The sequence below is a fragment of the Phycisphaeraceae bacterium genome (genome assembly GCA_020639155.1).
Lineage (GTDB): Bacteria > Planctomycetota > Phycisphaerae > Phycisphaerales > UBA1924 > JACKHF01.
The window spans coordinates 57672-115342 of the sequence record JACKHF010000002.1 but is presented as its reverse complement, the minus strand read 5'-3'; the positions used below and the strand labels follow the sequence as shown (position 1 = coordinate 115342).

Sequence of the window (57671 nt, the reverse complement as noted above, 5' to 3'; positions counted from 1 at the left end):
CATCTGCTCTCCAGTTCTGTGGCTTGTCGCTCAATAGTCCCAGCCCAGCTCGTGCAACATCGCGGAGTGCATCGCCGACCTCCGGCCCGGGCTGTTTATCCGACTCCATGCGACACACAAACGCGCGAGCGTGCTTCTGCAACCGGTGTCCTTCCAGCAGCATGCATAGCCACAACGAATAGTCAAACGCGATCATTCGCTGCTCGTCAAATCCACCCAGCGCAAGTGCGGTCTCACGCCGAAACACAACCTCCGGTCCAACGAGACATCGTCCTGCAAACCAATGGGTCAACGGCTTTGCGATGAGTTCCGCAGAAACCTCGCTGATCGGCGCAGGCCTCCATGTTGTCATGCCTTGCTCGTTTGATAATCTGCAGTCTCCAATAATCGCACCAGCATCGCTCTCATGCTGCAAAGTCTCGCACGCCCATCGCAGCGCCCCCTGCTCAAAGCAGTCGCTGTCAAACAACACACACACGTACACTCCGCAAGCCTGGCGCAGCACGTCGTTAACTGCGTGTGGAACACTGGTTTCCTTCATGCAACGCACAATCACATGATCGGTCTGACATCCCGTCTCGGATGCGTGTGCCCGTTCCCGTTCGATTGAAGCAAAGTGTTGGTCGGTTGCCAGCGGATCAGCACGTATCACCGACACAACCGTGAGCAGTGCTGGGGTTGTCGTCCTGCTCATCGCGCAACAAGTTCCAACTGAACCGAGTTCGAATCCATAGCACCTATACCAGCTATTGTCCGCACTTCGTCAGCAATATCACGATGGTTTGCGCAGCGCGGACACTTGTGCTGACCACCCAGCTTTCCCTTCGATGCCATCCACGCGTGGAATGCGCCCATTCGCACCGGTGTTACGATTGGTGGACCCATACTCAGATCGCTCTTGCGTTTGGTTGTGTAGTCGACATTTTGTGACTTGATCGCCTTGTCAAACTCATCGGCAAAGTGTTCAAGTTGCACTGCGGAAGCCTGTTCTATTTCAAGAATTAGTTCCAGTCCTGCTTTCCGTCTTTGGGCGCTGTATACCGGAGCAGCGGTGAACTCTCCAACCTCGACGGCCAGCACACGCGCTGCTCGCTCTACAGCGTTTTCAATATGCTCGGCAATGATGTTCTCGCCGAACGCATTGATAAAGTGCCGATGCCTACCCACGACACGAACCCGCGGCGGACCATCCCCAGATCGAACAAGTCTGTTTCCTTCGTACAGCGAAGGCACAGTGTCAAACTCAACAACATCGCCAAGAACGTATCGCCACAGCCCTGCACATGTTGACAGCACAACGACGTACTTCTGCCCCTTTTCCACCTCATCGCACAGAAACGCTGGTGCATCAGGTCTATCGATGTCTTCAAGTGGGACAAACTCAAACATGTTCCGATGGTCGGTCAGCAGGCGCATCCCGGGATCGTGCGCCTGATCCTGAATAGCAACAAAGCCCTCGCTCGCCGGGTATAACTCAAGCCGATATGGGATGTCTTCTGTGCCTCCGGACCACATCTGTCGCATCCGAGCATCAAACGGCCCGTACTTCACACCGCCATGCACGAACAACTGGAAGTTCGGCCAGATCTCCTTTAGTGTGCTGACATACTGGCCGCGTTCGCGAGCAACTTCAAACAACCGCTCAATAAGCACCAGCATCCAGCTTGGCATGCCGCTGACCATGCGCACGTCCTGATCAATCGTGTGTCTGGCCATCGCATCAATCTTGTCCGTCCAGTTGTCCATCAGAGCAATGCCTGAACCAGGTGAGTAGATCCGAGAAAGTGGCCAGTGGATCTGTGTTGCAGCAATGCCGGAAAGATCGCCGGTGCGAACGCCCTTGTCGCTCACGGTCATCGCGGTTGACCCGCCAAGAAACAAACACTTCCCCCCCATAATTCCGGGGAGCGAGATTCCAAAGTTCATCGCGTGCGTGAAGATATCTCTTGCAGCTTTGAAGTTCGACTTTTTCATCTCCTCCGTCACCGGGATGAACTTGTCGCCAGCTGTTGTGCCGCTTGTCTGGCAGAAGTCTCGGACAAGCCCAGGCCACAGCACGTCTGGTTCCGCATCCTCGCGCATGCGGGCAATCTGGTCCTTGAATGCGTACCAGTCTGCAATAGGCACCAAATCCCGATACGCACGGAGCATCTCACGCCCTGCAAGCCCAACGGCTTTGCCAAACATGTGTTCCTGACCGAACTCAGTCGCTGATGCACGATGCAACAACCATCGAAGTTGCCGAAGCTGCATACGCCCAGCATGCTCTCGCACATGATCGACATCTGCCAGACGTGCCGCACGTACCGTCTGCAGCGCGCCAAGACCAACGCCGACAAGTGAGGTAAGCCTGTATGGCGGATGCGTCACGACACTCTGAGACAAGTGAAACTCCAAATGATGCACAACATAACCTGCATAGGAATCAATCACAGCACGGACGAGATCCGTGTCAGCGTGAGTGCGCCATCGACTCGTTGCTGCGAAGCGTTTCTTCGAATGCAAGCATCTCGCGAGCAAATGCCTCAGCGTGCTCCATCATCGGAACATGCCCGCACTCGTCAAACCACACAAGCTTGGAATCCTGTAGCCGATCATGAAACTGCTGCGCAGCATCCGGCGGCGTTACAACATCCTGCTTGCCCCAGATAAGCAGTGTCGGCACGCGCACACGTGAAAGCTGATCTCCAAGATGATTCCGACGAGCCGATCGACTCAGACGCACCATCGCAAACCGTCCCAGCTTCGTCGAAAGCTCCTGATGTGCACGATCAAGATCCGACTCACGCATATGCAGTTCGGGCCGATAGAACAGCTCAGCAATTTTGCGACGTAGCCACTCGCGACTCGGATGGATCTGGATGTCTGACACCATCGACTTTTCAATGACACCAGAGGCGCCCGTCAGAAGCAATCCCTGCACCAGTTCCGGATATTCGATTGCAAGACGCGTCGCAACATGTCCGCCAAACGAGTTACCAACCAGCACCACCGGCGAATCGCTCACCGACTGCAGCAGCTTTGCTGTCAGATACACAACACCGTCAATCGAGCAGTCCTTGCCGGTCAGTTGCAGCAACGGTACCTCGATCATGGTGCATCGCACGCGGTGCTTCACAAGCCCGACAACCGTCTCCCAGTGCTCGTTCAGTCCCACAAGACCGTGCAGAAACACAAACTGGGTTCCATCACCCGTCTCAGCAATATCAACGCGAACCGGATCCCCCGACAATCCGACGATTTCGATGTCCCGACGATCCAAATCAGCCGCGCAATGAGAATGTGCGCGGCTTCTGCAACAACCCGCCCCCGCATGGGTCTCACCAATAACGTGTTGTTCTCGCGCACCATCCAACAGCGTGGCACCTCACGTGTATTCAGACAAGGCTAAGCATTGATAGTATCCACCATACATCAGGCTTCCTCACGTCTGAAATGATCTTCAGGCAATCAATCATACTTCCAAAGACCAAACAGTGTGCAATTTTCTCTGGCTTCATCCAATCACCGAGGCGAACTCACTTTCACTCGCTCTAATTTGCCCAAACTCGATACGAACGGTCCGATCGGCTTGGGATGCAATGCTTGTCGAGTGCGTCACCATGACCAGCGTCAGATTCTGCTGCTCACGCACGCGCATCAGCATCTCAAGCACTCTGCCAGCCGTCTGCTCATCAAGGTTCCCTGTCGGCTCATCCGCAAGAAGAAGTCGCGGCTGGTTGATCAAGGCTCTGGCAATCGCAACTCGCTGACGCTCGCCACCGGACAACTCAACCGGTCGATGACCAGCTCGCTCGCCGAGCCCTACGACGTCAAGCAGCTCATGAGCCCGCTGTGTCAACTCACGACGGTTTCCCCAATAGCCGAACCCATGGCGCACCATACCTGCAATCACAACGTTCTGCAGCGCGGTCAACTCCGTAAGCAGGTGGTACGCCTGAAACACAATCCCAACCTGCTGCGCCCGATACACATCGCGCTGTGCGATCGACATGGCACCGATATCCGAACCATCGAACACAATCGTCGGCTCGGGCTTTGCGTCGGGACGATCAAGACCCGCGATCAGATGTAACAGCGTGCTCTTCCCAGAACCAGAGTCACCGAGTACCGCGACACACTCGCCCTCATTCACGTGCAGTGTTGCACCGCGCAGCACCTGCAACGGCACCTTGCCCATTTTGTAGGTCTTGTGCAAGTTAGTTGCTTTGAGTATCGGTTCAGCCACGCATCAGTCTCGTTTCGCAGGTCCACACACCATCATTCAAATCGCAGTGATCTCACAGGATCCATGCGTGCTGCACGAATCGCCGGCCACGCCGATCCCAGCACACACACAAACACACCAACCACAAAGATGACGACAACCTTCATGGGATCAACCTCGTTCGGTATCTTCAGCAGGTAATACGTGTCAGGATTCCACACCTGCGCTCCCTTGCCGAACGTCTTGCCGATCCAGTCGTTGATCGGATTGATATTTCTGACAATGAGAATCGCGATCACAACGCCAAACATAGAACCAATCATGCCAAGCAGGAATCCATAACTGATCCAAAGTCCAGCGATCCCCTTCCTGCCAGCACCAATTGACCGGAGCACGCCGATATCCTTGGTTTTCTCTGAGATCATGGACCAGAAGATCGCCAGCACCAGAAACACACTCGTAAACGAGATCACACCGAAGATGAACATCACGAGCGCGGTTTCCTTGCGCACTGCACTGATGAAAAAGGCGTTCTGCTCTTCATATGTCGAGATCTGAATCTTCTCTGTGTCAGGCACCTGGCCGATATGGTTGCTGGCGAAGACCTTGTACACGCGCTCAGCAGCTTCCTTCGCGTCGTACTCGTTGTACCCGTCTGCTGCTCGGATCACAATATCGGTCACACGGGCTGGATCGATCTCGGTCGTCTGCGCGTCATAGTTTCCCATCGCTGCTGCAATCGGATCAATCACACTGCGCGTCGCCTCGTTCATTTGCAGCGATCGCTGCACCAGCGAGAGCGGCAACAGCACCACTTCCTTGTCGATCTGGATCACGCCTGTATGGAACTCATTGGCAATCGGCACAGTCTGGCTTACTACCTCGCGGGGCCGACCGATCGAGTCAACCGGGAACATCGTCACTGTGATCTGCTCCATCGGCCCAAATCGCGCCACCTTGCGTTCTGTCCCGTCCGGCAGCAGCTGTGTTCGCTGCCCGGGCAGATACAACTCCGGCCCTTCGCGTGCCATAAACCCAAGAACCTCGATACCCACAACCGCAGCAGGAACAGCGCGCCCCGTATCTTTCTCGACGCGCGACATGGTCACACCAGCCTGAAACACGTCCTCCCATGTCGCATTTGGATCGACAACAACGCCGCTCTCCTTGTCGTTGGCGCGTTCGTACAACCACATCGTTTCTGACAATGGGTTCAACCGGGGATCTGAAAGTTGAAAGTCTCGAGGATGCGCCTTTGTGATCGGCTTCCACCAGAGCGAGTCTCTGAAGTTTGCAACCTGCGAGAACGAATCAGGATCAATCCCCCACACCTGCTTGGGCATCACGCGCCCCTCGGGCAATCGCACCATCGCAAAGGTCTGGATGACGGGTGTCGCTATCCGGATCTCGGGCTCGCGCTCGAGCATCTCGATCAGCTCGTCATAGTGAGCAAACCCGGCGCTGGGCCACTGGATGGAAACATCGCCCGTGAACTTCGTGCTGGTCTTGATCAAGTGGTTCAGGAATCCGCCCATCACAGACCAGGTCACGAGTTCGGTTGCTGTGATCAGCATCACCGCCAGCGCAGCAAGCAACGGCATGATCTTGCTGAACAGATACCGGCGCGTGAGGAGAACTTGGTACACGCACGAGGGTAGGTTCGCAACCTGTTGGGACACCAACACACCACAGAATCTCAATATCCCAAGAGACAAGAGCAATTTTGGTTATTGGACTATTTTAGAGTATCCCGGTTGTGACACAAGAGATCAATCTCGGACTTTTTTTCCGGTTTTGCTGGCACCCTCCTGAATCTGTGGCATGTTTGGAACAGCAACCACTGTCGTTGCAACCGTTTCACATTGGAGAACTGGAGAGTTCACATGTCACCCCGTGCGCTGATCTCAACACTTGCTGTCGCTGTGCTTGCGGGTACTGCATCTGCAGACCTGATTGCATTTAACTTTGGCATGAGCGGCGCACAGGAAGTGCCTGCGAACAACTCACCTGCATTTGGTGCTGGTCAGTTGCTCTACGACACAACCACAATGACCTTCGATCTCGATGTGCATGTCTACGGCATCGATCTCGGAAACGTCACAGCTTCGCACCTGCATTCAGCACCCGCTGGAGTATCAGGTCCTGTTGCTATTGGTCTGACTCCAATGCAGGGCGCTTGGGTGAACGATGGCCTCGGGATTCGCCTTGTGCTTGATGACATTTCCATCGGCGCATTCCAGGCAGATCTCTTTGCTGGCAATCTCTACATCAACCTGCACACAGCAGCGTTTCCCGGTGGCGAAATCCGCGGCCAGCTTCCAGCTGTCCCAGCGCCGGGCACGCTCACACTTGCTGGTGCAGGGCTGCTCGCAGCAACGCGCCGTCGCCGCTAATCGACGATGCCAATGAGTTTTCCGGATGTCAGCACCCTTGCGTTTCGCGGGGTGTTGTTTCTTTTCAGGCAGCAGCCCACTCTTGCATGCCCACTTAATCTGAATACTCGATAACTAGGATTGATTATGGCTAGCTCCAAAACCCATACTGAGGAACCTCACCCTCTTCTGCTCTTTGATCTCCTGCAATCACTTGACGCAACCATCATCCCTGAAGACTGCAAAGTACACCTTGCAAGATCAACTGGCATCGATGACCCACTCAATGTTTACTTTGCAGGCGAGTTTGATGAATGGCAGCGCAGCCAAACAAAGCGTAACTTTGGGCGCAAACTTGTCCTGTCACTCATCTCACTCCCATCACCCAACTATTGGCTCTTTGCTGGAGTTCATGATGTCATGGGATACACAGAGAGGGCACGCCGAAACAGGCCGGACAAAAGCATTTACGTATACACGACCTCCCGGCGCGGCAGCACAGATGCCCTCCTCGGTCGAGCAGTTGTTTATTTTAAGAGACCGGGAAGAAACTCGTACCCAAATGCAGACAAATGGTCCCACTTGCTTGCTGTCTCTCACATTCGGGAAGATCGCTTGCGGGTTGTTGAGTTTCCAGGATATATGCAGACGTTGCTGAGCAAACAACACCTCGATATTATTGTCAAAGACCAAACCCCCTCGTGGAAAAGTGCGCTCTCAAGTGTTGCCGGCGTGTATGTAATCACTGATACAAAGACCGGAAAACTCTATATTGGCAGTGCAGTTGGCGAGCATGGCATATGGGGTCGATGGAGCCAGTATTCAAAGACGGGGCATGGAGGGAACCGTGAACTCAAACAACTATTGACTGAACAAGGGCCAGAACATGCAGATTGCTTTCAGTTTGGAGTATTAGAGACAGCAGATACACGAGCAACTGAAAATGATGTGCTGCTTAGAGAATCTCATTGGAAGCGGCTCTTATTAACCCGTGATCATGGCTATAACGCAAACTGACCACAGCACAGACTTTCATCCGCACACCCCGTTTAGCAACTCAAGTCACTTTCATGCGCATCGGCAATGTCCAACTCGAAACCAACCTGCTGCTCGCACCGATCGCGAGGTACTGCGATCTTGCATTCAGAACGATCTGTCGCGAGCAGGGCGGTGTCGGGCTCGCATGCACGGACCTGCTCAGCCCACAGGGGCTCCTGCGCGGCACACAGACAAGCCTTGAGCTTGCGCACACCAACGACTTTGACACGCCGATCTGCATGCAGCTTTACGGATCAGATCCAAAGATCATGGCTGAGGGTGCCAAGTGGGCGCAGGACCACGGTGCAACGATCATCGACATCAACATGGGATGCCCCGTCGACAAGGTCACAAAGAAGGACGGCGGCTCGAAGCTGATGTGCGATATCCCGCGCGCAATGCACATTGCTGAGGCGGTGACTCGTGTGATCTCCGTCCCACTCACATGCAAGATGCGTCTCGGCTGGACAGAGGAAGACAAGCAACGCAATGTTGCAGGCACGCTGGCATGCCAGTTGATCGATGGTGGCGCAGCAGCCATCACAGTGCATGGCAGAACAACAGAGCAGAAGTTTTCAGGCGAGGCGGATCTGCCTGGGATCAAGCGTGTTGTTGACACAGTGCGCGCACACGTAGGCGATCGAGTGCCCGTCATTGGGAATGGCGACATCACATCACCCGAAGCTGCACAGCGCATGCTGCGCGAAACTACCTGCGATGGCATCATGATCGGAAGAGGTGCCCTCTCAAAGCCGTGGATCTTCCGGGACTGCTGGGCACATCTTCAGGGCAATGCTGTCCCGGCACAGCCAAGCGATGCAGCGCAGATTGAGATGATTCGTCGGTTCTTCGATCTCATGTTACGTTATCGGTCTGAGCGAGCGGCAATGAATCAGATCCGCCAGAGAATATCTCTTATGGGCAAACACATTGCCGGAGGACATTGCAAAGCCCTGAAAGAGGCCATCAGAACGGCAGCCTCGCCTGACGACGTTCATCAGGCTTTGTACGGATTTCTTGCCGGAATTCTCACTCCGATGCATCAGAATGACGTATCTGGATCCAATGCCCCGGTCTATCCGCGGGCATCGGTTGGTTGAAGTTCGGACCTTCGGAACGTCGTTGCGCAGATGAAATTTCCCACCAAACCCAACAGATTTCGCATACCCTGTACGCGAGGGAAGTTTTCCCTTGTGCAAGGATGATTCATGGTGGAACGTGGTGTTGTCATGTCCGATGACATCGACCTGACAGGGTTTCCACCAAACGTCCGAGAGCAAGGGAGCGTTTCAAACACATTTCACGGCATTCAGTGCCAGCGTTTGCATCGAAATACGAGAGTACAGCCATGAACACGAAGCAGATTGTCAGTCTCATTCTCGCGAGCACCGGGTTTGCAACATGCAGCCTTGCGCAGGGACTCCAGCCGGCCGGTCCAACCAGGCCAGCAGTGACTCCGACCACCGTCACACCACTGCCGCAAACAACACCAAACGATGGCACTCCGGTCCCCACCGGCCCGGCTGGCGAGTTGCATCTTGACGACAATGTGCTCGATCTTGGCATCATCCCGGACACGGACAAGGTCACGCGCAAGATCCCGTTTACAAACACCGGTCAGGGAGCGTTGACTATCACACGTGTGCAGGCACACTGCGGCTGCACAACACCAGAGCTTGATAAAACGGTCTATGAGCCCGGTGAAGCTGGTGAGATCACAGTTACATATGACCCAAACGGCAAGCACGAAGGTCCGCAGGCAACATCAGTGGACATCTACACCGACAACCCATCACAACAGCGAGTCCCGATACAGGTTGTTGCACACATCCTCCCGCTTGTCTCTGTAGATCCTACGTTTGTTTCATTCCAGAACATCGACAAGGGTGCTGTGATTTCGCAGCCCGTCACGATCCGCGGTCGCATGCCCGGATTTAAGGTCACCTCTGCAACAGCAAATGTGGGCGATGGGATCTCGGTTGAGATCATCGACACAACCGAGATTGAAAACGAAAAGGGCGAGAAGATCACGGAAGTCTTCGCACTTGTCACGCTCGATGGCACACGAAGCCCGGGACGTATCGGCGGGAACGTGACGTTCTTTACCAACGACGAACGTCGCCCGACACAGGCTGTCTCGGTTACGGGCATGGTGCTTGGTGATGTTCGCAGCAACATGACACAGTGGCGACTTGGCAATGCCATGCAGCCGGAGTCTGTCTTCACGCGCACCGTTCGACTCACCCACCGTCTCGGTCGGGACTTCAAGGTTGTTGATGTGAAGGAACGCCAGTCAACGCCGAACGACGCAACCGTCCAGTGGACCGTCGTCCAGCCCGATCCAGATCGTCCCGACGTGCTCGATGTCAAGCTCACACTTATCGCAAACGCACGCATGGGCACACAGGTTGGCGAGTTGAGCATTCTCACAGACGTCAAGGATGAGCCGCCAATCACGGTGACATACTTTGGCAACGTGAAGGACATTGGGCAGGAACCCGCGACGGCTGCAACGACTGCGCCAGCAACTGTTCAGCCGACAACAACCGGACGCGATTCAGATCACTGATCCCGCATCAATCGTGTGCTCGATACGCTGCTCCAACTGGAGTTCACTCATGAATGTACGCTTGCATCGTGCAGCCGCGCCACTCGTCCTTGGTGTGTGCTGCGCTACCACACTTCTGCTGACACCGCACGCTGCGATTGCGCAGTCAGACGAGACGCCAGCGCCAACACCGCTGCCGCACATTGAGTTTGAATCCGAAACCGGGTTCGACTTTGGACGCATACTTGACACAGAACACCAGTCCGCATCGTTCGTGTTCAAGAACAACGGCACCGCGCCCTTGCGGATTCTCTCAGTCACATCAACGTGCGGCTGCACCGAACCCGAGATCGACGGCATCACAATGCCATCAAAGAAGGGGTCACCGATTGATGGTGCGATCTATCAGCCCGGCGAAGGCTCGACAATCAGAATCAAGTTCAATCCGCTCGGTAAGTCCGGCGACAACACACAAACCGTTACGATCATGACGAATGATCCCTCTAGGCCGAAGATCGAACTGCCCGTGAAGGCATTCGTTCAGCCGGTGGTCTCGCTTGATCCTGTCGCACTCTCCGTTGGACAACTTGAGCGTATCAGCGAGAGTGAATGGACGGTCAACATCATCAGCACGGACATCCCGGACAAGGAAGTTCCATTCGCGGTGGAACGCGCGAGTGTCACTGGCCAACCTGACTTTCATGTCACGGTTGGTGATCGCACCCGCATCAACACCGAGTTTGGTGAGGCGTGGAATCAGGCATTGATCCTGCGTTACACCGGCGGCGCTCAGGCCCGTCATGTGCGGGGGTCCATTGTCATTCGCACGAACGATGAGTCACGCTGGCTGCTCTCCATCCCGTTCGAGGGTGATGTACTCGGCGATCTCCGCGCCAACACAAAGTCAATCCGCCTTGGCAACAACATTGAGTTGGGATCTGATCTCACAAAGTCTGTTGTTGTCTTCCACCCCGAAGGAAAAGCCTTTGGTATCAAGGCTGTGCTCGACGGTACATCCCGCAGACCGCTTGCGTTCTCGACATCGCCCGCTGACACCGAGGAAACTCCAAAGGGTATCGATATCTCGATGCCATTCCCGACATCGCGTCCAGGGCCCGTTCGCGGCAAGGTGCTGGTTGTGACAGACTTGCCTGGCGAACCACCGATTGAAGTTTCGTACTTCGGCAACATCGCCATCCCGGAACGTAAGCCGGTGGAAACCGGACCCGTAGGACCACAAACGGGAGAGAACAAGTGAAATGTACGTCACATTCAACCCGTCCTGGTCACGTTGTTTCGTTCGTTGTGACTGTGCTTGCGATCATCGGTGTAGTGTTTATTGTCAGTGCGGCAAACCTGATGTCGCGCCCCGTGAAAGTAAAGCCAACAGCTGTTCTCGTTGAACAGCCAGACAACAACACCCAGAATATCGAAACAGAAACCGAAGCAGAGAACCAGACACCTCCTGAGCATACTGGCTCTCCCACAGAGCAGGGAACCGACCCCTCCACAACAAACCCTGCTACATCGGAACAAACCAACACAGAAACCCCCAAGGTTGACCCACAGATACCGGTAACAAATCCTGCCAACACTCCAACCGTCAAAGTCGACCCAGCAAGTGTCGAAGGCGGCATCTCACTTGAAGCAGCATACAAGTTGTATGAGGAAGGTGCTCTGTTTATCGACACTCGTCACACAGAGCTCTTCAACGAGGGTTCTGTTGCTGGTGCGTTCCGTCTGACGGTCCAGAATGTCACAAGCGGCGACTTTGGAGACGTGCTCACATTCCTGCAGGGCGATCCAGAGCAGATCGCAGTGATTTACTGCTCTGGCGGCGAATGTGACGAATCGGTGATTGTCAGAGAAAAGTTGGTTTCCTCATTCCCGAACCTGAAGATCATGGTTGATGGTTTCCCAGCGTGGAAAGCCGCAGGATACCCCGTGCAATAAACAATCAGCGAACCCCGGAGTCTGTCTGCGTGAGAAACAACGGTCCAATGTCATATCTCCTGCTTGTGCTTCGCCTCGCGCTTGGTGGTGTGTTTCTTTTCGCTGCATACCAGAAGCTTGGACCCGATGTCATACCAAACCTTGCTGACCCGAATGTAAAAAACACAGCGGTGATCACGCCGGTCAATGACTTTGCAACGTCCATCAAGGCGTTCGACATTGTCCCCGACCACATGATCCCGATTCTCACGTACGCGATCCCGTGGACCGAAGCGATCTGCGGCGCACTGCTGATACTCGGACTCCGCACGCGAGCATCTGCGTTCCTGCTCATGGCACTCCTCGGAACATTTATCTGGGCAATCGTGCAGGTTGTCCAGAGTGGTGAGCACGTCGAGTGTGGATGCTTTGGGAAGATCAACTTCCCGTGCGAAGCTCGAATCACCGATGGCAGGTGCCAAATCATCAGAAATGGCGTCCTGACAGCTGTTGCTGGCATCCTGTTCCTGTTCGGCCCTGGTGCTGTCGCATTCGACGGGGTTATCAACCGGTCCAAGCGCCGGTCCAAGCACGCTTCACAGGCAAAGCCGGTCGGCAAGCCCGTCGAGAAGGTCTGAGAAAGGCCCAGAACCCGTCCGCTGCTCCACACAACTTGAGCCTACGTGCCCAAGGCCCTAGCATTGCGGCCCGTCGTCTCTGGCAGGTGCCGGTCGTCCCGACACCAATCCCCGGAGACCACAGTCCACGACGGATCGGAGTGTTTTCGATATGAGCAAGATGCAGCGTTTCAGCCCGGTTGGCCAGCCCACCCGTTTCCTTAAGACCAGCGGTGCTGGCAAGGCATACTGCGACTGGAAGGATGTTGACGCACTCCGTCGCATGATGAGCCCCAACGGCAAGATCTACGGGCGCAAGCGTCTCGGCGCAACAGCCAAGGAGCAGCGCCAGATTGCACAGGCTGTCAAGCGTGCCCGGTACATGGGTCTGCTTCCCTACACCTCAGCAACACTCTAAACTCTGCCATGACAACCACAGGCGATACTGATCCCGCGCAGACGACATCGTCCGCTCGGGATTTTTCAATGTTCCGATCAGAGCTTGCAAAGATCGCTGCTGGCGCGTCGCACGATGAACGCATGCGACTGTTCTGCGATGCAGCATGGAACTGCTTTGGTAATGATCAGCTGGGGACAGGGCGTAACATCTCATGGATCGGGTTCTATGTCATCAGCAATGACACGTCTGAGATGCTGCTGACACATCGCCGCAACAAACCTGCATGCTCACCCATTGGTTTGCAAGGTGCGTGCGGGCAGTCATGGGCAGCAGCACAGACGCTTGTCGTAACGGATGTAGCGCATCTTGGCAAGGGATACATCGCCTGTGATCCAAGAGACAAGGCAGAACTTGTCATACCAGTTCTTGAGGCAGACGGCACCTGCATCGGTGTCCTTGACGCAGACAGCTATGACTCCCACGCATTTACCGAGCATGATGCACGTGAGTTCCACGCCGCCCTTGTTGCGTGCAACATAACGCACAATCAGTCCCCGCCAATCAGAGTCATCTGAATGGTGGCTCTGACTCAAAGCACACGCGTTCATCTGTTGCTGGATCGATAAACGAGAGTGCGCTCGCGTGCAGCATCATGCGATGCCCCTGCCCGGACCTTCCATAGAGCGGATCACCCACAATCGGACATCCAATCCCACCGGATACCCAACCCGTTGCACAATGCACGCGGAGCTGATGGGTTCTTCCCGTGATTGGATAAAGCGCAATATGTGTATGGACAGAAAGATCATCACTCGTGCAGTTACACGGAGCTGTTCGCCAGAACGTTGTAGCGGGCTTTCCAGCACGATGTACAACGCGCTTTACATGCTCGTCACCTTCCGGTTCGGTATCGATCACATCCCGCATGTCTGCAATCGGCAGTCTCACCGCACCTGATTGCTCAAACGGAGTACCGAGCACAATCGCGCTGTATCGCTTGTATACGAGACGATCACGAAACTGCTTTGAAAGGTTTGCATGCGTATGCGGATCGAGCGCAACCACGACCAGACCCGATGTTTCACGATCAAGCCGATGCACCACCATTGGCCCCGTGGAGGGAGGGATCATCTCTCGAACCTGCCCCACGACGGTTGATGTGTCATCGAGTCGAGCGCTTGTGCCGGTTGGGATCCCAACCGGTTTCTCAACGACAACCCAGCTGTCAGTCTGTGACCAAAGACGACAGGAATATCCACTATTTTCTTGTTGAGACATGGTCTCAATACGACTTTTCATTGGACACGCCTATCCTCACCCGAAATACACATCGGCTGAGACGGCTTTGATCGTCTCACAAGGTCGGTCTTTCGTCACAGGAGGGGTCCATCATATGAATCGTGCCTTCCAATGCACGCCGTTTGCTGTATCAGTCATTGCATCCCTGCTTGTCGCCAGCAATGCAACCGGCCAGCATAATGATATCTCTGGCGCCCCAGGACAACCTCCACTCGATTGGCACTCACTTGAGGCGCCGCTCCTGACAAATCACACGCAACTTACTTCTGCAGCACAGTTTATGAAAGCTGGCGAAGCGTACTTCTCGCCGAACATGGAGCGGGTGATCTTTCAGGCGATCCCTGTGCCTGCACCGGGCACAGAACCTGACAAGCACTACTCCATGTACGTTGCCAACTTCAGCCATGACGCTGAGGGAGTCATCACAGGGCTCAACAACATCCGCAGACTGTCTGAGCCAGGCTCATCAAACACGTGCGGCTGGTTCCATCCAATCGAGCACAACAAGGTGCTCTTCGCATCAACAATCGTGCCACCAGTATTCAACGGCAAGGCAGGGTACCAGAAAGATGGTAGCCGATACGCGTGGGCATTCCCTGAAGAGATGGACATCGTCACCGCAACGATGGCATCCGACGGCACGCTGCGCGAGCCAGCCCGTGCTCGCTTTGTGCTTCCCGGATATACCGCGGAGGCAAGCTGGTCGAAGGACGGCAGGCACATCCTTTATGCGCAGATGAACGAGGAACGCAGCGAACTGATCGGCAAGCACGACCTTGATATCTGGGTGTACGACACGCAGCAGAACGAACATCGCTTGCTTGTCAGCGCACCAGGGTACGACGGCGGGCCCTTCTTTTCGCCGGACGGGAAACGCATCTGTTACCGATCTGATCGTCGCGGCAACGACATGCTGCAGGTGTATGTCTCTGATCTTGTCTATAACGACACCGGTGCAATTGTTGGGACAAGCGCGGAATACCAGTTGACCGACGGTCCGAACGTCAACTGGGCACCATACTGGCATCCGTCAGGCGAGTACATGGTCTACGCGTCCAGCGAGGTTGGGCATTTTAACTACGAGGTTGTTGCAGTTCGCTTTGATGCTGAGAAGCTCTCATCAGGCCAGCGTGTCTCCGATGTTGATCGTGTGCGAATCACGTATGCGAACGGCGCGGATGTGCTGCCCGTCTTCAGCCCGGATGGCAGGTACATGATGTGGACAGCGCAACGGGGTGAGCGCGTTGGCAGTGAGCAGAAGCCATCGAGCCAGATGTGGATTGCTGACGTGAATCCATCACTCACAACTGAACGCTTGTTCCGGTTTATCTCAGAAGCAGACGCATTGCGCGTTGCAACAGCAGCACTTGAGATGCAGGCAACATGGGCGGTGGAAGCAACTTTCGACGCACAGTGGAACGATCTCGGATGGGTTATCGAGGCTGCACCACCGATGAGTTCGTCGGATCAGCAGTCGTGGCGCTTTGTCCTTGCACGTGACGGTAGATTGCTGTCGTCAAAGGCGTTCACGCCTGATGCAGATGAGGGCAAGCCTGCAACAGCCTCTCATTCATACCACCAGGAGCGTGACTCAAAGTAGTCTCTGTGCGTGTATGATACTGCATGGAATCAGCTCAGGCACACGTCCCATCGTCCGTTTCAGCATCAATGCAGGCACTTGTCGCTGGCATTGTTGACTATGCTGGCATGTTTCCGCCAGCAAAGCTCGATCCCCAAACCACGGTCGAGAACTTTGCGCGCGATCGCATGGGTACCCACGCCTTCATGCAGGGTCGTCTTGTCTGGCCCGCGTCAAAGATTGACCATCTTGATTCGCACGGCGCCGCACTCATGCCGGGAACATACGCCACCAGCGGTTACCGTGAGCATGCTGACATAGGTGAGCCGTGGCGCATCACGCTTGTTGGTGATCTACCTATTGACGAGTGCGTCAGAACGATCAACGCATTCAACGAGAAGCACTCGATCGAGCAGCACGGGCTTGCCATTATCGATTCACTTGAGACGAAACTTGACAGTTCAGCAGACATCGATGACCTGATCGACACGATCCCCGATGATGTGTACCCGTTCTTTGAGATCAACTGGAGGCAGGATCCGCGAGGTCTGATCGCAGCGCTTGCGGGCACCGAGAGCGCTGCCAAGATCCGCACGGGCGGTGTCACACCAGATGCATTTCCAACCTCAGAAGCTGTCGCGGCGTTTGTCTCTGCGTGCGCACTGGCAAATGTGCCGTTCAAAGCAACCGCCGGACTACATCATCCGATCCGTGCGGAGTACAGGCTCACATACGAGGACAACCCGCCTTGCGGCACGATGCACGGGTTTGTGAATCTGTTCCTCGGCGCGGCGATGCTTCACGCACTGAGACTGGAACCGGATGTCTACATGCAGATCCTCAACGAGACCGACGCAAGTGCGTTCTCGTTTGATGACAATATCGCATCGTGGCGGGATCGAACCATCTCGGTCGAACAGATTGCCCACGCGCGTGAGCGTCTGTGCATGTCGTTTGGTTCGTGCTCGTTCGCTGAGCCTGTTGAGGATCTGACAAGACTCGGCTGGCTCTGAGCTCAGGGACACATTGGCATTAACGCTGGCGCTCAAGCATCTTCATTTGTGCATTGATCTGCCTGCGAAGCATGGTCCGCATGGACTGGGCTTGCTTCTGCGTCATACCAAGTGCCTTGAGATCAACCGACATCGCATCGACCCACTCGTCGCTCTTGTGGACGTAACCGAACTCGGTCTCAAGCCGTGCCTGCACGTCACGAAGATGGCCCGCACCGTAGATAATGCCGAGATTTTTCACCTCTGGCTCGTGCTCAATCACATGTGCAACATCAGCAAGCAATACGTCGTTGCGCTGTTCGAGGATTACCTGCATCAGCGTGCCCATCTCGCCGGGAAGTGCGCCGAGCAGATCTTCTGCGCTCCCAAGCATTTCAACGAGAGCAAGCTTTGCGGTCTCGCGCATGGTCTTGCTCTTGCCGATCAGCTTCAGGAAAAACCCAGCGATCTTCGTGCCGATCGTGTTACCCTGGAGTGTGTCCATGAGCTCGAAGCTTGTCACGCCAGCCTCATCAAGACGTTCCATCACCTGATCAATCGATAGATCAGAGTTGCGCCAGTTCGGCCCGGACTCATCCATCGCATCAAGCTGGAACACAAGCCCGAGGCTCTCAGCCAGAATCGTCTGGATGCCTTCTGTATCTGTCTCCATCGCGTAGACACCATCAGACGCTGGATCGATCACGATGTCATCGTTGTTGTGAAGCTCACCATCGGAGCCAGCACTGCGCAGCTCGAACGTGCCTGTCTCCAGATCTCTTTCATACACAAGTTGATGGCCCCAGGCATCCTCACCGATGCCTGCAATAACACGCCCGATACGCTCATCAACACCTTCAGAAAGCTCGTTGAGTGTCTCTGGATATGCGCGGTGAGATGCCTTGTATGTCACAACAGAAGAACCGAGGAACTTCATGCGTCTTTCTGTGAACTCGTTGCGATCGCGCTCGGTCATGTCCTTTTCGTGCGCGATGTAGCCAGCGCCAGTCGGTCGAACACCCTCGAAGAGGACAAGGTCCTTCGCATCAAGCATCTGCTGTATGGCGTCGTAAAAAGACCGATCGCCGATGTGGATCGCTGCAAATAATGTAATTGTCGGACCCTGACCATCTGCAGGAACCAGAGTTCTGACAGCCATCTGCATGGTAACAGATGTCGGATCATCCACAACCTGCATGAATGGCGCAATATCAGGAGTCTGATCGTCGGTCTTCTGCGCATCAGACTGCGCAAAGGCAGAACCAGCAATCAACGCAAAGCCCGCTGCGGTCGCCCACGCGATCATGCGCCTGCCGAAGCGTCCGGTGCGATGTAGGAGTGTTGTGGGTGTTTCAATGCTGTCTGTCATCACATGTCCTCCACACTGCACTGCTGGTTTGCGGTCTGCCAGCCATACGATTCGAGATTGCGTGGGTTTCGTTTCACATCGGTTGGATGCATCGGATCCCACAAACAGTACACTGCGCAAGCAAGTTGCGATACACCCGATGTTCCTGATAACAAAGTGCTGAGTTTGGAGCAACTTGTTGAAATGGGTATTCCACCACGCTGTCCGATCTCTTCGCGTTCCGCTGCTCGTGCTGTGCTTTGGTGCTCTGCAGGGTTGTATCACCGTGCCATACTGGAATCCGGACTTTCCTGCAACCCGTGAACTGGTCAGGGAAGAAATGCTCCGGATGGAGCAGGAGCACGTTGATCGACCTCGACCGCTGGTCATTCTGAGCGGGTATCGATCGCCATGGATCGCTGCCGATGTGCTTGGGGTGCGTCTCCAGGCGCTTGCCCACATTCCAGATGACCAGATCCTTGTGATGTCCTACCCGTTTGCGACATCGATCCCCGATCTAGCTGAGCGTGCTGTGAAAAACGTTGAGAAACACTGGCCGAGCAGCGATCCAAACTGGACAACCGAGGTCGATGTCATCGGATACTCGATGGGAGGTATCGTCGCCCGGCTGGCAGCAACAGATCCGATGCCATGCTCCTGCGGCTCAACATGCCGTTGCAATCAACGAAAGCGACTTCGTATCCATACGCTTTACACGCTTGCATCGCCACACACTGGCGCAGTACTCGCAGATTTCGGTACAACATCATCCGCGGTTCGCGACATGACCCGCGGTTCAAAGCTGCTCACCTATCTTGATGAAGCGCTCAAGCGAAACGAGTACGAACTCGTCTGCTACGCTGTTCTTGAGGACAAGATTGTTGGATCACGAAGAACGTACCCTCAGGGGCACCTGCCTTACTGGGTGAGCGGGTGGATAATCGCATCGCACTTCCAGATCGTCTGGGATGGCAGGGTGATTACAGACCTTGCGCTGCGACTGCGAGGTGAGACGCCGATCTCGATCAAACCAACACTCCCACCGCGTCATGAGTGATGCAGAAAGTTCTGTTCTGCACGTGCTGCACGATCAATAAGCTGGTTCAAACGTTCCTGCCGATACGCAGGATCGGACATATAGCCTCGAACCGGCACTTCATACACCGGGCGATCAGCGCTCTGTTCTGCAGCAGCTTCAGTTGCCTTCACTTCAGCCCACGGATCACGTGGCACAGGCACAACGCGCCGCTCCTGCGTCATTGGTGAGAGTTGCCGTTCGGACTTCGACATCTCGTACCATCCGAGCCACGATCCGGACGTATCGATTGTCATGTTGTCAGGCAGATCGCCAAGGTAATACGTGGTATCCAGCGGTGGCAGCGCCATCACATACGATTGATCTTCCTGCTGCAGTAGCGCGTATTCTGACTGATCAAAGACCGCCGTCACAGCACCGGATTTTCTCGCAAGAAATGGAATCTTGCGTCCGAACGCATCAATGCGGATGCCACGATACACCTTCGACCAGTTATCCTCCTGACGAAGATCAACGGAGAGATCGACATACAGCGGTGCATCAATCGGCGAGATATCGCCAAGACCCTGTGGCACCGTCTTTGGAGTACCCACCTGTGCAGCACACGAGTAGGCCAAAATCGTGCACGCGATGCACGACAACACTGGCTGACTTGATGTCAAAGCAGGAATGGACATCTCACCTCAGAATAACCAGAATCTTTATCGACAGGGTTTCCGTTTCACGGAGTTCATCTATCTTTCGGCCTGTCGCTTTCCAGAGGTACATCGCCTCAATGAGCGGTCGATCCACATCGGGGTATCCAGTCCCCCGACCGACGAACCTCACACCTCTGCGCACAACCTCCCCATTGCTTCCGAACGTGATATCAACGATGGGGTTTGAGGGGCTTGTTGACAGGAGTGTTGTTGTCGTGAACTTCGGCTTGTACGTTGTTATTCGGACACCTTCGGCGCTCAACGGTTTTCCGGGTTCCCATCGGAGTGGTTCATTCTCGCTGGATGCGTCCGACTCACGAGAACCGTTCCCCGGCCCCTCATTCCCGGAAGGGGGGTTTGCCTGCTGAACCAGTGCGGTGCGTTCGGCGTCTTCCCGCTGTTGCTGCTCACGTTCCCGTTGCGCCTGCTCCTTCTCAGCTTGGTTGCGCTGCTGTTCGAGTTGTTCCTGAGCTGTTGCCAGTTGCTTTGTGACAGCCAGCGCGAGCCGCTCAGCAAGCGATGTCATGACATCGGTCGTCTTTGCCAGTTCCTCTGCCAATGCCTGAGCGGACACGGTCAACCGAATGTCGATCGGCTTTGCTTGCTGCACCAGTTCTGCTTGTGATTGCTCTACCTCAACAGACTCTGAAAGCTCGCCCCCGATGTCCTGTTCCATTTGTGTTGTCGACGACTTCGTTACCTGATGCTCGCTCTCCTCGGTAGCGCCCAGCCATGTCACCTTGATTGGAGAGGGCTTGGCCTCACCGAGTTTGACGAGTTGGGTGTTGTGGGCGATCTCGGGAATATCCGAGGAGACCACCAGACTCGCTGGAACCCGGAACGCTATCAGAACCATGGAAGCATGCAGCAGAACGCTCGCAAGTAGCGCAAGCACAATGGTGTGCGATCGGGATTGTTCAAGAGAGCCAACCATATGAACCCGATCATAGTACGAACCATTACGGATCGCCTCGGGCAACTGTTCCGACATCAACACAGTACGAACTCACAATGAGACTCGTTCGTTCCATCCAAAGTGACCTGCTTCTGTCCTGAGACCACCCAGCAGATTCAGATTCAGCACAAATTCCTGCTTCCAACTGTCAAAACAGCAAAGAAACAGCCAACAAAGGCTGTACATCGTGTATCCTATGTGCGCGATGTGCTGGGCGCTCTGTTGAGGAGAGCGTTCCAATCCGCCACGCACCACATCACACCACGATTTTCACGGAGCAGATTATGTCACGCAAGACCATCAATCGGACACACCGTCTTAGCAGTCTGAAACTCTGTGCAGTCGCGGGTTCTGCTCTGGCTGCATCCTCCGCACTGGGTATGAATGATCTGCATATTGGTGATCGTGCACCTGATCTCTCAGCAAGCAAATGGTTCCATTGTGATAACTCACCAGCATTCTCTTCCGACAAGGTCACGGTTGTTGCGTTCCTCAAGTCAAACTCTTCGGTCAGCCAGCGAGCGATTCCACTTCTGAACCGTGCACAGGAAGAACTCGGCGTGAACGTTGTCGGTATCGCGTCGATGGAGTGCGCGAAGAATCCTGAAGCATCCGTCGAAGCCTTTGCAAACTGCGAAAAAACCAACATCAAGTTCCCCGTTGGATGCGATGCTGATCGTGAAGCATTCGATGAGTGGGCGTGGGCTGCAGGACGCCCCAGCGCTCCAGTCGCCTTTATCGTTGATCGCAATGAAAATGTTGTCTGGATTGGAAACCCGCATCATCAGCGGTTCTTCGATGAGCTTCGTTCTGCAGTTGATGGTGATGAGACATTTACTGATTCCGGCACGACTGGCGGCACAATTGTGACAGTCGGCAGCGATGACGAACCCGCTGGCAGCACCGAGGCTCATATCGCTGTTAAGTCAAAGGAAGAAGCAAAGCCGGTTGTCAAGGATCCTGAAGCTGTAAAACCAGCCAAGATTGTCGCTGCAGTTGACACTGCAAAGAAAGAAACAAAGAAAGCGGATCCTGACGAGTACGGCTGGACACTCACTGTTGGTGACAAAGCGCCAGAGCTTCATCTCGCTGAGTTTGTAAAGGGCGAACCGATCACAGGCTTTGAGTCCGGTCGTGTGCATGTCGTCGAGTTCTGGGCGACATGGTGTGGCCCGTGCATTTCCGGCATGCCCCATCTGTCCGAAGTGCAGAAGGAATACAAGGAGAAGGGTGTCCACGTCATGGGTGTGAACATCTGGGACGATCCAAAGAACGTTGAGCCGTTCATGAAGGAGCGAGACGGCAAACCTTCGGGCGATTCCATGATGGAGTACACCGTCGCAATCGAAACAAAGGACAATCCCGATGACATCCGTCGCGGCTTGATGGCAAAGAACTGGATGAATGCTGCGGGCCAGACCGGCATCCCAAGTTCGTTTATCATCGACGGCACTGGCACCATCGCGTGGATCGGACATCCCACCCGCATCGACGAGCCACTGAAGCAGATCGTTGCTGGGGAATGGAATATTGATACTGCAAAGCAGGAGTTTGAAGCTGCGCGTATCAAACGCGCAGAGGATCGCAAGAAGGCGACCGAAGAGCGTGCAAAAAAGGCCGCTGAGGAAGCTGCGAAGAATGATGATAAACAAGAGAAGAAAGCTGAAGAAAAGCCTCAGCAGAAGGAACAGACCCCCAAGCTCAGCGACCCCGACACCCTCGCTGTCGGCGACAAGGCACCGGAGCTTCATCTTGCCGAGTTTGTGAAGGGTGATCCGATCACAGGGTTTGAATCCGGTCGTGTGTATGTGGTCGAGTTCTGGGCAACATGGTGCGGCCCGTGTATCGCTGGCATGCCGCACGTTTCCGAGATTCAAAAGAACTTTGCCGACAAGGGTGTGCGTGTGATTGGTGTAAATGCCTACGAGGACCCAAAGGCTGTCGCGCCGTTCATGGAAAAGCGCGGCAATGAGCTCATGCAGTACACCGTGGCAATCGAAGAAAAGCACGACAAAGACAATCTTCGCAACGGTCTTATGGCAACAAACTGGATGAAAGCAGCGGGACGTAACTCCATCCCAACCGCTTTTATCGTCGATGGTGACAGCCGTATCGCGTGGGTCGGACACCCTGCTCAGATGGACAAACCCCTCGAAGCAATCGTTGATGGCACATGGGACATTAAGAAAGCAAGCAACGACTTCAAGGAATCACAAGAAACTGCAAAGAAAGCCGCTGCCGAACGTGCAGAAGCTGCTGCAAAGGCAAAGGCCGCTGAAGAAGCACGCGGCAAGGAAGGGCTCAGCACCGGAGACATCAACAAACTCTTCACTGCTGGCGAAACGAAGCAGGGCATTGATGCCATCGTCAAACTTGCACAGCAGGATGCAACAGTGGCTGGCACACTCGCGCAGCAGAAGTTCATCGCGATGATGGAAGACAAGAACTACTCTGATGCCTACGCACTGGGCAACGCTGTGCTCGGCACAACAATCAATGAGAGCTGGCTCGCAACAAACATGATTGCGTGGACAATCGTTGATCCCGAAGCAATGCCAGAGAAACAGGATCTGGATCTTGCGCTCCGTGCTGCACAGTTCGCATGCAAAGCGACCGACAACACAAATCCAGCAGCACTGGACACACTCGCGAAGGTCTACTGGGACATGGGTGACAAGGTTCGTGCGCTCCGCATTCAGGAGCGCGCGTGCTCGTTCGCACGTGGCGGCACGTTCGAAGAGGAGCTCGAAGGCCGCATCCGCTTCTATCGCGAGAATATGTAATGACGTGATGCATACGTCCGAAATCTACCCGCCTGGCATGTGTGTGCTGGGCGGTTTTTTCATACAAATCGGAATCTGATTCACCAGTCCGCTGTTGTACAATACACTGAGACTCATATCCATCTGGAGGATCGCGCATGCTGATTCGAAATACATTGTTCACACTCTGCTCAGTGGCCCTTGTTGCTGTTTCGCCAGCTATCGCCCAATCGCTCAAAGTTGGAGACAAGGCTCCCGCCATTTCCGTGGATACATGGGCAAAGGGCGAACCTGTCACAGAGTTCAGTTCAGACAACTATTACATTGTTGAGTTCTGGGCAACATGGTGCGGCCCATGTATCGCTGGCATGCCGCACGTCTCAGAGTTGCAGGAGCAGTACAAGGACGAGGGGCTTGTCGTCATTGGCGTGAATATTTGGGACGATCCACGCAAAGTGAAACCATTCATGCAGAATGGAAGTGGAGCGACACGCGGGAAGTCGGGCGGCGATCTGATGCAGTACCGGGTTGCTGTAGACAAGGTGATCGACAAGAACGATCCCAAACATGGCGCCATGGCGATCGAGTGGATGAAAGCGGCAGGACGCAACAGCATTCCGTCCGCCTTCGTTGTTGATTATGATGGCAGGATCGCATGGATGGGCCATCCGATGCAGATGGACGGCATTGTCCAGAACCTTGCCAGCCAATATGCTACACGTGTTGGAAGCAAACAAGTCACTGATCACATCGCACGGAATGCAGAACTCGATGAGAAAGCAGCACCGATCATCGAGAAAACGAACGAAGCGATCAAAGCGAAGCAATGGACACGCGCACTTGCTGGCGCAAACGGTATCCTCAAAATCGATGAACAGTATTTCGGTGAATGGGCTGCAAAGAAAGTAGCGATTCTTGCACAGAAATCGCCCGGATCACGCGACACGCTTGTCTATGCGAAGCAACTCGTGACATCGACATACAAGGACAACGCGCCCGTATTGACCGATGTTGCAGAAGCGCTGCTCACATACGAACCCAAGAATGAAAACGCACGTGCCATCGTAACAATCGCGATCTCGCAAGCGGTCCTGAAGGCCAGCAAGTCAGACGCGCGTGTCCTTGCTGCATCTGCAATGGCGAAGCACGTCGACGGCAAAGCCGAAGAAGCAATCGACATGCTGACAGAAGCGATCAACGTTCTTGAGGCCACGCCGCCATCGGATGGTGCAGATGTAGCAGACATCAAGGCCTATGAAACGCTCAAGAACTCTTGGCGGAAGCGCCTTGACGATTACAAGCGTGTAGACATCGACAACAGCGAAAAATAGGAATCTCTTTGTTTGAATGAATATGAAAAGCCCCGACTCGTGCGATACGAGTCGGGGCTTTTTATGTTTGCAATGTTGGTGGAATTACCAGTCGCGATCGCCACCGCCACCGTAGCCACCACGGTCGCCGCCGCCGTAGCCGCCACGACCACCGCCGCCGCCACCGTAGCCGCCACGACCACCGCCGCCACCACCATAGCCGCCACGACCACCACCGCCGCCACCGTAACCGCCACGACCACCACTAGGGCGTTCAGCGCGTTCACGTGCCTGGTTGACTGTCAGCGCGCGACCATTCATCGAGTAGCCATTGAGCGCCTCGATTGCAGCGTTTGCTTCGCCATCATCGTTCATCTGGACAAACCCGAACCCGCGCGATCGACCGGTCTCGCGATCCATCACAACTTGTGCGGAATCGATCTGACCGTGTGATTCAAACATCTGGCGGAGTTCATCATCACCTACCGAGAATGGCAGGTTCCCAACATACAGTTTCATCGTTATCTCGATCCTGTGCCCGCATCATGCTCTGAACCGTCTCGACCCGGGCCAAAATCGCCGTCGGTTCGGCCCCTGCCTGTGCAATCCGGCAGAGTCACCTGCAAAAGAATACACCAGATCCGTGCAAGAAACACAACCACCCGAAAAAATTCCACCCTCTATCTCTTTTTCGCGAGCTTGCAGCGTCACGTCTTTCCTGCTTGCCCCATCCAATTGACACAGTGTCATCGCACCGCTGCCAGAGCAAAATCCATGCAAATGCTGATCGGAAAACCGGATACCAGTACCCTCCACCCGTCTGAAATTATGGCAGAAACCCCCAAAACGGACGAATCCATTGAAGCACGGCATATGCAGTGCCTGGAGGTGTGGGGTGGCAATGTTGCGACAAATACGGCTTTCGTTATGCCGGGGCTGGATGCCTGGATTTATAGCAAACCGTTTGCTGACCCTAACATACAGACCGAGAACCATACTGAAGACGCAGGAGGAGATATCCACTATCTCTCCAGTTGTGCCACAGGGCGCATCTCGCGGCTTCTTGTCGCTGATGTTGCGGGGCACGGCAAGAGTGTCGCAAAGGTCACATCGACGCTTGCATCGCTGCTCCGGAAACACTCGAACCAGGTGAACATGACACGGTTCGTGCATGGGCTCAATCGTGAGTTTGTCGCCCACTCCGAAGCGGGCATCTTTGCAACCGCTGTCGCTGCCACCTACTGGGCTCCAACCAATCAGATGATATTGTGCAACGCTGGGCACCCAAAGCCGCTGCTCTATCGCTCAAAGACAGGAGCATGGGAGTTTATTGTTGGTGAAGCGCTGGCCCAGCCCGTGAATGCACCCCATCAACCCAACAATGTTCCGCTCGGTATTACGGATCTTGTCTCCTACACCGCAACAACCGTGAACATGGAGCCGGGCGATCTTATGCTGCTTTATACAGATTCGATGATCGAGGCACGTTCCCCATTCGGAGAGTTCATTGGTCAGCAGGGACTTGTGAATCTGATGAACACGCTCGATCCGAACCCAACATCACTCATTCCGTCACTGCTTGCAAAGCTCAACGAGTTCCGTGGTGGCGCTGACGACAACGACGATGTCACCGCGATGCTGCTGCGATCCACATCGTTCTCGCAATCCAGAGTATCGCAGACCGCGCTTGCAGGCATGACGATGGGGCGAGCATTGGTTGATAAGCTGCTCCACCCCGATAAACCGTTCCCACGCCTTGAAATGAGTGATGGTATAAAGAAACTGAAAGACCTCGGGTTCGCCAGACCGGAACTGTTGACACTCCGCGATATCACCTCATAACGAGCGAGCACAGTCTACAGGATGCACTGCAAACACAGTCGCGCGCGGGCTGATCGTGTGAAGCACGCGATCCCTGACTTTTGCGATTACTACTTCCATGCTGTCCTTCTGCACAGCAGCAATTACGCATCCACCAAACCCAGCGCCGGTCATTCGTGCACCGCGCACACTGTCCATAGCGCATAGTGCCTGCACTGCTCGATCGAGTGCGGGTGAGGAGACCTTGTAGTCATCGCGGAGTGATGCGTGGGATTCGATCATGCATTGCCCCACTATTTTCATATCTCTCGCCTGTATGGCATCAACAACTGCTCTCACGCGATGATGTTCCGAGATCACATGCCTCGCATATGGATCATTCACATCGTCGAGACTCGCGTGGCACAGGTATTCCACACCGAACTTCTCTGCGGCACGAGCGCACACATCCCGCCGGTCCGCGTACGCGCTGTCAGCGAGCGATCTTCGTGTGCCCGTATCGAGAATCAGCCAGCCGATGTCATCGGGAACCGGCACATGCGACACATCGTCACGCGCACAATCGATCATTGTCGCATGGCCGGCTTGACTCAGCACAACCGCGTACTGGTCCATGATCCCGCACGGCACACTCGCCCATTCGTGCTCGACCCGCTGGCATAGCTTTGCAACACGCTGTGGATCAAGCTCTGCTCCGGTCAGTTTCAGCACACACATTGCAACACTGGCACACAACGTAGCAGAACTGGAAAGCCCTGCGCCGATCGGCACGTTCGACGCGAGCACGACATCCAGCCCCTTCCCAGACTGTCCGATCTCGTCGAGCACCGTTTGCACTGTTCCAGCAATATACGACATGGATAAGCCGGGCTCAGGTCGAGGTTCATCCTGTGCGTGCGTCTCGATCGGCACGATCACCTTGCCATCCTCGTCGCGCTCGGCATCGTCGTCCGGCTGCTGCGCCCATCTGATCATGCCATCATCCCGCAACGAACCAACAACTGCGGTCCAGCGGTTGATCGCCATGGGCAGCACCGTCCCGCCGCAATAGTCGATGTGATCGCCGATGATGTTTACACGCCCCGGCGCTACAGCCGCTGCTGCTGGCGGATCACCAAACGCGCCAGCAAACAGGCTGCTCGCATCACGCACCTTTGAGAGGTAGCTGCCCGATTGTCTGTTGTTCACACTCACTACATCCCAGCGTAGAACACCGGACGACATACCATCGGACTCACGCAGAAAACGAGGATGCCAATGACAGATATCGCAGACTTCGATCCGAATGGCGCAGCAACGGGCGACGGCATCTTCGGGCTCCCGCACGGCAGGGACAACGCAAAGATCCACCTGCTCCCCGTACCGTTCGATGCGACAACCTCGTATGGCGGCGGTGCAAGCAAGGGACCGGACGCGATCATGGACGCATCGATGCAGGTCGATCTGTACGACCACTCGTTCGGTTCTGTCTGGAAAGCTGGCATCTTCATGGACGATGCGCCCGATGGTGTGTCCGACCTGTCCGTCAAGGCCCGTGGTGCTGCGCTCCCCATCATCGAGATGGGCGGCGTTGATCCCGATCACTCGGGGGAGCACGCGCACGCGTTGCAGGTTGTCAACGACGCATCGGAGCAGGTGCAGATGCTCGTGCGCACATGGACGGGGCAAGCGCTCCGCGACGGGAATATCCCCGGGATCATCGGGGGCGATCACTCCACCCCGCTCGGCGCGATCGAAGCGGCGGCTGCACATCTAGCAACCTCGGGAAAAACGGGGCTCGGGATACTCCAGATCGATGCGCACATGGACCTGCGTCCTGCGTTCGAGGGGTTCGCGCAATCACACGCGTCGATCATGCACAACGTTATGGAACATGTGCCCACGATCGGCAGACTGGTTCAGGTCGGCATACGCGATTCGTGCGAGCAGGAGCGCGAGTACGCAAAGTCTCAAGGGAAAGCGATCAGCGTCTGGCACGACCAGGACATCGCAAACGCAGTCGCTGACGGCGCAACACTGCGCTCCATCATGCAGAAGATCGTCGCAGACCTCTCCGAGCATGTCTGGATCAGCTTCGATATCGACGGGCTCGATCCATCCCTGTGCCCCGGCACGGGCACACCGGTCCCCGGCGGGCTCTCATTCCGCGAGATGACACTGCTCCTCAAAACGCTTGCTGCATCCGGAAAGCAAGTCGTCGGATTCGATCTCGTCGAGGTCTGCCCAACCTATGACGACAACGAATGGAACGCGAACGTGGGCGCTCGCGTGCTCTACAAACTCTGCGGCATCGCTGCAACCACGCACAATCTCATCCCGAAGGTGTAAATCACCGGTCACCCCGGTTCGCGCCAAGGCATCCAACCAGCACGCAGTATTCCAGCCCGACCAAGTCGCCATACACATATGCGAAGGTTGGGTTGTCCGATTCAACAGCACAGCAGAACACGGGAGAAATCATGACAACAGCAACATCGTCAGTAATCGCGGATGTCCTAGCCCAGAACGCGCGCCAGGTGCTCGGGCTCGGGAGCATGATGCTTGATGGCGTGAAGGACGAGCACTTTGCTCGCAAGCCCATCGCTGATGGCAAGGTCGTCAACACGAACCATCCCGCGTTTATCTTTGGGCATCTTGCGATCTACCCGCCGCGCCTGCTGGGACTCATCGAACTCGACGCATCCGGGATTGTGATCCCTGACACCTTCCCGGGTTTGTTCGAGCCCGGCAACGAGTGCCACGACGATCCCGATGGCACGATCTATCCGTCACGCGACGTCATCATGGATGTGTTTACACAGGGGCACACCATCCTTGCTGAGCGCCTTGCAACCGTGCAGGAGTCTGTGCTCGCAAAGGAGAACCCGCGCGACGGGCGCATCAAGCAGATCTGCCCCACGCTCGGTTCGTTCGCAGCGTTCCTGACAAGCACGCACCCGATGCTGCACTTCGGGCAGATCAGCGCATGGCGCCGCATGATGGGGTATGGCTCGGCGATGTAATCAACGAGCAATGACATGATCAACAGAATGAAAACACCCGCACAAACGCGCGGGTGTTTTTCTATTTCCTTGCGATCAATGATCAGATTTCCATGACCTCGGTGCTCTTGGCATCGATCTTGGTATCGATCATTCCCTCGTACTTCTTGGTCAGTTCCTGGATTTCGTCCTTCAATGTCTTGAGCTCGTCCTCCGGGAAATGCGCGTCCTTGTCCTTCGCGAGCGCTTCGGCGTGCTTGTTCGCGTCGCGGCGTGCGTTGCGAACAACGACCTTCTGCTCCTCGCCCATCTTCTTGACGTGTCCAACGAGTTGCTGACGACGCTCGCGTGAGAGCGGCGGGATATTCAGACGGATCTGCTTGCCCTCGACTTGCGGATTGAGCCCGAGATCGCTTGCCTCGAGCGCCTTGCGGATGTCTGATACCGAGGTCGCATCGAACGGCTTGATGAGAAGCTGCGTCGCTTCGGGCACAGAGACCGCAGCAATCTGCTTCAGGTCGGTCGGCGAGCCGTAGTACTCGACCTTGATGTACTCAACAAGCGCAGGCGATGCACGGCCTGTGCGCATGCCTCGCATCTCGTGATCGAGATAATCGATTGCTTTGGCCATTGCTTCTTCTGCTTCGAGCAGGATAGTGTCTGGATCGGTTGACATAGATTTCTCCTCATGGACAATGAAACGGACGGCATCGTGCCCGTCCGACGCAAGTATATGAAACACCGGGGTGTTTGTCCCCTCCGGGCGCGACATGCTGTGCTACATCGAAACCAGCGTGCCGATCGGCTCCGATGCAACCGCCCGGGCGATATTGCCCGACTCCTTGAAGTTGAACACCATGATCGGGATCCGGTTATCCCGGCACATCGCAAAGGCTGCGGTGTCCATGACCTTCAGATCGCGCTCGATCGCTTCTGCAAAGGTGAGTGTCGAGAACCGCTGCGCACTGGGATCCTTGTTGGGATCGGCCGAGTACACGCCGTCGACCTTGGTCGCTTTGAGGATGCACTCACAGTTGAGTTCAGCAGCACGCAATGCTGCGCAGGTGTCCGTCGAGAAGTACGGATTCCCCGTCCCCGCAACGAGCACTACCACTCGCCCCTTTTCAAGATGCCGGATCGCTCGTCCCCGGATGAACGGTTCAGCGACTGACTTGATCTCAAGGGCTGACATCACCCGGCACTCCGCGCCGAGCGATTGCAGCGCTTCACGCAGCGCCAGCCCGTTCATCACCGTGCCGAGCATGCCCATGTAGTCAGCGGTTGACCGCTGGATCAATCCTGCCTGAGCAAGATCAGCGCCACGGATCATGTTCCCGCCACCGATCACGATTGCGATCTGCACCCCTGTTTTGTGGGCAGACTCGACCTCTTGTGCGATGGTGCGAAGTTCTTCAGGATTGACGCCGTGCCCGCCCGGTTTGCACAGAGACTCGCCCGAGAGTTTCAGAAGGACACGCGTAAACTTTGGTCTATCCATGATCCAATATGCTCCATGCTCCAGTCATAGCCCGGGATCAGCGCAGAGACACGCCGATCTGTCGCGGCAGACCCTATAGCCCGTGATCTCTAAAGGCGAGTCATACAGATCTGCTTTGACACATGACGCAATACAACGAGTCATCACATATGTACCATCGCACCGCATGTTTGGGTTTTGACTGGAACTCGTTGGCGGCTGGTACGTCAAAGTTGTGTTTGGTGGTGTGACACAACCGATCCAACACTTGCTGCGAACGGATTGGTAGAGCAGATCGGCAACCGACAATGCGAACGCCGATATAACACGGTTGGAAACCACAACAGGAGTGTGCATGGCCGACGGCCTGGAACAAACCATACTGCCACCGGCTGCACTGCCCAAGCGGGAATCATTCCGTAAACGGATTCTGGAACCAGCTGTCCTGATTGGTATTGCCATGTCGCTGGTACTCCACCTGCTTCTGCTGGTCGTTGCAGCTCTGTGGATCTTCGGATCTGGAGCACCCGGTGCGCGTGATGTCGATTCCCGCGGCATTGATCTCGCTGTCATGACAAGCGCAGAACTTGATGCACTGACCGCCGAGGCGATGGACTTCACATCCCCGGAGGTGCCCGAGCTTGTCACGGAATCAACACCCGATCTTGAACTGACAACAGACCTTTCAACGGATCTTTCCGGCAACATAGGTGAACTGGAGAGTTTGTCTGAATCTCTCGGCTCGGGCGATATCGGCGAGAGTGCGTTAAGTGGCACAGGTTCGGGAGCCGCGAGTTTCTTCGGTGTTGAAGCGAGCGGCAGCAGATTTGCCTACATCGCTGATATCTCCGGTTCGATGAGCGTGCAGGGAAAGTTGGAGCAGTTGCAGGTTGAACTGATTGAATCGATTCAGGGTTTGAATGAGAACGCAAAGTTCTTTATCTGTCTGTACTCCGATGGCCCATATCCACTTGGGGGCCAGACAAAGTGGACAGACGCCTCCAAGCAAGGCCTCGGTTGGGCTGTGCGGCTCATCCGACGTATCAAGGCCGAGGGCGCAACAAACCCATACGGCGCCTTTGAAACATCGTTTCAGCTTCGCCCGCGACCGGATGCCATCTTCTTCATGACCGATGGCGAGTTCAACGAGGGTGTCGCGAATGATGTTGCCAAGCTCAATGCGCGGTTCGAGATTCCGATCCACTGCATCACGTTTGGATCGCAGCGAGCACAGGCGGTGATGGAGAAGATTGCACGCGATTCCGGTGGAACGTATCACCATGTCAAGGGGCCTGACGGATGAGCATGTATCGTCGGCTTTCTTTCCTTTGTCTCAGCCTGGTTGTGTTGACATCTGTCGCACACGCACAGACAAGCAGTGTGCTGCTGCGTGGTGGCTACGCGCCGGCGCAATGCGAAATTCAGTCAATCTCTCTTGATGGTATTCTGCTGACACCGATCAATCCCAATGAAACAGCTGGGACACAGGCGGAGCAGGTGCTGATGCCATTGAGCGATTGTGTTGATGTCACTGGCAGCAACGCAGCTGCGTTTGGCGAGCTTGCGACAACAGCCACTACATTCTGGCGCGCACGCACACGCTTGTCACGAGGCGATGTTACACTCGCGGAACCACTCTTTGATTCGCTCGCAACACAATACGCTGATCGGACAAGCGAGAGTGCAGTCATCGTGTTCTCAGGCAAACTCGAGAGCAAACTGCGTCAGGGCGAGCTCAACGAAGCCACAGACGCATGGTTACAACTGGTCGATATTACAGCGAGACAAGCGGAACGGACTGACGAACCTGCGTACACGGCTTTCACACTGACTCCATGGACATTACAGATTGATGATGAGCTTCATTTGTGCCCACTGCTTCCACCGGTCTGGTTTGATTCTCCCTCACTGCAAGGCTGGTCCGCAAGACCCGGCCCTGATGTGACTTCATCCACTGCGATCACCCTGCAGCAGATGTACCAAGCTGGCGCAAGTGCCGAATCAGGATTTGAGGGTGCAACACTTCCCTCCCTGACACCGAATGATCCACCGGGTGTCAGGCTTGTCCACAACATTATCGCGTCGCGCATTGGCACGGCATCAGAACGCGATGTTGCAAGAGACGCGCTCAGGAAAGAGCTTGATTCCAACCCACCAGACTGGCTTCGTGCGTGGTGCCAGATCGCCGTTGGTCGATCACTTGTGAAGGAAGACAATGTCGACTCGCGATGGCAGGGTGTTGTTGAACTCCTGCGACTTCCGGCGGAGATGCCGCATCTCAATCCATACCTCACGGGTCTGGCCCTCGCGGAAGCTGCTGTTGTCAGCGCGGAACTGGGCGATGTGGATGGAGCAACACGACTTCGCACCGAACTGCTCTCGTCATACCCCGAACACCCGGTCACACACTGGCTGCCGATAAGAAACTGGAATCCAGCACAGACCAGAGCATCAGTACCATAACCGCCACACTCACGGACACATGCAACTCGAACGCTGTCAGACAAAGGAAGATTCATGAACGCATTGTGCTTTGTTCAATCACTGACACTTGCTCTGCAAACGGAAGCTCCAAAGGAAGCAAAGACGCTGCTGCAGCACGTGCTCTCGGGCGGCCCCATCGGGTTTGTCATTATTCTGCTATCGTTCGTGCTTGTTGTGCTCGCGGGCATGCACGCGTATCAGCTGCGCCGCTCGCGACTCGCCCCACCCACCGTGATTTCAGGTCTTGATCGCCTGCTTGCAACTGGTGATCTCGCTGGAGCTCGCGCATTCTGCAAGGTCGATGAGAACAAGTGCTTCCTCACCAGTGTCTTTGCAGCAGCATTGACACGCTGCAGCAGATCGGCGTTCGGTATGCTGGAACTCCGCAGCGCACTGGAAGAGGCCGGGCAGGAAGAAACCGCAAAGATGTATCGATCTGTCGAAGGAATCGGTCTTATTGCGACAATCAGCCCCATGCTCGGCTTGCTCGGTACGGTTGTCGGCATGGTTGGTGCGTTCGAAAAAATCAGTACTTCGGCAGGATTCGCAAAGCCACCCGAACTCGCGGGCAGCATCTCCGTTGCGCTGATCACAACGGTGCTCGGGCTTCTTGTTGCCATTCCCGCAACATTTATCCATACCTATTTCAAAAACCGGATTGATGCTCTTGCGGCGGATGCCGGCACCATCACGGAAGAACTCACAGCACACCTTGACGCCCGCGCAGCACAGCAGCGTGGTGGTCAGCCTGCGCAGAACGGGCCACGTCCCGCTCAGCGTCCTGCCCAACCACAACAGCGCCCAGCGCAACCTGTCCCAACCACACAGCAGGGAATGAACCGTTGAGACTTCGTCCGCGTCCATCCAAAGAGCAGTCCGTATTCGACATGACACCCATGATCGATGTTGTACTCCAACTCATTATCTTCTTCATGTATACGGCGCAATATACACAAGCAACAAGAACACCAATGGATCTGCCCGACGAACCGGGCGAGGAAGTCGGTGACATCGAACGGAACGTTATTACCATTGAGGTGATGCTCAATGGAACAATCATGGTCGATCAGCAAACCATCACACTCGACACCCTGATGCAGAAAGTGCAAGTCGAGATCACGGACCTTGGCAGTCCGGAGTCGCTGGAGATTCTCATCCGGGCGCATCGTGATTGCCCCAGCGCAACGATCAACGCGATCGCGGTGCGCCTGGCAGAACTCGGTGTGCGCAGCTGGAGCCTCGGCACGAGCGATCAAGGTGGTGGCATGTGAAAATGATCCCCGACACACATACCCCCCATCGTCGTCGGCTTCCCATGACCAGCCTGATCGACGTTGTGTTCCTTCTGCTGATCTACTTCATTGTCACATCATCCATGAGCCCTGCTGAGGCCGAACTGCTCTCGGGACTTCAAGCAGAGCAACGCAAGACCGGAGGTGCCTCAGACATACAGCCGCAGGTCGTACTGGTCGATGTTGTCGAGGGGAAACCAGCGTTCATCATGGGAGCTCGCGTCATGCGAACAAAGGATGAGCTTGTATCTGTGCTGAAGCAGCTTCCGCAGGATGCTGGTGTGTTTGTCAAGGTCACAGGATTTGCTCCGGTACAGGCTGCTGCTACAGCATTGCAGGCCGTTCGAGATGCCGGATTCGTTCGGGTGACCTATGTTCCTGCAGATGAGCCGCATGGGTAACGCACACAGGGCAGCGCGGTATCTGATTCTTCTCTGCACGTGCGCAGGCGCAGCTGTGCTTTGTCCCAGTATTGCAACATGCCAGCAGCTTGGCGATAATGTTTCGCCTATAGAGGCGTATCTCGAGGATCACAATCTGCCGTGGGCCCTTGCGACCGAACTTCGGCAGAGGATGAAATCTGTATCCGCCTCAGACCGGCTCGCTCTTGCAAACAGACTTGGCAGGATCTATGTCCAGCTTATCGACACGTCCAGAACACCGGAAGAGCGCGATCGCCTTGAAGAGCTTGGCAAGCAACTACTCAACGATGTCCCCGAAGCCGACTCCTTCGATCTTCGCATATCACTCGCCAAAGCTCGCTACATGTATGCGGAAACAATCGCGATCAACAACAAGCTCGAACTTGCTGATCCGGAGAAGATCAAAGAGGCTGTTGCAATCCTCAACGAAACCATCCCGGTCTTTCGCGATGTGGCATCAAAGACAAACCGACAAGTAGAACTGATTGAACGACGCATGGAATCGGTTCGGCTTGAGGACGAGGCTGGCGCGAAGGCGCAACTTGCAGACGCGCAGCGTTTGCGATCCATCGCGTCGTACTACGCCGGATGGTCTACATACTACCTTGGTTCGCTGACCAAAAATCCTCGCCTTGCCGATGATGCGCTGCGAAGCTTTGGCTGGCTGCTCAATGCGCAAGATGGCAAACCTGCTTCGGTTGAGCGTGCGCCCGTCAGCTACTTCCGACTCGATCATGTCGCCCGCGCGGCAATGGGTGCGGGATTATGCGAGGCTTTGCGTGGCAACACCTCTGTCGCGCTGCGGTGGCTTGATCTTGTTGAGCGGAACGAGGAGATCTCAGACGACATCCGAAATCAATTGTTCATGTTTCGCATCACGATGCTGTGCGATGGCGGTCGGTGGTCTGATCTTGACAGCGCTGCGAATCGGAGGCGCAAGGAGGTCAGTGGACCGCTTGATGTTGCGCTAGCACGACTCATCTGCGTCGCAGCTTTACGTTCGCTGGAGTCTGGTGATACACCAAAGCTCGCACAACCGCTCGTAGAGCGGATCAGCAGCGATGCGCTCGCCGATCTTGTTGAGCTTGGCGAGATCGCAAACGTCCTTGACATCGTAAAAACATTTGGTGCAGCGCAGCTCGGCGATGACGGATTCATCGTGCGGTACGTGCGCGGGCTTGTGCAGTTCGAGGATGCAAAGGAAGCACGTATCCAAGCTGGCGAAGCGCTCGAACTTCCGTCCAAGGACAACGAAATGCGCAGGAGGTTCTCGCAAGCAGCAAACGCGCTCACAGGAGCTTTAACAGCCGACGACAGCGACGGCTTTTCGTCACTCCATCCAGGTCTGGGATTGATGGCTGGCATCTCCATGTTCCAGGCAGCGGAGTTTGCGAAGGCTGCGGAACATCTCGAAAAAACCTTCCATCTGTATCCTGATGCTGGCAGTGCTGAGGAATCATTGTGGCTTGCGATTGTCTCACTCGATCAGGATCAGGACGTATCGAGGCGCGATCACAAGGAGAAGATCACGGAACTCGCGGCAGTCTTCCTCGCCAAGTTTCCCGCTGGTGAGCGCGCAGCAACTCTGGTGATGCGCGATGGTGCCGATGCCCTCATCGATCAGAACAAGGCAATTGAGGTGCTGCTGGGCGTTCCTTCGTCATCAAATCTGTACATTTCCGCACAGCAGCAGGTCGCGAAGCTTCTCTACAAACGATATCGGCATGCTCGGGGATCCGAGCGCGACATCTCCGCGACGCGATTCCTGGCTGTGGCCGATCGTATTCTCGATCTATACCGCCGACGAATGAACGATGCAAACCATGAGTTGTCGGATGCAGCAGCCCAAAACAGCGTTGTGCTCATCCGGCAGATGCTCGACGTCGTCACCGGCATGCCAGCACCGGATATCTCACGAGCCAAAGCTGCACTCGCGCTACTTGAATCATTGCGCACCCGTGATGGCATCGACCTCAGTGAAGCCGAGGATGAGTTGGAGCTTCGACGCTTACAAATAGCGCTCTACGAGGGTGACCAGGAAACAGTGGATGCGATTGCTGCCCAGCTTGACTCTCTTGGGGAACCTTATGACAAGATAGCTGCCGGCGTGATCTTTGAGCACGCGATCAGGATGCGTGAGAAACTTCCGAATGATGCAGACACACATCGGCAGGTCGTGCGCACTGGAGTCAAGCTGATCGACTCGTATGGCCCAGCCGCCGAAGCGTTGAAACAGCCGTCTGTAGCGGGTTTGTATGCGCGCGTTGCAGATTCTGCTTCACGAGTGTACGAACTCGCTGGTGACAAGCCCATGCTCGACCTGGCAATGCGGATCGATGCGCAGCTTATTGAGGCAGGACACACGAGCCTTGACGTGCTCAAGCGCCATGCAGCACTTGCCGAAAAAGTAAACCAGCCGAAGCTTGCCTACGAGGCGTGGCAGATCATCCTGCAAGGATCCGTTGCCTCATCAGACCTCTGGTTCCAGGCGCGATACGAATCACTGCGTGTACTTGCCATGTTTGATGCATCTCGTGCTTCCTTGCTTATGAGCCAACATCAGCTCCTGTATCCTGACTATGGTCCAGAACCATGGGGCACGAAACTGCGCACGCTGACACAAGAAATCAATAAGGCCGCGACGCAACCATTGCCAGCCCAGGAATCGGAGGAAACCCGATGACTGGTCCCTTCGGCCCCACATCATCCCGGTCGGCTGTCGATCCCGTGGCGCGCTTCTTTGGGCAAAGCGCATACGAGAACGGTCCATTTGCTCTTCTGAATGTCCATCCAGACGCATGCACCGAAGAGGACATCCAGCGGGCGCTGCGAATGCGGCTGATGCAGATCGCAAACCATCCGCATCGTGATACGCCTGCAGCAGGTGAAGCGGTACTCGCACTCCATTCTGCGGCTGCACAACTTCTTGATCCTGCAACATTCGAAACACTGCGAAATGAATGGAACCACAGGACACCCTCTCAGACATCAGATGTCACACCTTCGCCAGCTTCCATGCAGGACACAACTGATGGTTCCGCTTCCACAACAGATATACCCGCATCAGCACCTGCAACGCAAACCGTTCAACCACCAGCGCGTTCGCCCGCTGAAACGCTTTCGCCATTGTGGGCTGACATCCCGAAGGTGCTTGCATTGCATGGAGGCTGGGGCAGAGACGCAATGGCCCATCTGCTTGCAATCGCCCACTCCCGAGGTTTGAATGCTGATGATCTTGCAACTGCCATCGCGCAATACGCGTCTCCGATTGCAAGCCATGAATCATTACACACAGCACAGCCGGTTGTTCGCACTGAACAATCTGTTCAGGCGCAGAGATTCGATATTGCTTCAGGATATGAAGAGACAGAAGACGATCGAAGGGTCATTGGTATCGTGATTGCCGTCGGCTCACTCATTGCTGCTTTGGTGCTTGCGGTCAGTGTGCTCATTGTTGGATCTGGACTTGGATGGTTTTCCTCTGGGAATACGACAAAGCAAGCCAATACAACTCCTGATCCAGCAGCAGAACAAGTCCCTGTACCGAACCAGCAACCATCGGGCAATCTGCCCACAGATGCATCAACACCCGAGAATGTTGACAACACAACACAATCGCAACCAGCACAACCTACGGCGCCGGTGACAAGCGAAAGTGTCCTGCGTGCCATACGCACGATCAGCACTGAAGCCAACCCTCCAGACGCGAAGCGTCTCGCATCACTTGAGGCGGCATACAAGACTGTTTGCAAAGGCTGGCTTCGCGTAAGTGAGGATGTGCGCGTTTCGGCGCAATACGAGATCATTGAAGCATTTTTCCAACTCCCACCGGGGAGCAGGGATCGCCTTGATTACGTCCGAATCCTCGCAGCACCGATCAAGCACATCGCGGATGGCACGTTCACCGATACCGACATCGCACCAGCGATTTGGGCTGGCGGCATCATGTCCCGGCTCTCACGCGAATCCAGCCTGACACCGCTTGAACGCGAAATCATTTCAACAACATCAGACGGCACCGGCATCGTGGATCCACCGCGCGCTCGTCGTTCGTTTGAATCCGGCTCGCTCGCAACACTCCACTGGATACCGACCGTACTTGCCCACGCGTCCGGACGTATGCAGATGAGCATGTATGTGAAAAGCTGGCATGAACTTGCAGATGCTGCGCTTCTTCTGCTGCCAGCAGCACAGCATGCAGGCGCGGCAGATCAGGTTGTGCTTCACGCGCTGGAAACGTTGCTGACCACCGGCCCAGAGCCCCACACCGATTCGGGTGTACACGCATCAATCGATGCACTCATTACGAAGCTGCACTGGCGGAACGGCGACCCTGCACGACCACGTCTGCTTGGATGGTTTTCCCGTCAGGATATGACGCAGAGCGACATACGCGCAGTCACATCGGCGCTCGCAAGTTCCAGCAGCGCGGAAGGGGTCGACCTGACAATGGTGCTCCCGATTGACGCAACACAGGTTGACAGACTCGCACTCAGAGACAGATATGCCGACGTGTGGATGATCGAACTGCCGAATGTCAGCCCAATGCTGCAGCAATGGCAAACAACAAGAGAGATGCTCGCTTCCAGCTTCCTGCATGCAGAAGGTATTGATGAGCAGCTCGCGCATGCTGTTGCATACGCACGACTCAATGCTGCAGCCGCATGGCTGTGGCAGGGAGACGAGATTGGCGCGAAGTTTGAGCTTGATCTGGTCTCAGACACGCTGAACAAAGCGGATGCAGAAACCAACGCAAAGAACGATCCAACAAAGAACCGCGATGCCGAATGGACCCGACGTTACCTGAGTGCTGGGCGGAATATCACGGTTCGCGTGTCAATGCTTGAAGAGTTGCGTAACGTAAATATTGGCTGGATAAACGCCGAAGTGCTCGCAGAAGAGGCGGTCCGAGGCACACCCGCAGAGATTCGACGTACCGCACGCGCAGTCCTGCTTGCACACGCAAGCGACCCCGGCATACTCAATGGGCTGCTTTCCGTACTGCCGTTTGTCAATGTTGCATCAGCTGAAACAACCGAACTCATTGAAGCGGTGACGCTTACAAGTCTGGCAAGTGCATCGCAGGATGAGTGGCAGTACGCTGCGCGCCGTGCGCTGGTTGACCGGCTGCTGGAAGTGCTCGCGTCTGACGAAACGACCCGGCGAGTTGACGAGTACGCTGAGAAACTCGGCGTAATATACGAGCACCGGTTTGCTGACACGGCATCGAACGCGATGGAGATCGCATCGATGTCGCCAGAAGCTGCCTCGACATCGTTGTACCAACGCTGGCTTGACGAATCGAACACCGCTCGTTTGCTCGCTGGATTCTCTCTCACACCGAACGATGTGCAACAGCGCCGAATTGCCCGACTCCGATTGGCAGATGGGATCGTGCAGCGCTTTGCGGCACATCAGATATCAACTTTCGAACTCATGGCTATTGTCGTTGCCGGTGAACGCACCGACGCTGCCGCAAAGATCGAGTCGCTGCTCGTCACCACACAAAGGCAGTGCCGCTCTGCATCGCACATCTTTGGGCAGTTGCTCGCCGTTGAGGAAGCAATGAGCCAGTTGTGGATGATCCGTCTTCGTCTTGATGATGGCTTGGTGGTGGGTAACGCAGTTGATGTCGCAATACCTGCTGGCATCACTGCATCAACCGAAGAACCAACAATAAATGAGGAGTGACATGGCGCACAAGAGAAGTATCACGCTCAAGCAACTGCTTTGCTGTGTTGCAGCAACTGGATTGCTCACACTCTCAACACAAGCCCAGAACAATCAGCCTGAAACCCCAGCGCCAGAGGCTGATCCGCAACCGCTCCTGCTGGAAATCTCATCTCAGCCCGTGCTGGAACGCCTGCCACAACTCCGCGAGCGTCTGAACAGTCTCGATCCGTCAAAGCCCCTTGAGTACCTCGAACTTGGAGAGGAACTCAGCGCAGAAGCGGTCACGCGCGAGGATGTTGAGCTTGCACAACACACACTCGCGCTGGCGTATCTGCTCGAATCAGGGTCACGCACTCCTTCACCGGAACGACTTGCAGGTATCTGCATCGCGCTCGCTGAAGCGGAGCGAATGCCCGATCGTGCGCACTGGCTTCGATCTGTTGCTGAGATCATACATCCCACCACGACAACACAATCGCTCGCTACCGCGGGTAGTATGAGTGAGCACGCGATCGGGTTTCGCGCAGCAACCGCGCTCGGATACATCCGATCCGGAAACGCATCGCAAGCAGCACGACTTTTGCGGGATCCGGCGGTCACCTCAATCATTGCAAAGAACCAGATGCTTCTGATTGGCGGTGGTGATGCATCCAGCCTGACATGGGTGCAGGATCAGGTACGCCAATGGCCATGCCCCGAGTGCCGGAATGCACGCATCATCCGCAGACCCGGGAACGACGGGCTTGAGACGCGCATCTGCCCGTGGTGCGGCGGCGACCCCGGTCCCACGCTTGATCGTGAACAACTCATTGCACAGCTCAGGCTTGAATCACATCTGCTTGAAGGCGTTGGCAAGTCGTGGACAGCGCAGGTCGCACGAGACTTCGGTGCACCTCTCCGTGACCCGAATCCTGACGAGATGCCTGATGTACTGTTATCGAGATACGGCGCGACAATCGCTGCACCATTTTATCGGGACGGCACGTGGGTGAACGCAGACAGCACAACTCCTGATTGAGAGTCTTACGCTCGCGCTGATTCTTCAAGCGAGCACTTGCCGACGGTGAATGTGCGCACGTATTCGACCAACTGATCGGCAAGACCACGGATTGCTTTTTCGATCGACGCATCAGTGCAGTTGCCGTTGTCATCAAAGATTGCGCCAGCGTTCGCAACAGAGATCGGCCCCGGCAGTACCAGTGCTCCAAGATGCGAACACACACTTCGCAGGTGTTCCAGCGCCTTGATAGCTCCGATACGACCGGCCGCAACTCCAAGCAAAGCAACAGGTTTCCCTCGAAGCACACTTGGAAATCCGAGATTGTCGATCGCGAGCTTGGTCACGCTTGAGAACGACCCGTGGTATTCCGGCGTTGCAAGGAACACGCCATCGGCGCTTTCCACAAGATCACGAAACGTCTGTGTTGTGTCATCATCAGATCTGCCCGGCATTGGGAGCGAGATATCCCGTAGATCAACAACAACAACATCCACGCCATCCATGTGCCCGAACTGATCAACCGCGATACGCAATCCTGCGCTTGACCTTGCGCCATCACGCACACTTCCAGCAAATGCAACGATTTTCAAAGGCTCGTGTTTCATTAGAAAAGATCTCCGTGGAAGTATTCTATCTGCGATTGACTCTCAATCACACTGCTTTGATGTGGGTCGATACTGCCGGTGACATTCTCCAGCGAATGAAAAAACGCACAGCCCTGAAGCCGTGCGTGAGAAGTCGCTTGATTAGACCTTACTTTGCTGCAACCGACGCGTCGACACCGATCTTACAGATCTTATCGAAAAGCTTGGGATCCTCGATTGCGATCTGTGAGAGCATCTTGCGATTGAGATTGACACCAGCAAGACGCAGACCGTTCATGAGCACGGAGTATCGTGTACCACGCATGCGGCATGCTGCCGTGATACGTGTGATCCAAAGCGAACGGAAATCACGCTTGCGATTGCGACGATCGCGGTAGGCATAGCAGCCCGCACGTATGACCGCATCTCTGGCGAGATATTTGTGGTTCTTGCGAACACCGTAATAACCTTTGGCTCTGCGAAGAAGACGTTTGCGAGCCTGAGTGCGGGCAGCGCCCTTGCGTACACGTGGCATTGGTCAATCCTCCTGACCCGTGCGGAGCAGCGATGTATCGCTGACTTGCATTCCCGACGGACCGCTATGTGTGTTTTTACTCGCCAGCCGAGTTTGCCGCATCACGGCGGGCCTGATTCCGACCGCGCAGTCGACGGAAGATCATCTTCTGCATGCGCTTTGCTTCGACGCCAACCATGTACGGATCATTCCGCATCTGACGGAGACGCTTGGCGGTCTTCCCGGAACGCAAGTGCTTGTGTCCAGCAATGCGATGACGGACCAGACCGGTCTTGGAAATACGAACGCGTTTTAAGATTCCCTTGTGGGGCTTATTCTTCGGCATGACGACCTCTCCGACGGGCCGAGATGATAGCCCGTCCGGTCCCAACTGTCACTTCGGTACACTCAAAGGCTGGTTCTTCGACCAAAATCGAGGATTTCATGGGCCGACAAAGTTGTCTGTTGTCCCGGCAGGGGCTTCAACCCCGTTCAAAAGCCGATCCTGGCGACCACGCAGGTGGTCGAGCATGAGTTCGACCGATTTGGGCAGCCAGATATTGTCCTCATTTGGGGTCCCCGCGTTGAGGATTGGACTGGTCAGCCATTGGGTCGATCCGTCACCAAACAGCACTGTCTGGCCACGACCGCCATGCTGTTCTGAGTTTTCGTCAGGGCGCGCTGGCAGCCCGCGGCGGTTCTTGGTCACGATCGGCGAGCGATCGGTCAGCAGCATTGTCCGCGGAGCAGCAGTCTGATCTGTTGCTGGCACACCCGCAACGATGCGATACGAATACGAGACCTCCGGATCACTCAGCCAGTCAGACGCTGGTTGATCTGGAAGTGTGTGCCGGGCATGGTCATTACACGGGCACGCAAGATCATGGATGTGCACATAGTTCTTGTTGATAAGCACGTACAGATTTGCTGAGTTTGATGAGTTTGTTGGGCTGCCAACATTCCACCATGTCCGCTGCTGTCGTTGCGGTGTCGCTGGCAACTTATCTGCGTTGTCATTCATGTAGCTCGCAAACGCCAGACCTGCGGTTGCCATGTTATTGTCGCACGCGAGACGCATTCCCTCACGACGAAAATGACCGAGGACGGGAATAACGATCGAGGCACCAATGACCAGCATCGCAGCAATGCCCGCGATGTCAGACAGTCTGAAGCGCGAACGGAACCATCCTGCACGAGTTTCCTCGATGTGTTCGGCTTCAACAACCGCGTTCTGGGCCTCGTCGATCTTTGCTATGGCACGATCAACGAGACGAGTTGATGGAGCGGGAACATCCGCTTCTGTCACAAGATCAGCCAGTGCCACATGCTTGTGCGCACGCGATCGCAGGCTCGCGGGCACACGAGACGGGGCAAACCCAGCCATCATCAGCGCATAGAGCGCATCATCATCGAGCGGATGGAGCGCCGGCCCCTTGAACACATCATCATCGTGCTGATCGAATGCGCCGTGCATCGCCAGCGTATCGAGCGCACGCTCTATACGGGTATCACGACCTTCCATCGAAACCCCATCCAGCATCGACATCAACGAGTGAACGTTCGCGCCACGTTCATCCTCCGAATGCAACTGCATTCCTGCAGCATGGGCAGCCAGCCATGCATCGAGCGCTCGCGCCGCTTCTGCATTGAGCAGTGCGTCGTCGCGCGCTGGCTGGTGCGAGTGTGAAGCATCGTTGTTCCCGCTGTCGTGTGTCATGTCGTCTGCTGAGTCCTTCATGGTGCTCACTTGGTACGCACGTCGCGTGGACGGGTTCGTTTCCGATTGGGACCGCAACCGCAATCGTGCGATTGCACGAGACGAAACTTCCTTCGTTACCGTTCTTCCTTCTGATTGACAGCGTGCTCCGACTCGCTGTCATACTTGGCAAGCACTTCCTGCCAGCGCTTGGCAAAGTTTGCAACAGCACTGTGCAGGCGCGACTTCACCGTGCCGAGCGGGATCTCAAGATCCTCCGCGATCTGCGCGTAGCTCAGACGCTGGAAGTACGCCAGCAGCAGGATCTCGCGCAGCATTACCGGCATCGCGTTGAGCGCTTCCTGCACAAGATTGCTGCGCTCGCGATCGTCAAGTGCCTTATCCGGCGGATCGGTCTCGATCGCGAGCAGATCAACAAATGTTGTTCCCGAGTCGTCACCGACTGGCGCGGAAAGATCGAGCGCAAACCGTCGCGCCCGGCGACGCATCAGATCGCGTGCCTTGTTCGCTGCAATTGTGTACAGCCACGGCTTGAACCGGCGCGTGACATCGAATGTCTCAGCAGACAGGTGCACCTGCAGGAATGCGTCCTGGAACACGTCCTCGGCGCTCGCTGAGTTTCCGAGCAGGCGATACAGGAATCGATACAGATCGTTGTGATAGCGTTCGATCAGCGTGCGCATCGCAGCCCGATCGCCGGACCGATGGGCCTCGACCAACTGCTCGTCGGTCAGTTCGTTCACATCTGCACCGCGCTTTGCTGTCGCGGGTTTGCGGAACGTGGTCTGGCGCGGCCCACGGCGGGCAGTCGATCGATGCGGAAACACCCCTCCCGCGAGAAGATCAAACCCGATCGGCATGGGCATGGACAGGCCTGGAACCATCGCGAGTTCATACGACGAGCCCCACCGTTCGTTCGAAGACAACGCCTGAATTTGGCCCAAATCGTTCGAGTCCTTCCGATCGTAACGCCGGTGCATGTTCTCGGACGTATGTGTGGTAGGCTTCCATTGATGGGAAGATGTACTGCGTCTGGTACCGGATGGCTCCCTCGGGCTCGACCACGTTGAGGATTCTGCCCGTTGTCGCACCGCCACGCAGCACCGCGTCGATATGCCCATCTTTCAGCCACGCAACATACCGATCGCCGGTCTTTTGGTCCGGCATGGTCGCAGTCACGGTGTACACACATTCACCCATCTCCAACGATAGGGCTGTGGACAGCCAGAGCTGTCCTTACACGGACGTTCGACGGTTTGTGACGATCAAGCCTGAGAGAGAACACCAGAGTCCGGACACTCGCAGGCAATAGGCCAGCACTTTGCTCGTTGCACCCATGTGTGGGGTCTTGCATTGGATGAACCAGTCGCACCAGCCAACGTCCACGCCAGCCCTCGGCGGGTCGATGTCGCATTGTCTCGGACAGATGAGACAGATGAACAAACCAGCCTACCAACAGAGCATGCTTTCGACCCAGCCATCGTTGCACAGGCGGCAGCCGGCAACGAGCAGGCGTGGGCAAAGCTCGTGGACGAGTTCGGTCGTCGGCTGTACGCCCTGGCAAAGTCGCGGTTGCGGAGTGCTGAACTTGCAGAGGAAATCACACAATCCGTGTTCGCAACAGTCGCCCAGCGATTGCGATCCGGGTCGTACGCAGAACTGGGCAAGTTTGAGCCGTGGTTGTTCCGGATCGCGGTCAATCGCATCCGCGACGAGGTTCGCAGAACATCCCGCCACGCATCTCCGACGGATCCGGTGGCGTTCTCGGGTGTCAGCTCACGAGAGGGGCACGCGCCCGCAGATCCTCATGACCTGTCACAGCTGCGCGACGCGATCGCACAACTGCCCGAGACAGACCAGCAGATCATCATGCTTCGACATCACGCGCAGATGAGTTTTCAGGACATGGCAGACACACTCGAACAACCCCTCGGCACACTGCTTGCAAGGCACCACCGGGCATTGAAAAAACTCCGCACGATCATCGAGAGCATGAACGAGCAGGATTGAAAAACGAACGAGCATTCGCAGCACGAAACGAGCATCGACATGGAACGGAACGAAACAAACAACATGCATCATAACAACACCGAGGATGTTTCTCGCATTGAGACCATGCTCGACGCGCTGGGATCGCACGAGCGTGCAAGCACTCCCGAATCTCTGCTCAGCGCAATCAAGACCGTTCACTCGCCAGACCAGAAGCAGGTTCTTGCACACATTGATGACGTGCGAACGAAGCACACCCGCTCGCGTGCATGGGTGCGACCGCTCGGATTTGCAGTTGCTGCGATGGTGCTGGTCGGTGTATCGATCCCTGTCCTCCTGCAAATGAAGCCAACCATACCGACGGGGCCAGACACTGAGACCCAACTTGCTGCTTATGAGCAGGATTACGAGTTTGTCTTTGCAATGCTCGATGATCTTGACAACGGGCTCTCGTCATCCATCGACGAGACCCGCCGGTCATACGACACCAACACCGATCCAGCGGATGCGCTCTCGTTGCTGGATCTGTGGGAAACGGGCGAATCAACCGACGAGGAGACGATGGGATGATCTCAGTTGCACGTCACATTGCGGTTCTGTGTGCAGTCGTATGCTGCTTCGCACCAACTGTGATTGCACAGCGGGAGCGCGATCCACTCCCGATGCGCGAAGCACAACCCGGAGAGGAACGATTATCGCAGATGCTTGCGCAGGAGATCGAGCGCGCCGAACAACGGGCGCAATCGCTGAACAGAGCAAAGGACATGCTGGCAAGCGGCACTTCTTCTCGTGAAGTGCTTCAGATGCTCCGCGATTCGGATATCCAGCTCCCACTTGACCGTGTCCGGGAACGCTTTGAGGATCGCCGTACAGAAAACCGTCCGATGCGTGATCCCGCGCAGGGACAACCGCTCCCTGAGCGCCGAGGTGACCATCCGGACGATCGACTACTGCAGCGTCCTGATCCGCGCGAGATTGAGTGGAACACAGTCATCCGCGATGCGTTCATGAAAGAGCATTTCGCCGAGTGGCACGATCGATTCAGCGCAATGCAGGCAGAGAGCCCGGAGTTTGCCGAACGCATGATGCGCCGAATGGACGACAAACTCCGTGATCTCTACGCAAAGCTCCAGCACGACCCAGAGATGGGCCAGCTTGATATTGAGGAGCACAAGGTCGGGCTCTCGATCCTTGGCATCGCGAGCAGAGTCCGGCGCGCCACGGGAACGGACAACTCCACGGTTGACCTTGCACCATTCAAGGATGAACTGCGTTCATTGATAGGAAAAGCTTTCGACGTACGTACTAACCGCAATCGCCTCAACATCAAACGCCAGGAAGAACGAATCGCAGCAATGCGCAATGAACTCGACACGCTTCTATCTGATCGTGAGAAGATAATCGATCAGCAGGTCGAAGCGCTGATGTCGGAAACCGGCCGCAGACGCGGGCGAGGACCATTTGAGCCGGGCATGTTCGGTGGACCGCCACAGGACGATGATCGACCGGGAGAACGCCGTCGTGATCGTGAACCACCGCGCGAGCGTCCAAGCGATCTTCCGCTTCCTCGGTAAACACGTGTTTACGACACAATTGCGCCCGGTGCAATATCGCTGCTCGGCGAGAGCACAACAACATTGCGCTCTTCCTCACCCTTTGCAGCGTCACTCGCAGCGAGCAGCATGCCGCGTGATTCCTCGCCACGGATCTTGCGTGGTGCGAGATTTGCGCAGATCACAATAAGTTTGCCGAGCAGTTGCTCGGGCTCGTAGTACCCACGAATTCCGGCGCAGATCTGGCGAGGCTCACCTGATCCGTCGTCCAGTTTCAACACAAAGAGTCTGTCCGCGTTGGGATGATTCTCGGCACTGAGCACCTTTGCAACGCGGAGGTCAAGCTTGGCGAACTCCTCGAAGTTGACGATGGGTTTGGCTGTTGTCTCGGTTGCGTCTGTCACAATGAGCTCCTGCGTGGGCGTATCCTGTTCGCGACGAGTGTATGCACGGAGCAGCCAAATCCCAAGCCGCTACATGCCCACATATCGTGCATAGATCTGGCGGGCAACCGACTCGTCCCGTGTGCCTGTAACAATCGCCCGCCCATCCCCGAACACGGTCATCTCGAACTTGTTCTCACCTGCGAACCGGACATGCGTGAATGCAGTGTGAGACCGCACATCGCCGTGCGCACCAAGCGCAGCAGCAATCGCGAGAAGATCGGCTGTTCCTTCCCCATCTGGCATCACCTGCACCGCGTCACGTCCGCACAACCCCACCACCGCTGATGACCGCGTGCCTTGCAGGTACGCAAAGTCGCGTTTCACACAGCACGAGCACTGATCGTCGAAGAGACCATACGCATCAAGCCTTCTGCGTTGGTTGTTCCAGACATCGAACTCAAGCAGCGAACGATTCACGAGTTCCGGCTTGCCGATGATGATCTTCATTGCTTCGGCTGCCATCGCGCTCGCAGCAATTGACACAACTGCAGCCAGCACACCTGCGGTCTCACACGTCGGCATTGATCCCGGTGCCGGCGCTTCGGGCACAACACATCGCAAGCACGCGGTATGGCTTTCTCCCTTTGCTGGAAGAATCGGCATCACCATGCCCATCGTGCCAACGCAGCCGCAGTACACCCACGGAATCGCATCGCGCACGCACAGGTCATTGATAAGCAGACGTGTCTCGAAGTTGTCGGTCCCGTCGAGCACTACCGCAGGTGTGCTCCCAGTTTGGCGAAAGATCTGTTCGATGTTCGTGTGTGTCAGGTCCGTGATCATCGGGTGCGTGCGCACATCAGGGTTGATCTGAGCAATCCTGTCGGCAGCAGCGATTGCCTTGGGCATACCGACGTGCGACGTGTCGTACAGCACCTGTCGCTGCAGATTTGTCAGTTCGACAATATCGCGATCGATGACCGTGATGCAACCGACACCAGCCCGACACAGAATATCCGCAGCAACGCAGCCGAGAGCACCAACACCTGCAATCACAACATTCGCATCAGCAAGCAGTCGCTGTCCCGAAATGCCGAAGCCGGGCAGTGTCATCTGCCTGCGATACCGGTCTGTGTTTGCGGACGTACTCATATCGGTTTGTATCGTACTCGGACTCACACATAGAGAAAAATCAACGATCAAGTATGTTTGATATCTTCATGATTCCACTGGCTGTGGTATCTTGGCTTTGAATTGGCAGCGGAATACTGTTCGCATTCTCCACCGCTGTACATATCACGCCGAGCACCATACCCATACTAGCACGACCTGTTCATGGCCAACTCATCACCATCCACACGATCTTCTACTTACCGAGGCAGAAGATCCTTTCTCGGCCCAGTTCTGTACCGCTTGTACAGATTTCAACTTCAACCGCTTCGCAAGGTTCTCCGCAGACTAATCACAAAGCTGGAAGGTGGCGAGTTTTACTCTCTCACCCTCAGAGATATCTTCCGCACATACCATGGTGTCGAAGTTGGTTTGTTCACGATGGGAGCTCCGTTTGTCCCGTTCGCGTTCCCCTCTGGCACAACCATCGGTCGGTACTGCTCTATTTTCATCACGACGCGCGCGTTCAATGCGAACCATCCGATGAACATCCGATCGACGCATGCACTTTTTTATAACCCGAAGCTCGGTCTTGTTCATGAAGATCTCATCACGCGGCCGCCACTCACCATAGGAAATGACGTGCTGATTGGGCATGGCGCAATCATTCTGCCGTCAGTTCGCTCTATTGGGCATGGGGCTGTGATCGGCGCGGGATCGGTTGTCCATGCCGATGTCGTACCCTACGCCGTCATGGTTGGCCATCCTGCACGCAAGGTGCGTTCGCGATTTTCACAGGAAACCATCAACGAGATCATCGCGTCGGCATGGTGGGACAAATCGCCTGATGAGTTACGAGATTCGATCGATGAGTTTCGGATACCACTCGATGGGTCAGATGAAGTTCGGTAGCAGCACGACCGTCAAAGAAACGATCGTCCAATATAGACACAGGAACGCGTCCCATGCCGACTGACCCCGCACACACGACAACTCTTGGCATGATTGATGGGTTTCTTCACTCATGCGTGCACCACCCGTCCCGTCCCGCACTCGAAGTCGATGGTGCGTCTTTCACATACACAGACCTTCTTGAACGTGCGGCCGTGTTTGCATTGACGATTCTCAAGCATAAGAACGACGACACTCACTATATTGGCGTCTTTGCCCACCGATCAGCAACCGCATTTGCTGGCGTGCTTGGAGCATTGCTGAGCGGACACGGGTATGTGCCTCTCAACATGACATACCCGGTCGATCGCACAAGGATTATGCTGAATCACTCGGGCTGCAGCATCGTGATTGTGGATGAAAGGTCCGAAACGCAACTCTCAGAGCTTCTTGCAGGCATTGATCGATCGCTGCTTCTCGTGCTCCCACACAAGGATGACACATCAGATCTGCGTTCACAGTTCCCGAAGCACTCATTTGTGGGTGCATTAGAGTTAGATGAAGTTCATGACACTGCCAAATCGTTTGATCCAACATTGATTCCGCACAGGCCCGAAGCGTACGTTCTTTACACTTCGGGTAGCACCGGAGCACCAAAGGGTGTCTCGCTCACACGTGCGAACGTCGACGCCTTTGTGAGCGCTGCCCAGCTTCGGTACAACATCACGCATGAGGATCGTCTCTCACAATGCTTTGATATGACGTTTGATCTATCTGTCTTTGATATGTTCATGGCCTGGACACACGGCGCATGTCTCTGCTGCCCCACTGCGAAGGAAGTTGTTGCACCCGGGAAGTTTGTGCGAGACGCGGGACTGACCGTGTGGTTTTCTGTTCCTTCCGTCGCGACATTCATGCAGCAGTTCGGGATGGTCAAACCCGATCGCTATCCGCTGTTGCGATGGAGCCTGTTCTGTGGCGAAGCACTTCCTGTCGCGCTCTCGCAAGTATGGCAGAAAGCCGCGCCAAACTCTGTGATTGAAAATCTGTATGGACCAACCGAACTAACAATCGCTTGCACCGTTTACAGATTTGATGAGAACAAAACACCTGACGAGGCAGAGCTTGGCACTGTGCCAATTGGTGAGCCGTTCCACAACATGGAAGCGATAGTTGTTGATGAGCATATGAAACCGGTTGCACCAGGCGAAGCTGGAGAACTCATCTGCACAGGACCACAGCTTGCAACTGGCTACCTGCACGATCCTGAAAAAACATCTGCTGCGTTTGTCCGCATCTCGGGTAGATCGGAGACTTTCTACAGGACTGGTGATCTTGTCAGAAATCCCGCTGCGGGCAAGCCAATGACATTCCTTGGTCGAGTCGACAACCAGATAAAAATGCGAGGATTCCGCATTGAGCCTGGAGAAATTGAAGTCGTGCTTATCGACGAAACAGGTGCTCCAACAGCAGTAGCCGTAGGCTGGCCGATAACACCGAACGGTGCGGGTGGTATCGTTGCCTTTGTTGAAACAGACGCACTCGACGTTGCCTCGCTCGATGAACGCGTAAAGCTTCGATTGCCTCCGTACATGGTTCCGCGCGAGTACCGATCACTTGCGAAGTTTCCTCGGAATGCAAACGGCAAAGTGGATCGCAAGGCGCTGATTGCAACTCTGGAGAACAAGGCATGACGACACCATCCGCAGAACAGATCCGCGCATTCCTGCTTATCCATTTCGCAGATCGCTTTGAGCAGCACAACGTCGACGTATCAAGTATTGACGATTCGTATGACCTGCTGAGGGAGGGCATCATTGACTCATTGGGCATTCTTGAGATGATGGGCGCATTGGAAGACGAGTTCGGGCAAGCCGTTGACCTCGAAGACATGGATCCCGAACGGATGACGCAACTCGGGCCGCTGACTGACTTTCTTGAACAACAATGGAAGGCTCAGGCATGACAGTGCCAATGATGAAAACAGTCAATCTTGATACTGACGAACTGCAAGGAAAGTATGCCGAGTCCGTTGCAAGTTGGTTGCTTGATGCTGAAGAACCCTTTTCCTCTTGGCTCCATGAGGGGCGTGAAAACGCACAAACCTTTGTCAACAAGTTGATGAACCAGCGCGCGTCGCTTCGCTGGCTCGGCAGAGTTACTGTTGGCTTGCAAGAGAGCACTCCTATCGGCGGGTTCATTGGAATCAGCGGAAAGCAAATGCAGCTTTGTGCAACATCGGATGCGCTCGCATTTATCAGAGCTGTTCCACGGGAGCAGCACGCAGAGCGGAGCAACAGATTTCGTGACGCATACGCCACGTTTCCAAGCGTGCCAAGCGCTACCTATCTGCTCAGCCACTTTGGCATCACACCCTCTGTGAGAGGCAAAGGGCTTTCAACGCCTCTGCTTAAGGCTTTTCTGCTGCGTGGAGCACAGCTTGGATTTACAATGTTCCAGTTGAACGTTGCCTGTGAGAACGAACCAGCAATACGGTTGTACTCGTCGCACGGATTCAAAGTAGACCACACATTCTCGATTCCCAAGACGAGCATGCAGTTTCATTGCATGAGGCTTGCATGCTAGCTGTGGTCATGCCTGTTCGTTCAGCGAACTCTTGGACACCCGGTTTGTAAGCCAGTACCTGGGGTCGTTTTACACACACGACCAGTCAATCAGTGCAGCATTACAATGAGTGTGCTTGCGATCGAATCGGAGCTGCGTCTCGTTGACCCCAGCCAAGCCAACCCGCATGCGCAGCCGAACATACCAGTCGCGCGAGTCGCTTTGCTCCCCGCACAAGCATTCGACTCACAGCGCGTCATGTGCAGTCTGGAAGTCTACGTAAACGACGTTCCAAATGCGAGGGGTTTGCCGATACACTCGCCCGATAACTCAATGCCGCTGCCTTGGTGAAGTCCAAAGCAGGGAGTTTCTTCCGACTTCCTGTCAACCACATACATCGCAAACAGACATTGTGCTGATTCCTGCTATTCTCAGCATGTGAAAACTCCAATTTCCATCCGTTTCTGTTTGCTTCACAGTTGGGCCTGTGTGTTGCTTGTCACTGGACTCGCAACCGATTCAGCCTTTGGTCAGGTCGACTTCCGAATGCTCACGTGGAACATTGAAACAGTTGGCACTCCGGGAAGCAGCCAGTACAACGCCGCAGTCGCTGTATTGAACAGGCTTGGTGCCGATGTCGTTGCTATCAATGAGGTCGCAAACAATGACGACGCCAACAGCCTTCAGGCGCTGGCAAGCGCGACGGGGTATCAGTACGTGCTTGTTCCCAGCAGCAACCCGTTCGGCGCAACCCGCAACGCGATCATCTCAAAGTGGCCGTTCACGCAGACGACATTTCACACATCACCAGCGCTCTCAGGATCATCCAGCGCAAACGATATCACACGATGGATTGTTGAAGCGGTGATTGAACCCGGAAATGCTGGCACGCCCGTCCACATCCTCAGCGAACACTGGAAGGCAAGCACAGCGAACGAGGACGAGTTCCGTCGCGCAGTAGAATCGATCCGCATCAGCCAGGCGATAGCAGGACTCGACACCGCGTCTGACTACTTCATCGTGTGCGGCGATGTCAACGATGAGATTGACACGCAGCCAAACTCGCCAGCTATTTTTACTTCTGTCCCGAGCGGAGTACCCGGATCGTTTGTGCTCGGACCGGATATTCAGGCAATGCTGAGTTCGGGTGGTATTCCGAACAACCCCTTTGCTGCGCTTGGTGTGAATGTCACGCTGTCTGCGATCCCCGCTCGCCAGAAAGATAACTCTGATGTCACGCGGCCGTCGTCGGGACGAAGGCTCGACTATGTGTTCGTCAGCGGTGCGTTGCTCTTTCAAGGGTATCAGGCAGAAGTATATGACTCGCTGGACGAGGCATTGCCTGGCGGGCTCATGAAGTTTGGATCCCCGCTTGCAGGAAACACATGCGCTCTGGCTGCTGACCATTTGCCGGTGATTGTTGATCTTCAGATCGAGTCATCGATCTGCTATCCCGATTGTGACGAGAACAACACGCTCAACGTGTTCGACTACATCTGCTTCGGGAACGCCTACGCATCACAACAAATATACGCAGACTGCGATGGGAGCGGATCGTTCAATGTGTTTGATTACATCTGCTTTGGGAACGCGTACGCGACCGGATGTCCTTAACACATCACATGCCGAGTCAGTTCGGCATTCGCATGACATCAATCAGCGTGCATGCGCCTGTATGAATCAATGCCTGGTTTGAGCTTGTATCGAATCGAAGCTCCACGACTGCGCATTCGCCGGTACTCAGTTCGAAGTACCCAGCCTGTGTCTCGACCAGCACACTTACGAGATTCGAGAGCGTTGGGTTGTGCCCAACGATGGCAACCGGCGCATCGCTCTTTGAATATGTGGTATTGAGCAGTTCCATCACTTTGCCGAGCGCTGTTGTGGTGCTGAGTTCGCTGGCGAGTACGAGAGGAAGTTGGCAGCGGGCGGCTATAGCTTCGGCAGTCTGGTAGGCACGCATAATCGGTGATGAGAGAATCTGTATTGGCGGATGCTCACGAGCAACAAGCCGGTCTGCTAGCCAGCGCGCCTGTAGAACGCCTCGCAGCAAGAGGACTCGATCGTCATCACGTCCCGTGACAGAGTTGCGCTCCGTCTTGCCATGGCGAATGACGTAAAGCAGCATCCGTTACCCTCCCTGTAAACACCCGAACCAAACCCAGTCAGTGTATATGACAGGCAACGTTTGTCCGCTGAAATAGATCATGAACACGGCAGAATTGGATGTTTACCCTAGTCGGCATGTACTCATTGACAGAGTTGACAGGCCCCACGTCCTGCAGACCAGAACCAAATCAGGTAGACTGAGGAACCGACACTTGTCGGAACATTCCCGGTTTGGGCAAGATTGGCTCATTCCCGGCTCAATAGTCATCATTCCAGACCGATTGACATAGCTTCAGGCAACGAACAAGAAGGATGCATGATGGATCAGACTGCTTCACGATTCGCAATAGTTTCACTTGGGCTCAGCATGGCATTGTTTGGCTGTGCGTGCAGTTCTGCCACAAACACGCTCGCGCGAACCTACGCCACCGAAACAGATCACGTTGTTGTGCCAACCCGATGGGCAGGTGCGAGCGTGACCGATGACGGACTTTCTGTGGTGACGTATCCCACGCTTCCTGCACTGAGTCCTGACGGAAACTGGCTGACCTTCTCATTCGACGATGATATCTGGATTGTCCGAACAGGCGGCGGCACAGCGAAACGCCTGACATCACATCCGGCAACAGAAACACGTTCCGCGTTCAGTTCGGACGGCACACGTCTTCTCTTTGAATCAAACCGCGATGGCGCTCGCAACATCTACGAGATGCCGCTTATCACAACCGACTCCGGAATAACAGGCGGCGCAATCAAACGCATCACAACATCCGACCGTAGCGAGCAGTTGTACGGTTATACGTCAGACGGGTCCGGCGTTATGTTTGGGGCGCTGCTCAAGAAAGAACTCTTCAACCACGCCAAGACATACACCGCTCCATTAGATGGTGGACCTGTGGTGCCCGTGTTTGATGCGTTTGGATTTGAAACAAGCAGTTCGAACGATGGCAACACTGTTGTCTTCACCCGCGGCCGGTACGGCTATGACAGACCGAAGTATCGCGGGTCCGGTGCCAGCGACATCTGGTCGTACAACACACAGTCCGGATCATTCACGCAACTGACTTCGTTCAACTGCAACGACGGGCAGCCGAACATTCTTCCTGATGGATCGATCGTCTTTGTGTCTTCTCGCGATGGCCAGAACAACGTCTGGCGACTCAACGCTGGCGCAACAGACAACGGACGCGAGAAGGCAAGCGGCCTGACACAACTGACCTCGTTCCATCCAACAGCTGAGCAACTCACCATCGCACACGGCGTACGTGATCTGACAGCATCAAGAAACGGGAGCCTTGCTGCATTCGTGGTCTGGGACACGCTCTACACACTTGATCTGAACGATCCGAACGCGCAGCCATCTGCACTCACAATCACCATCCCGAGTGATACTGATTCACCCTCGATGGAAAGCGTCAACTACAACCGTGCCGAACAGATCGCAATGTCGCCCGACGGAAACACCGTTGCGATGGTTGATCGTGGCGAGATTTTTCTGCGCTCGACAGCCGATGACCGGCCAACGCGCAGGGTGACCGACAATCCATTCAGGGAAGCAGACATCGCATGGTCACCGGACAATCAGTGGCTGTACTTCGCATCGGATATGTCCGGTGAGTGGGAACTCTATCGCGCATCGGTTGATCTGACTCGCGATGATCTTGATCCGCATATCAAGGCTGCAGAAGAAGCAAAGAAGAAAGCAGCTGAAGAGAAGAAAAAAGCTGCTGAAGCCGAAAAGAAAGAAGGCGAGAAGAAGGATGAACCTGCATCAGATGATGCCGAAAAAGATACCGAAGACGAAGACAAGAAGGCCGATTCAGAAGCTGGCAAAAAGGGTGACGACAAAAAGAAGGAAAAGATTGACCACGGCAAGCGCTGGGAACAGTCAATCACCTATACATATGAGAAACTGATCGATACCAGCGGCGCACACCGCCCCATCCCATCGCCTGACGGACGCAAGCTGCTCTACTTCGTCGATCGTGGCGATGTCATGCTGCTTGATCT

At 55.4% G+C, this 57671-nt stretch carries 56 protein-coding genes (2 of these 56 cut by a window edge); 34 read left to right on the top strand and 22 right to left on the bottom strand.

Translation table 11 applies throughout. The annotated features are described in order from the left end of the window. The 5 genes from H6815_11125 to H6815_11105 form a co-directional block, all read right to left on the bottom strand. Nucleotides 1–694, bottom strand: partial view of a glycosyltransferase gene (locus H6815_11125; protein MCB9860988.1) — the beginning only. The gene continues 830 nt to the left of window position 1, outside the view; 694 of the gene's 1524 nt are visible here — the first part of the coding sequence; its start codon is at nt 692–694; its stop codon lies beyond the left edge, outside the window. Next, complete coding sequence (locus H6815_11120) at nt 691–2385, bottom strand: GH3 auxin-responsive promoter family protein (protein MCB9860987.1); 1695 nt, start codon at nt 2383–2385, stop codon at nt 691–693. Before H6815_11120 ends, H6815_11125 begins: the two co-directional genes overlap by 4 nt. A 67-nt stretch (nt 2386–2452) precedes the next feature. Further along, nucleotides 2453–3262: an alpha/beta hydrolase gene (locus H6815_11115; GenBank protein ID MCB9860986.1), complete on the bottom strand. Its 810-nt coding sequence runs from the start codon at nt 3260–3262 to the stop codon at nt 2453–2455. 234 nt (nt 3263–3496) lie between these two features. Beyond that, on the bottom strand, nt 3497–4180 hold the full coding sequence (locus H6815_11110) for an ABC transporter ATP-binding protein (protein MCB9860985.1): 684 nt from the start codon (nt 4178–4180) through the stop codon (nt 3497–3499). An 80-nt stretch (nt 4181–4260) separates the two neighbouring features. Further along, nucleotides 4261–5853: an ABC transporter permease gene (locus tag H6815_11105; protein MCB9860984.1), complete on the bottom strand. Its 1593-nt coding sequence runs from the start codon at nt 5851–5853 to the stop codon at nt 4261–4263. Between the two features lie 237 nt (nt 5854–6090). On the opposite strand from H6815_11105, the gene H6815_11100 reads away from it, so the two are divergent. The 9 genes from H6815_11100 (at nt 6091) to H6815_11060 (ending at nt 13689) form a co-directional block, all read left to right on the top strand. Further along, a complete protein-coding gene (locus H6815_11100; GenBank protein ID MCB9860983.1) occupies nt 6091–6600 on the top strand; it encodes a CHRD domain-containing protein in 510 nt (169 codons plus the stop codon). Nucleotides 6601–6726: 126 nt separating this feature from the next. Continuing rightward, the gene (locus H6815_11095) at nt 6727–7596 is read left to right on the top strand and encodes a GIY-YIG nuclease family protein (GenBank protein ID MCB9860982.1); all 870 of its coding nucleotides are present in this window, start codon (nt 6727–6729) and stop codon (nt 7594–7596) included. A gap of 53 nt (nt 7597–7649) precedes the next feature. Further along, nucleotides 7650–8717: a tRNA-dihydrouridine synthase gene (locus H6815_11090; protein ID MCB9860981.1), complete on the top strand. Its 1068-nt coding sequence runs from the start codon at nt 7650–7652 to the stop codon at nt 8715–8717. A gap of 248 nt (nt 8718–8965) precedes the next feature. Then, nucleotides 8966–10186 (top strand): DUF1573 domain-containing protein, encoded by a 1221-nt coding sequence (locus H6815_11085; protein MCB9860980.1) that lies wholly within the window; start codon nt 8966–8968, stop codon nt 10184–10186. A 49-nt stretch (nt 10187–10235) separates the two neighbouring features. Further along, the gene (locus tag H6815_11080; protein MCB9860979.1) at nt 10236–11423 is read left to right on the top strand and encodes a DUF1573 domain-containing protein; all 1188 of its coding nucleotides are present in this window, start codon (nt 10236–10238) and stop codon (nt 11421–11423) included. Then, nucleotides 11420–12118, top strand: coding sequence for a hypothetical protein (locus H6815_11075; GenBank protein ID MCB9860978.1), 699 nt, complete (start codon nt 11420–11422; stop codon nt 12116–12118). Before H6815_11080 ends, H6815_11075 begins: the two co-directional genes overlap by 4 nt. Before the next feature lie 29 nt (nt 12119–12147). Then, nucleotides 12148–12735: a DoxX family protein gene (locus tag H6815_11070; GenBank protein ID MCB9860977.1), complete on the top strand. Its 588-nt coding sequence runs from the start codon at nt 12148–12150 to the stop codon at nt 12733–12735. A gap of 160 nt (nt 12736–12895) precedes the next feature. Further along, nucleotides 12896–13132 (top strand): 30S ribosomal protein S18, encoded by a 237-nt coding sequence (gene rpsR, locus H6815_11065; protein MCB9860976.1) that lies wholly within the window; start codon nt 12896–12898, stop codon nt 13130–13132. 8 nt (nt 13133–13140) lie between these two features. Then, entirely contained in the window at nt 13141–13689 is a 549-nt protein-coding gene (locus H6815_11060; protein MCB9860975.1) for a hypothetical protein, read from the top strand. Here the strand turns inward: H6815_11060 and H6815_11055 are convergent. Next, nucleotides 13682–14413 carry an RluA family pseudouridine synthase gene (locus H6815_11055; GenBank protein MCB9860974.1) on the bottom strand — a complete coding sequence of 244 codons (732 nt, stop codon included), beginning with the start codon at nt 14411–14413 and terminating at the stop codon, nt 13682–13684. The genes H6815_11060 and H6815_11055 overlap by 8 nt on opposite strands. 94 nt (nt 14414–14507) lie before the next feature. Here H6815_11055 and H6815_11050 point away from each other — a divergent pair, with 94 nt between their 5' ends. Together H6815_11050 and H6815_11045 are read left to right on the top strand one after the other, a co-directional pair. Further along, nucleotides 14508–16013: a PD40 domain-containing protein gene (locus tag H6815_11050; GenBank protein ID MCB9860973.1), complete on the top strand. Its 1506-nt coding sequence runs from the start codon at nt 14508–14510 to the stop codon at nt 16011–16013. Between the two features lie 23 nt (nt 16014–16036). Continuing rightward, on the top strand, nt 16037–17005 hold the full coding sequence (locus tag H6815_11045; GenBank protein ID MCB9860972.1) for a hypothetical protein: 969 nt from the start codon (nt 16037–16039) through the stop codon (nt 17003–17005). Nucleotides 17006–17024: 19 nt separating this feature from the next. Here the strand turns inward: H6815_11045 and H6815_11040 are convergent, their stop codons facing one another. Then, nucleotides 17025–18353 (bottom strand): type II secretion system protein GspG, encoded by a 1329-nt coding sequence (locus tag H6815_11040; GenBank protein MCB9860971.1) that lies wholly within the window; start codon nt 18351–18353, stop codon nt 17025–17027. A 178-nt stretch (nt 18354–18531) separates the two neighbouring features. Here H6815_11040 and H6815_11035 point away from each other — a divergent pair, with 178 nt between their 5' ends. Continuing rightward, nucleotides 18532–19389, top strand: a complete 858-nt coding sequence (locus H6815_11035) for a hypothetical protein (GenBank protein MCB9860970.1) — start codon at nt 18532–18534, stop codon at nt 19387–19389. On the opposite strand, the gene H6815_11030 is transcribed toward H6815_11035, so the two are convergent. Next, on the bottom strand, nt 19380–20045 hold the full coding sequence (locus H6815_11030; protein MCB9860969.1) for a hypothetical protein: 666 nt from the start codon (nt 20043–20045) through the stop codon (nt 19380–19382). The two genes, H6815_11035 and H6815_11030, sit on opposite strands and share 10 nt — an antisense overlap. A 1-nt stretch (nt 20046) precedes the next feature. Continuing rightward, nucleotides 20047–21000, bottom strand: coding sequence for a hypothetical protein (locus tag H6815_11025; GenBank protein MCB9860968.1), 954 nt, complete (start codon nt 20998–21000; stop codon nt 20047–20049). A 305-nt stretch (nt 21001–21305) separates the two neighbouring features. On the opposite strand from H6815_11025, the gene H6815_11020 reads away from it, so the two are divergent. Next, nucleotides 21306–23804: a redoxin family protein gene (locus H6815_11020; GenBank protein MCB9860967.1), complete on the top strand. Its 2499-nt coding sequence runs from the start codon at nt 21306–21308 to the stop codon at nt 23802–23804. Nucleotides 23805–23941: 137 nt separating this feature from the next. Continuing rightward, nucleotides 23942–25114 (top strand): TlpA family protein disulfide reductase, encoded by a 1173-nt coding sequence (locus H6815_11015; GenBank protein MCB9860966.1) that lies wholly within the window; start codon nt 23942–23944, stop codon nt 25112–25114. Between the two features lie 84 nt (nt 25115–25198). Here the strand turns inward: H6815_11015 and H6815_11010 are convergent, their stop codons facing one another. Then, nucleotides 25199–25618 carry an RNA-binding protein gene (locus H6815_11010; GenBank protein ID MCB9860965.1) on the bottom strand — a complete coding sequence of 140 codons (420 nt, stop codon included), beginning with the start codon at nt 25616–25618 and terminating at the stop codon, nt 25199–25201. A 348-nt stretch (nt 25619–25966) separates the two neighbouring features. On the opposite strand from H6815_11010, the gene H6815_11005 reads away from it, so the two are divergent. Beyond that, nucleotides 25967–26935 (top strand): serine/threonine-protein phosphatase, encoded by a 969-nt coding sequence (locus tag H6815_11005; GenBank protein ID MCB9860964.1) that lies wholly within the window; start codon nt 25967–25969, stop codon nt 26933–26935. On the opposite strand, the gene galK is transcribed toward H6815_11005, so the two are convergent. Then, a complete protein-coding gene (gene galK, locus H6815_11000) occupies nt 26930–28108 on the bottom strand; it encodes a galactokinase (protein MCB9860963.1) in 1179 nt (392 codons plus the stop codon). The two genes, H6815_11005 and galK, sit on opposite strands and share 6 nt — an antisense overlap. A gap of 63 nt (nt 28109–28171) precedes the next feature. Here galK and H6815_10995 point away from each other — a divergent pair, with 63 nt between their 5' ends. Then, nucleotides 28172–29242, top strand: a complete 1071-nt coding sequence (locus tag H6815_10995) for an agmatinase family protein (protein MCB9860962.1) — start codon at nt 28172–28174, stop codon at nt 29240–29242. 131 nt (nt 29243–29373) lie between these two features. Continuing rightward, a complete protein-coding gene (locus tag H6815_10990; protein MCB9860961.1) occupies nt 29374–29916 on the top strand; it encodes a DinB family protein in 543 nt (180 codons plus the stop codon). A gap of 82 nt (nt 29917–29998) precedes the next feature. Here H6815_10990 and frr read toward each other — a convergent pair whose 3' ends face one another. Both frr and H6815_10980 read right to left on the bottom strand, forming a co-directional pair. Beyond that, entirely contained in the window at nt 29999–30571 is a 573-nt protein-coding gene (gene frr / locus H6815_10985) for a ribosome recycling factor (protein MCB9860960.1), read from the bottom strand. Between the two features lie 102 nt (nt 30572–30673). Next, nucleotides 30674–31393: a UMP kinase gene (locus tag H6815_10980; protein MCB9860959.1), complete on the bottom strand. Its 720-nt coding sequence runs from the start codon at nt 31391–31393 to the stop codon at nt 30674–30676. Nucleotides 31394–31727: 334 nt separating this feature from the next. Here H6815_10980 and H6815_10975 point away from each other — a divergent pair, with 334 nt between their 5' ends. The 8 genes from H6815_10975 to H6815_10940 are packed head-to-tail and all read left to right on the top strand — an operon-like array spanning nt 31728 to nt 42261. Beyond that, entirely contained in the window at nt 31728–32675 is a 948-nt protein-coding gene (locus H6815_10975; protein MCB9860958.1) for a hypothetical protein, read from the top strand. A 44-nt stretch (nt 32676–32719) separates the two neighbouring features. Beyond that, the gene (locus H6815_10970; protein ID MCB9860957.1) at nt 32720–33835 is read left to right on the top strand and encodes a hypothetical protein; all 1116 of its coding nucleotides are present in this window, start codon (nt 32720–32722) and stop codon (nt 33833–33835) included. 54 nt (nt 33836–33889) lie between these two features. Further along, nucleotides 33890–34702 (top strand): MotA/TolQ/ExbB proton channel family protein, encoded by an 813-nt coding sequence (locus tag H6815_10965; GenBank protein MCB9860956.1) that lies wholly within the window; start codon nt 33890–33892, stop codon nt 34700–34702. A 41-nt stretch (nt 34703–34743) separates the two neighbouring features. After that, a complete protein-coding gene (locus H6815_10960) occupies nt 34744–35127 on the top strand; it encodes a biopolymer transporter ExbD (protein MCB9860955.1) in 384 nt (127 codons plus the stop codon). Further along, entirely contained in the window at nt 35124–35549 is a 426-nt protein-coding gene (locus H6815_10955) for a biopolymer transporter ExbD (protein MCB9860954.1), read from the top strand. The genes H6815_10960 and H6815_10955 overlap by 4 nt, the downstream gene beginning before the upstream one ends. After that, entirely contained in the window at nt 35542–38253 is a 2712-nt protein-coding gene (locus H6815_10950; GenBank protein ID MCB9860953.1) for a hypothetical protein, read from the top strand. The genes H6815_10955 and H6815_10950 overlap by 8 nt, the downstream gene beginning before the upstream one ends. Then, on the top strand, nt 38250–41261 hold the full coding sequence (locus H6815_10945) for a hypothetical protein (GenBank protein MCB9860952.1): 3012 nt from the start codon (nt 38250–38252) through the stop codon (nt 41259–41261). The genes H6815_10950 and H6815_10945 overlap by 4 nt, the downstream gene beginning before the upstream one ends. A 1-nt stretch (nt 41262) precedes the next feature. Next, complete coding sequence (locus tag H6815_10940; protein ID MCB9860951.1) at nt 41263–42261, top strand: hypothetical protein; 999 nt, start codon at nt 41263–41265, stop codon at nt 42259–42261. A 5-nt stretch (nt 42262–42266) separates the two neighbouring features. Here H6815_10940 and H6815_10935 read toward each other — a convergent pair whose 3' ends face one another. The 6 genes from H6815_10935 to H6815_10910 form a co-directional block, all read right to left on the bottom strand. Next, on the bottom strand, nt 42267–42848 hold the full coding sequence (locus H6815_10935) for an NAD(P)H-dependent oxidoreductase (GenBank protein ID MCB9860950.1): 582 nt from the start codon (nt 42846–42848) through the stop codon (nt 42267–42269). Between the two features lie 148 nt (nt 42849–42996). Continuing rightward, on the bottom strand, nt 42997–43362 hold the full coding sequence (gene rplT, locus H6815_10930; GenBank protein ID MCB9860949.1) for a 50S ribosomal protein L20: 366 nt from the start codon (nt 43360–43362) through the stop codon (nt 42997–42999). A 76-nt stretch (nt 43363–43438) separates the two neighbouring features. Then, nucleotides 43439–43687, bottom strand: a complete 249-nt coding sequence (locus H6815_10925) for a 50S ribosomal protein L35 (GenBank protein MCB9860948.1) — start codon at nt 43685–43687, stop codon at nt 43439–43441. A 96-nt stretch (nt 43688–43783) separates the two neighbouring features. Continuing rightward, entirely contained in the window at nt 43784–45079 is a 1296-nt protein-coding gene (locus tag H6815_10920) for a hypothetical protein (GenBank protein ID MCB9860947.1), read from the bottom strand. Between the two features lie 95 nt (nt 45080–45174). Then, entirely contained in the window at nt 45175–45942 is a 768-nt protein-coding gene (locus H6815_10915; GenBank protein ID MCB9860946.1) for a sigma-70 family RNA polymerase sigma factor, read from the bottom strand. 7 nt (nt 45943–45949) lie between these two features. Continuing rightward, nucleotides 45950–46258 carry a DUF4286 family protein gene (locus H6815_10910; protein MCB9860945.1) on the bottom strand — a complete coding sequence of 103 codons (309 nt, stop codon included), beginning with the start codon at nt 46256–46258 and terminating at the stop codon, nt 45950–45952. Nucleotides 46259–46411: 153 nt separating this feature from the next. On the opposite strand from H6815_10910, the gene H6815_10905 reads away from it, so the two are divergent. The 3 genes from H6815_10905 to H6815_10895 are packed head-to-tail and all read left to right on the top strand — an operon-like array spanning nt 46412 to nt 48621. After that, nucleotides 46412–47068, top strand: a complete 657-nt coding sequence (locus H6815_10905; GenBank protein MCB9860944.1) for a sigma-70 family RNA polymerase sigma factor — start codon at nt 46412–46414, stop codon at nt 47066–47068. 39 nt (nt 47069–47107) lie between these two features. Further along, a complete protein-coding gene (locus H6815_10900) occupies nt 47108–47617 on the top strand; it encodes a hypothetical protein (protein ID MCB9860943.1) in 510 nt (169 codons plus the stop codon). Next, a complete protein-coding gene (locus H6815_10895; GenBank protein ID MCB9860942.1) occupies nt 47614–48621 on the top strand; it encodes a hypothetical protein in 1008 nt (335 codons plus the stop codon). Before H6815_10900 ends, H6815_10895 begins: the two co-directional genes overlap by 4 nt. An 8-nt stretch (nt 48622–48629) precedes the next feature. Here H6815_10895 and metG read toward each other — a convergent pair whose 3' ends face one another. Both metG and H6815_10885 read right to left on the bottom strand, forming a co-directional pair. Then, on the bottom strand, nt 48630–49004 hold the full coding sequence (metG, locus tag H6815_10890) for a methionine--tRNA ligase subunit beta (GenBank protein ID MCB9860941.1): 375 nt from the start codon (nt 49002–49004) through the stop codon (nt 48630–48632). A gap of 69 nt (nt 49005–49073) precedes the next feature. Then, entirely contained in the window at nt 49074–50138 is a 1065-nt protein-coding gene (locus H6815_10885) for a ThiF family adenylyltransferase (protein MCB9860940.1), read from the bottom strand. Between the two features lie 399 nt (nt 50139–50537). Between H6815_10885 and H6815_10880 the strand changes: the two genes are divergently transcribed. From H6815_10880 to H6815_10860, 5 genes are all read left to right on the top strand, one after another. After that, nucleotides 50538–51008, top strand: a complete 471-nt coding sequence (locus H6815_10880) for a CatB-related O-acetyltransferase (protein MCB9860939.1) — start codon at nt 50538–50540, stop codon at nt 51006–51008. Nucleotides 51009–51061: 53 nt separating this feature from the next. Next, a complete protein-coding gene (locus H6815_10875; GenBank protein MCB9860938.1) occupies nt 51062–52681 on the top strand; it encodes an amino acid adenylation domain-containing protein in 1620 nt (539 codons plus the stop codon). Next, a complete protein-coding gene (locus tag H6815_10870; protein ID MCB9860937.1) occupies nt 52678–52953 on the top strand; it encodes an acyl carrier protein in 276 nt (91 codons plus the stop codon). Before H6815_10875 ends, H6815_10870 begins: the two co-directional genes overlap by 4 nt. Next, nucleotides 52950–53573: a GNAT family N-acetyltransferase gene (locus H6815_10865; protein ID MCB9860936.1), complete on the top strand. Its 624-nt coding sequence runs from the start codon at nt 52950–52952 to the stop codon at nt 53571–53573. The genes H6815_10870 and H6815_10865 overlap by 4 nt, the downstream gene beginning before the upstream one ends. A gap of 468 nt (nt 53574–54041) precedes the next feature. Next, nucleotides 54042–55166, top strand: a complete 1125-nt coding sequence (locus tag H6815_10860) for an endonuclease/exonuclease/phosphatase family protein (protein ID MCB9860935.1) — start codon at nt 54042–54044, stop codon at nt 55164–55166. A gap of 16 nt (nt 55167–55182) precedes the next feature. Here H6815_10860 and H6815_10855 read toward each other — a convergent pair whose 3' ends face one another. Further along, the gene (locus H6815_10855) at nt 55183–55680 is read right to left on the bottom strand and encodes a histidine phosphatase family protein (protein MCB9860934.1); all 498 of its coding nucleotides are present in this window, start codon (nt 55678–55680) and stop codon (nt 55183–55185) included. A gap of 297 nt (nt 55681–55977) precedes the next feature. Here H6815_10855 and H6815_10850 point away from each other — a divergent pair, with 297 nt between their 5' ends. Beyond that, nucleotides 55978–57671, top strand: partial view of a PD40 domain-containing protein gene (locus H6815_10850; GenBank protein MCB9860933.1) — the beginning only. Its footprint extends 1888 nt past the window's final position; only the first 1694 of its 3582 coding nucleotides appear in the window; the start codon lies at nt 55978–55980; its stop codon lies beyond the right edge, outside the window.

Coding starts and splice junctions, on each gene's coding strand:
- H6815_10920 (MCB9860947.1), bottom strand. CDS start 45,079: ATGAAGGACTCAGCAGACGACATGACACACGACAGCGGGAACAACGAT.
- H6815_11050 (MCB9860973.1), top strand. CDS start 14,508: ATGAATCGTGCCTTCCAATGCACGCCGTTTGCTGTATCAGTCATTGCA.
- H6815_10935 (MCB9860950.1), bottom strand. CDS start 42,848: ATGAAACACGAGCCTTTGAAAATCGTTGCATTTGCTGGAAGTGTGCGT.
- H6815_10960 (MCB9860955.1), top strand. CDS start 34,744: ATGACACCCATGATCGATGTTGTACTCCAACTCATTATCTTCTTCATG.
- H6815_10865 (MCB9860936.1), top strand. CDS start 52,950: ATGACAGTGCCAATGATGAAAACAGTCAATCTTGATACTGACGAACTG.
- rpsR (MCB9860976.1), top strand. CDS start 12,896: ATGCAGCGTTTCAGCCCGGTTGGCCAGCCCACCCGTTTCCTTAAGACC.
- H6815_10870 (MCB9860937.1), top strand. CDS start 52,678: ATGACGACACCATCCGCAGAACAGATCCGCGCATTCCTGCTTATCCAT.
- H6815_10895 (MCB9860942.1), top strand. CDS start 47,614: ATGATCTCAGTTGCACGTCACATTGCGGTTCTGTGTGCAGTCGTATGC.
- H6815_10915 (MCB9860946.1), bottom strand. CDS start 45,942: ATGGTTCCAGGCCTGTCCATGCCCATGCCGATCGGGTTTGATCTTCTC.
- H6815_11080 (MCB9860979.1), top strand. CDS start 10,236: ATGAATGTACGCTTGCATCGTGCAGCCGCGCCACTCGTCCTTGGTGTG.
- H6815_10990 (MCB9860961.1), top strand. CDS start 29,374: ATGACAACAGCAACATCGTCAGTAATCGCGGATGTCCTAGCCCAGAAC.
- H6815_11090 (MCB9860981.1), top strand. CDS start 7,650: ATGCGCATCGGCAATGTCCAACTCGAAACCAACCTGCTGCTCGCACCG.
- H6815_10910 (MCB9860945.1), bottom strand. CDS start 46,258: ATGGGTGAATGTGTGTACACCGTGACTGCGACCATGCCGGACCAAAAG.
- H6815_10875 (MCB9860938.1), top strand. CDS start 51,062: ATGCCGACTGACCCCGCACACACGACAACTCTTGGCATGATTGATGGG.
- H6815_10885 (MCB9860940.1), bottom strand. CDS start 50,138: ATGAGTACGTCCGCAAACACAGACCGGTATCGCAGGCAGATGACACTG.
- H6815_10945 (MCB9860952.1), top strand. CDS start 38,250: ATGACTGGTCCCTTCGGCCCCACATCATCCCGGTCGGCTGTCGATCCC.
- H6815_11100 (MCB9860983.1), top strand. CDS start 6,091: ATGTCACCCCGTGCGCTGATCTCAACACTTGCTGTCGCTGTGCTTGCG.
- H6815_10950 (MCB9860953.1), top strand. CDS start 35,542: ATGGGTAACGCACACAGGGCAGCGCGGTATCTGATTCTTCTCTGCACG.
- H6815_11005 (MCB9860964.1), top strand. CDS start 25,967: ATGCAGTGCCTGGAGGTGTGGGGTGGCAATGTTGCGACAAATACGGCT.
- H6815_11060 (MCB9860975.1), top strand. CDS start 13,141: ATGACAACCACAGGCGATACTGATCCCGCGCAGACGACATCGTCCGCT.
- rplT (MCB9860949.1), bottom strand. CDS start 43,362: ATGCCACGTGTACGCAAGGGCGCTGCCCGCACTCAGGCTCGCAAACGT.
- H6815_11110 (MCB9860985.1), bottom strand. CDS start 4,180: ATGGGCAAGGTGCCGTTGCAGGTGCTGCGCGGTGCAACACTGCACGTG.
- H6815_10880 (MCB9860939.1), top strand. CDS start 50,538: ATGGGAGCTCCGTTTGTCCCGTTCGCGTTCCCCTCTGGCACAACCATC.
- H6815_11015 (MCB9860966.1), top strand. CDS start 23,942: ATGCTGATTCGAAATACATTGTTCACACTCTGCTCAGTGGCCCTTGTT.
- H6815_11040 (MCB9860971.1), bottom strand. CDS start 18,353: ATGACAGACAGCATTGAAACACCCACAACACTCCTACATCGCACCGGA.
- H6815_10925 (MCB9860948.1), bottom strand. CDS start 43,687: ATGCCGAAGAATAAGCCCCACAAGGGAATCTTAAAACGCGTTCGTATT.
- H6815_11095 (MCB9860982.1), top strand. CDS start 6,727: ATGGCTAGCTCCAAAACCCATACTGAGGAACCTCACCCTCTTCTGCTC.
- H6815_10965 (MCB9860956.1), top strand. CDS start 33,890: ATGAACGCATTGTGCTTTGTTCAATCACTGACACTTGCTCTGCAAACG.
- H6815_10995 (MCB9860962.1), top strand. CDS start 28,172: ATGACAGATATCGCAGACTTCGATCCGAATGGCGCAGCAACGGGCGAC.
- H6815_11025 (MCB9860968.1), bottom strand. CDS start 21,000: ATGGTTGGCTCTCTTGAACAATCCCGATCGCACACCATTGTGCTTGCG.
- H6815_11085 (MCB9860980.1), top strand. CDS start 8,966: ATGAACACGAAGCAGATTGTCAGTCTCATTCTCGCGAGCACCGGGTTT.
- H6815_10855 (MCB9860934.1), bottom strand. CDS start 55,680: ATGCTGCTTTACGTCATTCGCCATGGCAAGACGGAGCGCAACTCTGTC.
- H6815_10975 (MCB9860958.1), top strand. CDS start 31,728: ATGGCCGACGGCCTGGAACAAACCATACTGCCACCGGCTGCACTGCCC.
- H6815_10980 (MCB9860959.1), bottom strand. CDS start 31,393: ATGGATAGACCAAAGTTTACGCGTGTCCTTCTGAAACTCTCGGGCGAG.
- H6815_11055 (MCB9860974.1), bottom strand. CDS start 14,413: ATGAAAAGTCGTATTGAGACCATGTCTCAACAAGAAAATAGTGGATAT.
- H6815_11030 (MCB9860969.1), bottom strand. CDS start 20,045: ATGTCCATTCCTGCTTTGACATCAAGTCAGCCAGTGTTGTCGTGCATC.
- H6815_10900 (MCB9860943.1), top strand. CDS start 47,108: ATGGAACGGAACGAAACAAACAACATGCATCATAACAACACCGAGGAT.
- frr (MCB9860960.1), bottom strand. CDS start 30,571: ATGTCAACCGATCCAGACACTATCCTGCTCGAAGCAGAAGAAGCAATG.
- H6815_11020 (MCB9860967.1), top strand. CDS start 21,306: ATGTCACGCAAGACCATCAATCGGACACACCGTCTTAGCAGTCTGAAA.
- H6815_11045 (MCB9860972.1), top strand. CDS start 16,037: ATGGAATCAGCTCAGGCACACGTCCCATCGTCCGTTTCAGCATCAATG.
- H6815_10940 (MCB9860951.1), top strand. CDS start 41,263: ATGGCGCACAAGAGAAGTATCACGCTCAAGCAACTGCTTTGCTGTGTT.